Here is a 57,671-nt window from a genome sequence, read left to right as displayed (position 1 = left end):
GGCGAAGCTGTCGCCGGTCTTCAGCGCATAAGTGGTGGAATCCACCACCAGCTCGACCTCGCCCGCCATGACGAACCCGAATTCATGGCCGGCGTGGGCATAGGCTTCGGCGGTGCCGCCGCCGGCCTCCACCGTCACCAGCATGCCGGTCAGCGTGGCGGCGGGCGGCGACAGCAGCGCCTTGGCGATGCCTTCCGACTTGACCGGAATCTGCCGCCGGCTGTTGGCGCGCACGCAATAGAGATCGTTGACGGCATCGTTGCCATCGGCAATCAGCGCCGACGGCTCGATGTCGAGGGCGGCAGCGAGCGGCCAGATCACTCGTACCCGCAATGACGACATGCCACGCTCGATCTGGCTAAGCGCACCGATCGAGACGCCTGCCCTGGCGGCCAATTCGGCCAAGGAGAGCTTGCGCTCGAGCCGCAACGCCCGCACGCGCCGGCCAACCTTGACGTCGGCATCGTCCTTCGGCCGCTCGGCCGCCTCGTCCAGCATGTCCATCCGTTCGACCTCGTTTGCTTTTTTGCAAGCAGCGTCGCGCGGTCGAGACCGCGCGACGCTGTGGAAAATCAGCCGCCTGCCTTGACCTTCTCGAACATCTTGGCGAGTTCGTCATTCTGCTTCATCGGCCCGGTGAAGACGGTGGTCTTCAGCATCACTTCCGGATCGGACGGCAGTTGCAGCTTGTCGAGCTCTTCCTTCGGCACCGCGGCGAAGGCGGAACTGGTCGAGCTGCCATAGCCATAGGCCTGGATCAAATATTTACCTGAATCCGTTTCCAGCCGGCTGTTGATGAAGTCATAGGCAAGGTCGACATTCTTGGCATCTTTCAGCATCACGAAACCGCAGGCCCAGGTCAGCATGCCTTCCTTCGGCTTCATGAACTCAACCGGCACGCCCTGTTTCTTCAGCGAGGTGGCCGAGGCATTCCAGGTCATGGCGGCGACCAGCTGGCCGCTGGCCAGCGCCTGTTCGACCGAGGTCATGTCGGTGGTATAGTTCGAGAGCAGCGGGCGCTGCTCGCGCAGCTTTTCCGCCACCTTGTCCATCTGTTCGGGCGTCATGTCGAACGGATTGACGCCGGCCAGCAGTGCCGCCACCACCGGCGTGTCGTGCACGGCGTCGATGGTTGCCATGCGGCCGGCATATTGCTTGTCCCAGAGCAGGTTCCAGCTGGCTTCCGGGTTCTTCACCAGATCGGTGCGGTAGAGGATCGAGGTGTTGCCCCAGTCCCACGGCACCATCCAGACCTTGCCGTCGCCGGCTTGCAAATCGGGCAGGTTCTTGAAGACGGGGAAGATCGAATCCCAGTTCTTGATGCGCTTGGTGTCGATCGGCTGCAGCAGGCCTTCCTTGTTCCAGCGCGCCACCTTGTCGTAGCAGGGATGGGCGACGTCCGGGCGGAAGCCGGCCTTGACCTTGGTGAAGGCGTCGTCATCGTCGCCGAACATCGAGGCCTCGACACCATCGGGGTGTGCGGCGAGGAAGCTCTTGTTGAAGTCGGGCAGTTCGTAGCCCGACCAGGTGAAATATTGCAGCTTGTCGCCCGCGAACGCCACGGTCGACGATAGCCCCAGCGCCAGGGCAGCCAATCCAGCGCGGGCTTTATTCCCGGTTATCGATTTCAGGTCGAATGCCATTGCAGTTCTCCTCTCTCGGTTTGTTGTGGTTTGGGCAGATCGGCGTGCGCCGGCCGCTGGGCGGCGAGCCCGCGATGACGCAGGATCTCGGCGAATGCGGCGATGACGAAGGACACGGCGAGGATCGCGGTGCCCAGCGCCATGACGGTCGGCAGCGATTTCGGGAAGCGCAACTGGCTCCAGATATAGAGCGGCAGCGTCGGCTCGGTGCCGGCGAGGAAGAAGGCGACGATGAATTCGTCGAAGGAGGTCAGGAAGGCCAGCATGAAGGCCGAACCTATCGCCGGCAGGCTGAGCGGCAGCATCACGCGGCGGAATGTCGTCCAGTCCGACGCGCCGAGATCCAGTGCTGCCTCGCGGATGGTCTTCGGAATGACGGCGAAGCGACTGCGCATGACCACCACCGTCGTCGGCAGCGCCACCAATATGTGGCCGAGCACGATGGCGATGCGTGACGGCCCGAAGCCGATGAGATTGACCAGGATCAGCAGCGATATGCCGACGATGACGCCGGGGATCAGGATCGGCAGCCGGGCGATGGCGCTGATCGTGGCGGCCAACGGCGAGCGGCCGTAGAGATCCATGTAGGACACGGTGATGCCGCAGAGCGTGGCGCCGGTGGCGGCGATCAGCCCGATCACCAAGCTATTGGCAAGCGCGCCCGACAGCGCCGAATTGCCGAACAGCGTGCCGTACCATTCGAGCGTAAAGCCTTGCAGCGGAAACGCCGCCTGGATCGAGTTGTTGAAGGAAAACAGTGGAATGAGCAGCACTGGCAGATAGAGGAAGACCAGATAGGCAAGCACGTAGGCTCCGAGCCAGCGGCCGCCTCCCCTTGCGTCCATGCGCGCCGCGCTCATGTCCGGCTGCCAAATCTGCGATCGGCGAAGCGCACGACCAGCACCACGGCAAGGATGACCAGCATGACGGCGACGGAGAGTGCGGCGCCGAACGGCCAGTCATTGGCCTTGCCGAACTCGGCCTGGATCAGCGTGCCGATCATGGTGCTGGCCGGGCCGCCGACCAACGCCGGCGTGACATAGTCGCCGACCGTCGGCACGAAGACGACGAGGGCTGCCGCCAGCACGCCCGGCATCGAGTTCGGCAGGACGACGCGGCGGAAGGAGGTGAAGGGTCTTGCACCGAGATCGGACGCGGCTTCGAGCAGCGACTTCGGGATTGTGTCCAGCGCCACATAGATCGGCAGGATGGCGAACGGCGCATAGGCATGGGCGAGCGTGACGACGACGGCTGCCGGCGTGTTGAGGAAGGCGAGCGTCGGCTCGGACCAGACGCCGCTTTCGATCAGCGCCGAGTTCAGCACGCCATTATAGGCCAGCACGATCTTCCAGGCGAAGACGCGCAAGAGGTAGCTTGTCCAGAACGGCAGCGTCACCAGGAACAGCAGCAGGCCGCGCCGCCGCCCGGCGTGGAAGGCGAGATAGTAGGCGACGGGATAGGCGGTGACGACCGTTGCCAGCGTCACCAGGCCGGCAATGGCCAGCGAGCGCAGTGTCACCGTCCAGTACAGGGGATCGGTTAGAACCGTGGCAAAGTTTGCAAGCGTAAAACCGCTGCCCAGCAGCGAACCGTCATTGCCGCGAAAGGCGAGGAAGAGCACGAGGCCGAGGGCGAACAGGATCAGCAAGAAGGTGACAAGAGCGCCCGGCAGCAACATGGCCAACCGGAAACCCGGCGAGGTCCGGGATTGCGGCGGCTCGGTTGCAGCGAAGGTCGACATCGGACGGCCGATCGATTTTGAAATTGCTTAAGCTTTTTTCATATTCATGAAACTGTCAAGCTGATTCAGCAACAGCTTTACAAGTCCACATGGAGCGGACGGCGCGACGCGCTTGGCATGCGGCCCGCTGGAAGTCGCTGTGGCCAGCCTGTCGAACGCGTCCAGTCGGCGAGGCCAGCGATTTCATGCTTTTGAAATATGCGTTCCGGCTTCGTCATTGGCGCACGCCATAATCGATTGAGGTCCAGTCGCGCAAATAACCAAGCTCGCCTTGAGGACGGGATAGACCTTTGGCAGGAATTTGTTGAAAGTGCCGCGCCGCCGACAACGCCAGTGTCTTGATCGATAATCGGCAAGACGACTGTTGCGGCGGGAAGAGACAATGGAGGATTTCAAGGCATGACCAACCCGACGCACCTGCCCACCGAGGGCCTTTTCATCGGCCGCGCCAGGACGAGCGATGTGTCCCATCCGCTGGTGGTCACGGTGCGCGACGGCACGGTCTTCGACATCACGTCGACCGCCGCTCCGACCGTACGCGACATCTGCGAGATGCCGGATCCTGCCGGGCATGTGCGCTCGGCCAAGGGCAGAGCGGTCGGCTCGCTTGACGCGATCGCCGCCAACAGTTTCCAGGCCACGCGTGATGCAGCACAGCCATACCTGCTGTCCCCGGTCGACCTGCAGGCGGTGAAGGCGTCGGGCGTCACCTTCGTCGTATCCCTGCTCGAGCGCGTCATCGAGGAACAGGCGCGCGGCTCGGCCGAGAAGGCGGACGCCATTCGCGCCGACATAGCCGGGTTGATCGGCCACGATCTGTCGAAACTCAAGCCGGGCTCGCCGGAGGCGATGGAGATCAAGGCCAAGCTGATCGCGCGCGGCGCCTGGTCGCAATATCTGGAAGTCGGCATCGGCCCGGATGCCGAGATCTTCACCAAGTGCCAGCCGATGGCGTCGGTCGGCTTCGGCGCCGATGTCGGCCTGCATCCGGTCTCGACGTGGAACAATCCGGAGCCGGAGATCGCCATGATCGCCGCCAGCAGCGGCAGGATCGTCGGCGCCACAATCGGCAACGACGTCAATCTGCGCGACGTCGAAGGACGCTCGGCGCTGCTGCTCGGCAAGGCCAAGGACAACAATGCCTCGGCGGCACTTGGCCCGTTCATCCGGCTGTTCGACGCGACATTTTCCATCGACGATGTGAAGCAGGCCATCGTGCGCCTGAAGGTCGAAGGCGAGGATGGGTTTTCGCTGGAAGGCGCCAGTTCGATGGCGGAGATCAGCCGCTCACCGGAAGAGCTGGTCGCGGCCGCGATGGGGCCGCATCACCAATATCCCGACGGCCTGGCGCTCTATCTCGGCACCATGTTCGTGCCGTCGAAGGATCGCGGCGAAAAGGGCAAGGGCTTTACGCACAAGGTCGGCGACATCGTCACCATATCGTCGGAGAAATTCGGCGCCCTGGTCAACCGGGTGCGTCTGTCGCCCGACTGCCCGCACTGGACCTACGGCGCCAGCCATCTGATGCGAGACCTCGCCAAGGCCGACCTGATCTAGTTTCGGCGCCAGGGCGGCAAACCTTGGGATGAGCGTCCGAGGCCGTTCAGGCATCGACTCCGCCCGCCTGGAAAATATCAGCCAAACTGATGCAATCTGATGGGATTGCTGATGGCGCCTTGCCGTACGTCGACATCCTTTGGTGGATGGAGGCTTGCCATCGACTGAAAAAGGGAATGCTCTTGGGGCGTCCGGATCGGCGATGACAGGAGGTACGGTCAGGGCTTTGCGCGGATCGCCCGATGTGGAGGTCACTTTCAAATGGGAGGAAATCAAATGCTGACAAGACTACGATTACTTGTATTCGGCTTGATCATGGCGCTGGCCATTCCGGCGGCGGCGCAGGCCAAGACCTTCTACTGGATTTCGCATGGCGGCCCGGCCGACCCGGTCTGGACCTATTTCCTCGCCGGCGCCAAGCAATGGGCGACGGACACCGGCAACACCGTCAACACCTCGTTCCACAATGGCGACGTGGCATCCCAGCAAGAGGCGGTGCGCGCGGCGATATCGGCCAAGGCCGACGGCATCGTCACTACCAGCCCCGATCCGGGCAGCCTTGTCGAGATCGTCAAGGAAGCCCGCGCGGCCAAGATCCCGATCATCAACTTCAACACGCCGGATCCGAAGGCGGACTTCAACGCCTATGTCGGCGGCGACAACGTCACCTTCGGCAAGCATTGGGCGCAGTATCTGGTCGACAAGGGCCTGGTGAAGAAGGGCGATTTCGTCTGGATGCCGGTCGAAATTCCCGGCGCCACCTATGGCGTTCAGGAAGAGGAAGGCATCAAGAGCGTCTTCGAGCCCCTCGGCATCACCTACGAGATCACCGAAGCGACGCTCGACCAGGCCGAAGTAATCAACCGCATGGTCGATTACCTCACCGCCAACAAGGCCAAGGTCAAGGCGATCATCGGCCTCGGCGACCTCGTCACCGGCTCGATCAAGCGGGTCTTCGACCAGGTCGGCGTCAAGCCGGGCGAAATCCCGGTCGTCGGCTGGGGCAACTCGCTCGACACCACCCAAGAAGTGCTGAACGGCTATGTCAACGCCGCGCAGTGGCAGGATCCGCAGGCGACCAGCTATGTGGCGCTTTCGCTGGCCAACATGGCCGCCAGCGGCATTCCGCCCGGCTTCAACGTGATCACCGGCGCGCTCTACGAAAAGGACACCGCCGAAATTTACGACAAGATCCTGGCCGGCAAATAATCCGCAGTCAGAACAGTCGCGATCGCACCTGCGGTCGCGACTCCCTTTCCTTTCGCCGAGGCTGCCGGATGCGGCGCAGGTCTCAGCCAATTCCTTTCGTGGGTCCAAGGTGGAAAATCGTTTCCTCATCCAACGCCTGATCGCGAGGCCTGAGTTCGGACCTTTGGTGCTGCTCGTCGTCGAGATCGCTGTCTTCTGGAGCATCAACCCCAGCTTCCTGTCGCCGCAGAATATCTCGAACACGCTGGCCTTCACGGTAGAGCTCGGCCTGATCGCGCTAGCGATGACGCTGCTGATGACGTCGGGCGAATTCGACCTCTCCGTCGGATCGGTGTTCGGTTTCTCGCCGGTCTTGATGTGGACCCTGTTCAACAGCGGCGTCACATCGCTGGAAATGGGCTTCCTCATCGCGCTGGTCGTCGCCGCCTTCATCGGGCTGGTGAATGGCTGGTTCGTCACACAGCTCAAGATCCCGTCCTTCCTGGTGACGCTCGGCATGCTCCTGGTGGTGCGCGGCACGGCCCTGTTCGTCACCGACGGTTTCCCGCAGCGGACCTGGAGCGCCGAAGGCAGCTGGCTCGCCGAGGCGCTGGTCGGCGATTTCTTCATCGGACCGTTCCGCATCTACATGTCACTGTTCTGGTTCATCGCAGCCGCAATCGCGCTCGGCTACGTGCTGACGCAGAGCCGGACCGGCAACTGGATCCAGGCGGCGGGCGGCAACCCAAACGCGGCCAGGGCGCGTGGCGTCAATGTCAGCGGCGTCAAGATCGGCCTGTTCATCCTGTCGGCGATCATGGCCTCACTCGCCGGCGTCATCTCCTCGCTGCGCACCTCGGCGGCCAATCCCAACAGCGGCACCGGCTACGAGCTCGAAGTCATCGCCATGGTGGTGATCGGCGGCACCGCGCTGACCGGCGGACGCGGAACCATCATCGGCACCGTGCTCGGCATCCTGATCCTGCGCGTCATGCGCAACGGCATCGTGCTGATCGGCGTGCCGGGCCTTGCCTACAACATCTTCATCGGTGCCATCATCCTCGGCATGATGGCGCTCCACTCATGGCTGGAACGCCGGCATCAGGCAGGGACGTGAACCATGGCCGAACCGCTTGTCCGCATGGAAAACATCCGCAAGTCCTACGGGCGCGTACAAGCGCTGGTGGACGCCAATTTCCACGTCAATGAACGGGAGATCGTCGGGCTGCTCGGCGACAATGGCGCGGGTAAGTCGACGCTGATCAAGGTGCTGTCGGGTGCGGTTCCGCTGACCAGCGGCGACATCTTCATCCGCGGCAAGAAAGTCAACTTCCGCAGCACCAGCGACGCCATCGCCCATGGCATCGAGACGATCTACCAGGACTCGGCGCTGGTCACGCAACTGTCGATCGCCCGCAATCTGTTCCTCGGGCGCGAGCCGATCAAGCCGCCGCGCTTCCTCAACCGGATGGATCAGGAGGCGATGAACGTGGTCGCCCGCGACCTGCTCAAACAGGTCGGCATCTCGAAGAACATCCCGCCGACGACGCCGATCGGCTCGCTTTCCGGCGGTGAACGGCAGGCGGTGGCGATCGCGCGCGCCATGCATTTCGACAGCGACCTGATCATCCTCGACGAGCCGACCAACAATCTCGGCGTCGCCGAGACGCAAGGCGTGCTGAGCTTCGTGCGCAGCGCCCGCGATTCGGGCCATTCCTGTATCTTCATCGCCCACAACATCCATCACGTCTTCCAGGTGGTCGACCGCATCGTCGTCATGCGCCGGGGCAAGGTGGTCGCCGACGACATCGACCCGAAGAAGACCAACGTCACTGAGGTCGAACGGATCATCACCGGCATGTCCGACAAAGAGATCCGCGACGCCATCGTCCAGGGCAAGCATTCGGGGGCCTGATCAGCTCAACCAGATCTGGCTAGCCGCATGTCTGGCACGGGATCGCATCCGCTCCTATGACTGGAACCATGAAAGCCACCGTTTCGGATATAGCCAGAAGCTGCGGGCTGTCGACCGCGACGGTCGACCGGGTGTTGAACAACCGGCCGGGCGCAAGCGCCGCCAACCGGCAACGCGTGATGGAAGCTGCCAAGCAGCTCGGCTACCTGCCGGTCGTCGACCAGGTGGCGCTGCCCTCGCGGCCGGCGCATCTCGAATTCTTCCTGCCGATCGGTTCCAACGCCTTCATGATGGATCTGGCAAGGCACATCGAGGACTATGCGGCGCGCCTGCCGCTGGTCGCCTCCTGCCGGATCCACAATCTCGCGGGCATTTCGCCAGGCGCATTGCAGGCCGCGGTCGAAAACCTCTCGCTTAGGGCGAACGGCGTCGGCGTCATCGCGATCGATCACCCGCGAACCCGCAACATCCTGCGCGAGATCGTCGAGGCCGGCATCCGCCTCGTCACTTTGGTGTCCGACGTGCCCGGCGCGCCCCGATCGGCCTATGTCGGCATCGACAACCGCGTTGCGGGCCGCACCGCTGCCTTGTTGATGGGACGCTTCCTGGGCGGGCGCCTGGGCCATCTGGCGATGGTGGTCGGTTCGCGCTCCTATCGCGGGCACGAGGAACGCGAAATGGGCTTTCGCTCGGTGCTGAGCGAGGAGTTTCCCAATCTGACCGTCACCAGCGCCGTCGAGATCAATGACGAGCCTGAAGTCAGCTACACCGCGACGATGCAGGCACTGCACAATGAGCCGGAGCTGCTCGGCATCTATTGCGTCGGCGCCGGCCGCTCGGGCGTGGCCAAGGCGTTGCTGGAAGCCAGGCCGCAGAGAAAGCCGATATTCATCTGCCATGACCTGACGCGGGCAACACGCGGCTATCTCGTCGACGACCTGCTTGATGTCGTCATCGACCAGAATGCGCGGCTGATCGCCGAGCAATCGGTCATTCGCCTGCTCGGCTCGATCGCGTCCTCGGCGCCCTATCTGACCCGAAAATTCATCGAACCGCGCCTGATCTTTAGGGAAAACGTCCCGGTGCAATGAGTCTCTGCCCAAGGCAGAGGGTTTTCTTCCTCATCACAACTTTTGAGGGTGATACCGCAAATATGCACATCTGCTATGCATCTTTCGCAATTGCCGAATCGTTAGGCAACCCGTACGTTCACAGGTGTCGGCCATCTACTCCTCCCAGATGCGATGCCGGCCTTGAATTCGGTGCACCTCCTCCCGCGCCGCATTCGAAAATCAAGCCCGCTGCCACCTCCTCCCGGCAGCGGGCTTTTTTCATTCCATTCATGGAGATGTCGTCCGCGTTCAAGACGCGAACGTGTATGGCGGGATCTTATCGCGCCTTGAACGATGCGATCAGGCCTTCAGCCATGCGCACGAACTGCGCGCTGGGACCCTCCGCGCCGACGCTCTGCAGGCTGACGCGAGCGCCCTCGAGCAAGAGAGACAGCGTGTCGGCGAGAAGCTCGGCCTGGCCGACGCCAGCCTCCCGGCACAAATTCACCAGGCGTTCGCGCTGGGCTTCCTTGAGTTCCTTGATGACGCGCCTTGCCGGATGATCGGTCTCGCTCAACTCGACGGCGGCATTGGCCATGTCGCAGCCGCGGCTGTCGTTCGCGAGCATCTCGGAGACCTTGCGAACCCAGGCGTGCAGTTGTGCAAGCTTGTCGCCAGGATATTCGGCCTCGAATGCATCCCATATCGCGGCGGCCTTGCATGCGGTGGCGCGCAGGCATTCGATGATCAGGTCGTCCTTGGACTCGAAATGACGGTAGAGCGTCATCTTGTTGGTGCCGGCGGCTTCGGTGATAGCGTCGACGCCGACGCCCTTGATGCCATGTTTGTGGAACATGTCCTGCGCCGTCTCCAGGATCCGATCCCGGGGCCGAACGCGTTCCGAAATGCCGTCTGCCATCGAAGTCTCCTTGGCTCCCGAAAAATTCAGCACACCTCTTGACTAGGGTGTTACCGCTCTGTAACGTCACGAATGTTACTTACTGGTAACACCTCTCTTGCCTGCCGTCAACGATCGACATCGCCGTTAGGCCCTGCCGGGACGGAACCAGGACAAGGAACTGCCTGTCATGCGGCTTCGGCCGGTGAGAACGACAAAAAACGATTCGCGATCATTCGATGCGAATCGCCAGCAAGGAGCCGCTTCGATGTCGCAGCGCAAGGATTTGACAATCGATGAAGCCATCCGGGATCCGATGATCCGGCTGGTGATGAAGGCTGACCGCGTCGACCCACACGCATTCGAGAGGATGCTGCGGTCGCTGGCCGATGAGCAGCACCCGGGCAGCAAGGTGCGGCCGTCTCGTTTTTCAGGAGACGCGGGGTCCGGGCACAGCCGGAAGCTGTCCAGGATTGCCAAGGCATTTGGCGAAGCAAAAGCATTTAACGAGGCGTGCGTTTCATGGTGAACTTTTTCATCCACCGTCCGATCTTCGCGTCGGCGATCGCCATCATCATGGTGCTCGCCGGGGGGATTTGTTATTTCCTGCTGCCCGTCTCGCAGTTTCCCGACATCACGCCGCCGCAGGTCGTGGTCAGCGCCCAATATCCCGGCGCCAGCGCGCAGGTGGTGGCCGACACCGTCACGACGCCGCTCGAACAGCAGATCAACGGCGTCGAGGGCATGACCTACATGTCGTCGTCGAGCTCCAATGACGGTTCGTCGACGATCACCATCACCTTCGAGGTCGGCTATTCGCTCAGCACCGCCGCCGTCGACGTCCAGAACCGGGTGTCGCAGGCAGCGTCTTCGCTGCCGGCGATCGTCAACCAGGGCGGCGTGACGATCAAGAAGCAGAATCCGAATTTCGTCCTGATCGTCGACCTCACCTCACCCGACGGTTCGGTCGATCCGGTGGCGCTCAGCAACCTCGCCTATCTGCAGGTGGTGGACCCGTTGAAGCGGCTGCCCGGCGTCGGCGATGTGCAGATCTTCGGCGAGCGGCGCTATTCGATGCGCGTATGGCTCGACCCCGACAAGCTCGCCAATCTCGGCATCACCGCCGTCGACGTGCAGAACGCGATTGCCGAACAGAACGTCCAGGTCGCGGCCGGCAAGATCGGACAGTCGCCGGCGCCAGCCGGTACTGCCTTCGAAATGCAGGTCAACGCGGTCGGCCGATTGAGCGACCCCAAGGAATTCGGCGACATCGTCGTGCGCGCAGACGCCGCAAACGGCTCGCTCGTGCGGCTGCGCGACGTTGCCCGCATCGAACTCGGCGCCCTGCAATATTCGTCGTCGGCCTTCTTCGGCAAGGATCCGACTGTGGTGCTCGCGGTCTACCAGATGCCGGGTTCGAACGCGCTCGATCTGCAGCAGCGCGTCAAGGACAAGATGCAGGAACTGTCGGGCCGTTTCCCGAAGGGCGTCAGCTACGCCATGCATTACGACACGACGCGCTTCGTCTCGGCTTCGATGCATGACGTGCTGGTCACGCTCGGCGAGGCGCTGGTGCTTGTTGTCGCTGTCGTATTCATCTTCCTGCAGAGCTGGCGCACCACGATCATCCCGACGATCGCCATTCCAGTGTCGCTGGTGGCCACGCTGGTCGTCATGTACATGTTCGGCTTTTCGCTGAACATGCTCAGCCTGCTCGGCATGGTGCTGGCGATCGGCCTCGTCGTCGACGACGCGATCGTCGTCGTCGAAAATGTCGAACGACAGCTCGAGGCGGGGTTAAAGCCGCTTGCCGCCACGCGAGCGGCGATGGCCGAGGTCACCGGCCCGATCATCGCCACCACCGCCGTGCTGATGGCCGTGTTCGTGCCGGTCGCCTTCATCCCCGGCGTTTCCGGGCGACTCTACAACCAGTTTGCCCTGACGGTCGCGATCTCCTTCGGCATCTCCGCCTTCGTCTCGCTGACGCTCACTCCGGCGCTCAGCGCCGCCTTCCTGCGTCACCGCGGGGAAACGCAATTCGCGCCGTTCCGCTGGTTCAATGCGGGCTTCGAATGGCTGTCACACGCCTATGCACATGGCGTGCGCATCCTGATCAGGCTGCGCTGGATCATGCTCGGCCTGTTCGCGGCCGGCCTGGTCGCAACCTATTTCGTCTGGCAGAAGCTGCCCTCAACCTTCCTGCCGGTCGAGGACCAGGGCTATTTCTTCGTCGTCATCCAATTGCCCGACGGAGCCTCGCTGGAACGCACCGACGCGGTGGCGCAGAAGGCACGCGACATCCTGCAGGCGATGCCCGGCGTCGATATCGTCGGCTCGATCAGCGGCCTGAACTTCCTGACCAATGCCGCCCAGTCGAACTCGGCGGTCGAATTCGCCATCCTGAAACCATGGGACGAGCGCGGTCCGGACCAGAGCGCCTCCAAGCTCGTCGCCGACGCGCGTTCGAAGCTGATGCAAATTCCGGAGGCGTTTGCACTAAGCTTCGATCCGCCTTCCATCCCGGGCATCGGTACGACCGGCGGTTTCGAATTCCAGGTGGAGGATCTGACCGGCCGCGGCAGCGCTGCCCTCAACGACGCGACGCAAGCCGTGCTCGCCGAGGCGCGCAAGCAGCCCGAGCTCAACCCGCAGCAATTGTTCTCGTCGTTCTCGACCTCGACGCCGCAGTTCAACTACGACCTCGACCGCAACAAGGCTAAGCTGCTGGGCTTGAGCCTGCCCGATGTGTTCAACACGCTGCAGATCTATCTCGGTTCGCTCTATGTGAACGATTTCAACCTGTTCGGCCGCACGTTTCGTGTGACGATTCAGGCCGACAAGGATGCGCGCGCCGGTGCTGCCGACATTTCGCGGCTCTATGTGCGTAACGCCGCCGGCGGCATGGTGCCGTTGAGCACGCTCGGCAAGCTGGTGCCTATCGTCGGCCCGGAAACCGTACCGCATTACAACAACAATGCGTCGGCCCTGATCAATGGCGGCGCCGCGCCAGGCTTCTCGTCCGGCCAGGCGGTTGCCGCGATGGAACGTGCTGCTGCTACGGCACTGCCGAAAGATTTCGGCTACGAATGGACTGGCATCACCTATCAGGAGCTCAAAGCCGGATCGATCGCCTCGATTGTCTTCGGTCTCGCCATGATCTTCGTCTTCCTGATTCTCGCCGCCCAGTATGAGAGCTGGGCCATGCCCTTCATGGTCCTGCTCGCGGTGCCGCTTGCCCTGTTCGGTGCCTTTGTCGCCTTGTTGCTGCGCGGCATGCAGATCGACGTCTATTCGCAGATCGGCTTTGTCATGCTGATCGGCCTGGCGGCAAAGAATGCCATTCTGATCGTCGAGTTCGCCCGGCGACGACGCGAGGAAGGCCTGAGCATCGTCGATGCCGCAATGGAGGCGGCGCGGCTGAGGCTGCGGCCTATCCTGATGACCGCCTTTGCGTTCATCCTCGGTGTGCTGCCGCTGATGTACTCCACAGGTGCTGGAGCAGCGAGCCGTCAGTCGATCGGCACCACCGTCTTCGGCGGCATGGTCGCGGCAACGATCCTGTCGCTGGTGTTCGTGCCGGTCTTCTATGCGGTGATCGAGCAACTGCGCGAGGGCCGTGGTCAAAGCGAACCCGCCAGCGAACATGAACAAGACCATATTGAACCGGCTGCCGAACCAACGCCCGTGCGATTGGCGGAAGCTGCCGAATAGGATTGGAGATATCAATCATGCGTAAATGGAAAATCGCGTTGGGAGCGGCTGTCGCGCTGGGGGCGATCTCGATGGCGAGCGTTCACTTGCTCGACATGGGCAATCTCAGCCTCAATGCCGGCACAGCGGCAGCGACCCCTGCTCCGGCGGCGTTCGTCATGCCGGTGCCGGTGGTGAACGTCGTCAAGAAGACGATCCCGATCTATCTCGACTATGCCGCCCGGGTGGAGTCCATCCGCAGCATCACGCTGCAGGCGCGCGTGCCGGGCTATCTCGAAGAGCAGAGCGCCGATGACGGCAGCGATGTCAAAAAAGGCGATCTTCTCTACAAGATCGCGCCGCAAGACTTCCAGGCGGCTCTCGACCAAGCGAAGGCGCAGGTGCAGCGCGATACGGCAACGGTCGACTATGCACGCTCCAATCTCGGCCGCGGCACCGAACTCGCCAAAAGCGGCTACCTCGCCAAGGACAGTTTCGACCAGCGCACCAGCACATTGCGCGAGGCCGAGGCGTCGCTGGCGGTCAACCAGGCCGCTATGCGGACGGCGGAGCTCAATCTGAGCTATGCCGAAATCAAGGCGCCGTTCGCCGGGCGCATCGGCCGCAATCAGGCCTCTATCGGAACGCTGGTCAGCGTAGCCGGCACCGTGCTCAACACGCTGGTGCAGCTCGATCCGATCTACGTCACCTTCAATCCGAGCGAAACCGATCTGGCACAGCTTGAGGAAGCCCGTGCGGCGGGGCCTGTCGATGTCGATGTCCTGCTTCCCGGCGACACGGAGCCGCGCCAGAAGGGCCAGCTCACCTTCATCGACAACACGATCGATCATTCGACCGGCACGATCACGGCGCGAGCAACGATCGGCAATGCGAAGTTCACACTGCTGCCCGGTCAATATGTGCGTGTGAGGCTGCATATAAAGGAGCAGCCCGATGCGCTGATGGTGCCGCAGGTCGCACTGGGCTCGAGCCAGCTCGGCAAATACCTCTACGTGCTCGGCAAGGGCAATACGGTCGACCAGCGCATCGTCTCGCTCGGACCGACCAATGGTGATCTCATCGCCATATCGAGCGGCATTGCCGAAGGCGATCAGGTGATCACCGGCAATCTGCAGAAAATAGGACCGGGAATGCCGGTTTCGCCCCTGCCACAACAGAAACCGGCCAGCTGATAACCCCCATCAGACCCGGTCCTGTGGCGCCCTCGACCCCCACGTCGAGGGCGCCGTTTTGCTGAGCAGTTCGACCAGACCGGCGACGTCGGCGCGCTCGGCCTTGGCGGGAGCCATGAAGGCGCAATAGGGCTGGCCGAGGCGAACCGAAACGGACGAGAGCGCGATCAGGCGTCCGGCTTCCAAATCGGCTTGGGCCATGACCCGCTGGCCAAGCGCAATGCCGAGACCCAGCCTCGCCGAGGCGATCGCCAGGCTGGACAGGCCGACACGTCGTCCGTGCGAAGGATCGGGCGCGCGGCTTCCTCCTGACGCTGCGAACCAGTCGGCCCAGCCTGGGTGCGAGGCATAGTTCGGCCCCCAATTGGTGTGTATGAAAAGACTTTCATGCACCTCCGCCAGGCCGGAGGTGCCATTGTTGTGACGTTGCCAGAAATCTGGCGCCGCGATCGGCAGGACATCGTCATGAACAAGGCGAACCATCCTGAGCGCCGGATAGTGATAGTCGCCATAGCTGACGCGCAAATCGATGTTCTGGCGCACGACATCGACAGGGTCGTCCTCGACACGGACGTCGATCGCCATCTGCGGGAAGGCGTCGAGCAGCACGGCCAGCCGTGGCGCCAGCCATAGTTCGGCCAGCGAAAACGGCACGCTGACGACAAGACGCGTTCTCAAGCCCCCTTCCAGCATGCGCCGGCCAATGGCCGCAATGTCACCCAAGGCGCGCGCGGTCTGCGGGTAGATCGCATGGCCGGCATCGGTCAGCGCGATGCGGTTGCCGCTGCGCACAAACAGCTGCTTGCCGAACCAGTTTTCCAGATTTCGGATCTGCTGGCTGACCGCCGCCGAGGACACGCCGAGTTCCGTGGCGGCCAGCGTGAAACTTCCGGCTCGCGCAGCGACTTCGAAAGCCCGTACGGCATTCAGCGGTGGAAGTTTCTCCATGCCGGCGCCTCTCCACAAGTTTTCCTTGTGCAGGCCTAACAATTTTCCGCGTTGAGAGAAAGTTTTCCTTGCTGTCTAGTCACCACAGGATTTCACGAGGACGCGACGATGAAAGACATTCTCGACCTGGACCGCTACCCGCTCGACCGCGAGGGCAGCCCCGAATGGAAGCGGCTGGTAGAAGCCTCGGCCGCTGCTTTAGCAGCCGACGGCATGTTCAACCTCGAGGGCTTCCTGCGCCCGGGCATTGCCGAACGGGCGGCCTCGGAAATCCGGCCGGTGATGGAGGCGCGCTCGCATGTGCACAGGCGCATGCACAACATCTACTTCAAGCCTGAGATCCCGGAGCTGGCGCCCGACCATCCGGCGCTGCGCAAGGTCGAGACCATCAGCCACACGGTCTGCGCCGACCAGATCCCGGGCAGCACCGTGCTTGCCGTTTACGAGTATGAGCCGCTGCTGCGCTTCCTGGCGGCGGCGATGGGCAAGCCACGGTTGCACGTGATGCAGGATCCGCTCGCCCGCACCAACGTCATGGCCTATCGCGCCGGCGAGGCGCTGAACTGGCACTTCGACCGCTCGGAGTTCACCACGACACTTCTGCTGCAGGCCGCCGAGCGGGGCGGCGATCTCGAGTATCGCACCGATCTGCGCTCCGACGACAATCCGAACTATGACGGCGTGGCCAGGTTGCTCGAAGGGCGCGATCCCGAGGCAAAAATCCTGCGCATGAAGGCGGGCACGCTGAACGTCTTCCGCGGCAAGAACACCGCGCATCGCGTCACCACCGTCGAAGGCAGTCGCGAGCGGATGATCGCGGTATTTTCCTACTACGAGAAGCCAGGCGTGATGTTCAGCGCCGAGGAGCGGGTTGGCTTCTACGGCAGAGCGGCCTGAGAGAGGCTGTTTGGAAATCTACTCTGGCGGCCATCGGCCGGCGTTCTGTGTCTGCGGATCTCAAATCCAGAATCCGGAAATAACCTCTTGTTAGATTGTCGACAATCTGCTTGTCTAGTTCTCGGTTCCCCTGGAGTGGCCGAATGGGCAAGCTGGATTTCAGTCCGATCGCGGATACGACACGCAGGGCCGAGATCGTGGCGCTGCTCAGGCGCGCGATCCTGACCGGCCAGTTGGAACCGGGGCAGAAGCTCAACGAGCTCAGGATTGCCGAACAGATGCGGGTGAGCCGCGCGCCGCTGCGCGAGGCGATGCGCGAGCTGGTCCAGGAAGGCATACTGACCAGCATTCCCTATGCCGGAACCTTCGTCATCGACGTCACCGCCAAGGATATCGACGATGCCTATTCGCTCAACAAGGTGCTGGACGAATTCGCCATCGAACTGACCTGGAAGCTGCGCGACGAACGCTTCTTCGACGAGCTCGACCGGCGACACGAGGCGGTGAAGCAGGCGACACGCGACCTCGACACCACCCGCCAGATCGAAACCGCATTGCAATTGCACGGCCTCATCTACGAATGGGCCGACAATTCGGTGCTGCTGGAGACCTGGCAGCGGCTGACCAGCCGGCTGCAGATGTATTTTGCCCTGCACCAGCATGCGCGCAACGAGCCGGTGCCGGCCGAAGACGTCCACGAGACCTATGTGCGGCTCTTGAAAGGCCAGGACATGCGCGCGGCCCAGCGCCATGCCCGTGAGCATATCGACCTCGATTTCGAGGAGCTGCTTGCCTATGCGCGCAGCCTCGAACAGCGGACGTCCAAGGGTGGCAGGGCCGATCGCGCCGGCCGGACCAACAGCGCCTAAGGCTGCCGTCGCAAAAGCCGAACCATTCCAGATATCACGACACCGGATAGACAAAGTGCAGATCAAAACCATCAAGGCCTACCATGTCGTGCAGCCCTTCGTTGACGGGCCTTACCGCATGTCGAAAGGACGCGTCGCCGACTGCTTTGACGCGGTGATCGTTGCCATAACCTCCGACAGCGGCGTGACCGGCTGGGGCGAGATGGCGCCGCTCGGCAATTTCTATTCGCCCGCCTTCCCCGCCGGCACCCGCGCCGGGATCATCGAAATCGCGCCGCATCTGCTGGGGCACGATCCGCGCGGCTTGGCCAGCATCGGCCGGCTGATGGACACGGTGTTCAAGGGCCATCCCTATATCAAGTCGGCGCTCGACATGGCCTGCTGGGATCTGGCAGCGCGCGCCGCCGACGTGCCGCTGGTCACACTGCTCGGCGGACGCGAGAGCGAGACGGCAGAACTCTACAAGGTCGTCACCCATGGCACGGTCGAGGCCATGGCGGCACTGGCCAAGCGCATCGTCAAGGACGGGTTCCACCGGCTGCAGGTCAAGGTTGGCGGCAATGTCCATGACGACATCGAGCGCGTCAGCGCGGTCGCCGCGTCGGTGCCGAAAGGCACCGTCATCTTCTGCGATGCCAATGCCGGTTGGACGCCCTACCAGGCGCGCCAGTTCACTGATGCGACACGTGCCATCGACTACACGTTCGAGCAGCCCTGCACGACGATCGACGAGAACATGTCGGTGCGCCGTTCTCTCGACAAGCCGATGGTGCTCGACGAATCCGTCGCCTCGCTGGACGACATGCTCGATATCCACCGCAAGGGTGCCGCCGACGGGCTGACGCTGAAGATCTCGCGGCTGGGTGGCGTGACCAAGACGCGCCAGATCCGCGACCTCGCCGTCGACCTCGGCTTCATGATCACCGTCGAGGACACCGGCGGCGCCGAGATCGACACAGCAGCCATGGCGCATCTGTCGCTGTCGACGCCGCAGGAGCGCCGGCTGCATGCCATTGCCTTCCATGAATGGGTGACGGTGCGGACCGCATCGAACATGCCGCCGGTCACGGGCAGCCGCATGGGCATTCCGGACGGGCCGGGCCTCGGCATCGATGTCGTTCCCGACCTGCTTGGCAGACCCTTCTTCGAGGTCGGCAGTTGAGATGAAGATCCGCCGCATCCGGGCCACACCGATAAACCTCCGGCTGGAGGCGCCTTACGCCTGGGTGTTCGGCGAGCTCGACGGGTTTTCGCCAACCATCGTCGAAGTCGAGACGGAGGACGGGTTGATCGGCCTTGGCGAAGCGCCGACGCCGGCGGCGGCGGCGATCATCAATGACAATCTCGCGGCACGACTGATCGGCCGCGATGCCTTCGACATCGCCGGCGCCGAAAATGTCTGCCTGCCCTACTGGACCGGCGTGCAGTCGATCAACGACCGCAGCCGCATCATGGCCTTCGGCGCCATCGAGATGGCGCTGTGGGACCTGCGCGGGAAGGCGTGGCAGCAGCCGCTCTACCAATTGCTCGGCGGCGCCGTGCGCAAGGACATTCCCTTCACCGATTATTTCTCGCTGCGCGGCGATGGGCCTGAGGTGAAGGGCGAGAAGTCGCCGGAGCAAGTCGCCGACTACTGCGTCCAACTGCACGAGACGCATGGCACGACCTTCTTCGAAGGCAAGTTTTCGACGCAGGATCCGAAGCTCTCGCTGAAGATGGTGGAACTGATCCGCCAAAAACTCGGCGACGACGCGATGATCCGCATCGATTCCAACCAGGCCTATTCGCTGGCGACGGCGCGACAGTTGGCGCGGCCATTGGAGGAACTCGGCGTGCGCAACTGGGAGGACCCGGTGGCGACCATCGAGGAGATGCGCGAATTGCGCCGCCACAGCTCGATCCCGTTCTCGACCCACAATATCGACATTGCGCGCGCCATGGAGATCAAAGTGCCGGACGCCTTCGTCGGCAATCCGACGGCGCATGGCGGCATCGGCCGCATGCTGCGCTTCGTCGGCGCCTGCGAGCATGCCGGCATCGATTTCTGGTGCTACAGCGGCGACAGCGGCATCGGCAGCGCCTGCTACCTGCATCTGTGCGCAGCGCTCGGTTGGATACGGGAGCCGAACCAGTCGCTGTTTCGCATGTGGCCGATCGACGTGATCGAGGAAGGACCATTCTCGCCCAAAAACAACGTCGTGCGGGTGCCCGAAGGTCACGGTCTCGGCGTCGCCCTGTCGCGCGAAAACCTCGCCACCTGCCATCGCGACTTCATCGAGAACGGACCGTGCAACAAGTACCATGACCCGGCAAAGCCGGGGACCTACCGGCGCCTGCCGTTGAACTAGGAGTGATCACACGAACCGACAGGAGACAGATACAACAGGAAAAACCGCAGCCACGAATGGGAACGAACAGGCGAAAGCAGTGCCTTAAAAAACCGGCCTCTCCGCCGCAAGGACAGGGTGGACCGGCCAAGACCGCATGCTACAGTCTCGACTGAACTTCGTTGACGGCCGGGATACGGAGAACATCCTGAATTCGTCAATCACAAGAACACAGGGGAAAGGGTAGAACCCATGAGCAAGAATTATCGCATTCTCGATCTCATACGGCGCAATCGCTCGCCGCTTGAAAACCATCTCATCGACGGTCTTGTCGACGGCCGTGTCAGCCGCCGCGATTTCGTCCGCCACGGCAGCCTGCTTGGCCTGTCGCTGCCCCTGCTCGGCCGCATTGGCATGGCCGCAGGCCTCAGCGGCGCGCCCTCGCTCGCCCGCGCCGCGGGCGCCGCCGGCGCCACCATACGCGTCGCCAGCAGCGTGCCCGCCGCCGCCATCGACCCGGTGACCATCGCCGACGCCGGCGGCCTTGTCGTGCTGCAGCAGGTCGCTGAATTCCTCTGCATCGACGGCCCCGACCTCGTGCTCAAGCCGGCCCTGGCCGAAAGCTGGAAGCCGAACGACACCGGCACGGTGTGGACCTTCACGCTGCGCAAGGGCGTCAAGTTCCACAGTGGCGGCGAGATGAAGGCGGATGACGTGGTGGCCAGCATCGACCGCCTCGCCGATCCTGCCAATTCGTCCAACGCGCTGTCGGTGTTCACCGGCATCCTGCAGAAGGGCGCCACCAAGAAGGTCGACGACTACACGGTCGAATTCCACCTCGACGCGCCGAACGGCAACTTTCCCTACATGGTGTCGTCCGACAATTACAACGCCGTCATCATCCCGGCGAGCTACAAGGGCGACTACGAGAAGAGCTTCGACGGCACCGGGCCGTTCAAGCTGGAAAAGTACACGGCGAAGGTCGGCGCTTCCTTCGTGCGCAACGATGACTATTGGGGCGACAAGGCGCTGCCAGATCGCACCGAGTTCACCTTCTTCGCCGACACGCAGCCGATGATCCTGGCGCTGCAGGGCGGCCAGGTCGACATCATCAACCAGCTGCCGGTGCTGGCCGGCGTCGGCCTGCTCACCGATCCGGCCATCGACATCATCAGCCTGAAATCGGTTGCGCACCAGCAACTGCATATGCGCTGCGATTCCGATCCGTTGAAGGACCCGCGCGTGCGCCGTGCGATTGCGCTTTGCCTCGACCGCAAGAAGCTGGTAGCCGGCCTGATGAAGGGGCGCGCCATCGAAGGCAATGACAGCCCATTCGCCTCGGCCTATCCTTCCACCGATCCGACCGTGCCGCAGCGCGAGCAGGACATCGCGCAGGCCAAGCAGCTCATGGAAGCAGCCGGCGCCGGCAAGGGATTCAAGGTGACGCTGACCACCGAGCGTTATCTGGAGATTCCCGAATATGCCCAGCTCATCCAGAACTGGGTCAAGGAGATCGGCATCGAGCTCGAACTCAACATCCTCGACCAGGGCGCCTATTACGGCGATGCGGTGTTTGGCAAGTCGAACTGGCTGGACTCGGTGATGGGCATCACCGACTACGGCCACCGTGGCGTGCCGAACGTCTTCCTGGCAGCGCCGCTGAGGAGCGACGGCACCTGGAACGCCGCGCACTTCAAGAACAAGGACTACGACACGCTGGCGACCAGCTATATCGCGGCCCTCGATCTCGAAGCGCAAAAGGCTGACGCCGGCAAGATCCAGAAGCTGCTGCTCGAGGAAACGCCTGTTATCTTCGGCTATTTCTACGACTATTTGACGGCGACCACGAAGGGCCTGACCGGCGTGCAGCCGACCGCCATGTCGCAGCTGTTCCTGGAAAAGGCCGCGAAGGCCTGATCAGGAGGAAGAGCTGATCCCGCGACCGCCAGCCCTTTCCGGAGGGCTGGCTCCGCAAGGAGTATTCGCCATTCTCTCCTTCCTCGTCCGGCGCATCGCCCTGTCGCTCGTCACGCTGTTCCTGCTCAGCATCATGGTGTTTCTGGGTGGGCAGGTTCTGCCCGGCAATGTCGGGCGGGCCATATTGGGTCCGTTCGCCGACCAGCGCGCGGTCGATGCGCTCAATCATTCACTCGGCGTCGACCGGCCGCTGCTGACCCAGTATGGCAGCTGGATCTGGAATTTTGTCCAGGGCGACATGGGCACGTCCTATATCTTCCGCTCGCCGGTGGCGCCGTTCGTCATCGATGCGCTCGGCAATTCGATGAAGCTGGCGGCGGTCGCTTTCGTGCTGGTGGTGCCGATCGGCATTTTTGGCGGCGTCATTGCAGCGCTCAACCTCAACCGGCCGCTCGACCGCATCATCAGCCTCGGCGGCCTGTCGGTGACGGTGCTGCCGGAGTTCGTCACCGGCATCATCCTCATTCTGATCTTCGGCGTCTGGCTGCGCTGGCTGCCGATCTCGGCGGCATGGCCAAGGGATGCCGGTTTCTTCACCCAGCTCTATTATCTGATCCTGCCGTCGCTGCCGCTGTTCCTGGTGCTGTTCGGCTACATCGCGCGGATGGCGCGCTCCGGCATGATCGAGGCGCTCGATTCCGACTACACCAGGACCGCCGTGCTCAAGGGCCTGCCATGGCGCACGGTGATCTGGCGTCATGTGCTGCGCAATGCGCTGCTGCCGACCATCACCGTCATTGCCACCCAGACCGGCTATCTCATCGGCGGTCTTGTGGTGATCGAGACACTGTTTCGCTACCAGGGCATCGGCTCGCTGATCTTCACCGCCGCGCGTGGCAAGGATTTTCCGGTGCTTGAGGCCGGCATCCTGACCATCGGCATCGTCTATGCGGTGGCGACATTGGCCGCCGATTTTCTTTACTCGGTGCTCAATCCACGCATAAGGCTGGGAACAGACCAATGAGCGCAACCGACAGTTCCGCCACCATTCCGGCTCCGGCGCCGAACGATGCCAACCGGCGCGGCCCGCTCGCCGAGGTGTTTTTCTCGCTGCTTAGGTCCGGCACCTTCCTCACCGGCCTTGCCATCGTTATGTTCTGGGTTGCCTGCGCGCTGTTTGGCGAACATTTCGCGCCCTATGATCCGCTCGCCGACGACATCATCAACGCGCTGGCGCCGCCTTCGGCCGAGCACTGGTTCGGCACCGACCAGATCGGCCGCGACGTCTTCTCGCGCGTTATCGTCGGCTCGCGCGATATTCTGACCGTCGCCCCGCTCGCCACCTTGCTCGCCACCATAGCCGGCACCGCGCTCGGTCTGTTCACCGGCTATTTTCGCGGCATCGTCGACGACATCATCAGCCGCATCCTCGAAGCCTTCATGGCCATCCCAGTGGTGATCGTGGCGCTGCTCGCCATCGTCGCACTCGGCACCTCCAAGACGACGGTCATCGTCGTCATTGGCCTGAGCTTCGCGCCAATCATCGCCCGCACGGTGCGCGCGGCCGTGCTTGCCGAACGCCAACTCGACTATGTCGCGGCCGCCCAGCTCAGGCACGAAAGCGCCTTGCATACGATGTTCGTCGAGATCCTGCCCAACGTCATCCCGCCGATCCTGGTCGAGACCACGGTGCGGCTCGGCTACGCCATCTTTGCCGTCGCCACGCTCTCCTTCATGGGCTTTGGCATCCAGCCGCCATCGCCCGACTGGGGGCTGTCGATCTCCAGCAATTACGGCATGATCGGCGGCGGCTTCTGGTGGACGGTGCTGTTCGACGCGATCGCCATCGCCTCGCTGGTGATCGGCGTCAATCTGGCGGCCGACGGCGTCCACGGAGCGTTCAATGACTGAACCCGCCCAGAGACTGATCGGGAAGACCGGGAAGACCGCCAACGCGCTCGAACTCCGCGATCTCTCTGTCGCCTACCGCGTCGGCGGCCGCAACCGCGCGGTGCTGCGCAATCTCAATCTCAGCATCGGCCAGGGCGAGGCCTATGGGCTGGTCGGCGAATCCGGCTGCGGCAAGTCCACCGTGGCGCTTTCGGTGGTGCGCTACCTCCCGCGCAATGGCTCGATCACCGGTGGCGCCATTGCGCTCGACGGCCAGGACGTGATGAAGCTCGACGCCGAAGCACTTAGGCGCGCCCGCGCGGAAAGCGTCTCGATGGTCTATCAGGATCCGGGCAAGGCATTGAACCCGTCGATCCGCATCGGTCGCCAGCTGACCGAGATTTTTGAGCTTGCCGGCATCTCGGGACAGGCAGCCGAGGATCGCACGATCGCCATGCTCAACCGGGTGCGCATCTCCGACCCGGCCAGCGTCATGCAGCGCTATCCACACCAGCTTTCGGGCGGCATGCAGCAGCGCGTGGCGATCGCCATGGCGCTGGCCAACGATCCTTCGATGCTGATCCTCGACGAGCCGACGACCGGCCTCGACGCCACGGTGGAAGCCGAAGTGCTCGACCTGATCGCGCAGCTGCGGCAGGAACTGTCGGCCTCGATCCTGTTCATCAGCCACAACCTCGCCGTCATCGCCAACATGTGCGACCGGGTCGGCGTGCTTTATGCCGGCATGTTGGTCGAGGAAGGACCGACGGACGCCGTGTTCAACGATCCGCGCCATCCCTATACGGTGGCGTTGCTGCGCTGCCTGCCGCGCGGCGGCCAGCGCAAGGACCAGGGCCGCCTCGACACCATTCCCGGTTTCCTGCCCGGCATCGGCGCCGACATCAAGGGTTGCGCCTTCGCCGATCGCTGCGCGCTCGCCACCGAGCGCTGCCGCACCGAACCGCCGCCGCTCTACGACCTGGCTGACGATCGGGGGCGACGGCTGTCGCGCTGCCACTATCACGAGCAGGCGCAATCCTTGCCGCGCGCCACGCCGTACAATGTCGCTCTTCCTTCACGACAAGCGGCATCGCCGGCGGTGCTGCGCGTCGAGGGCCTCAACAAGACCTATGGCAGCCATGGCCACCTCTTGCGGGCGGTCAAGGATATCTCGGTCAGCTTAAGACCCGGCGAGACGCTGGGCCTGGTCGGCGAATCCGGCAGCGGCAAGACCACCTTCGCCAGGCTGCTGCTCGGCCTGGTGCCGCCCGACGAAGGCGGCATGATCGAGCTCGAAGGCAAGGCCCTGGCGCCGCGGCTGGAGAGCCGCAGCGACGAGCAGGTCAAGGCCATGCAGATCGTCTTCCAGAACCCGGACTCCGCACTCAACCGCTCGCATTCGATCCGCCATCTGATCAGCCGGGCGCTGAAGCGGCTGGCCGGCTTGAGCGGTGCCGCACTCGAAGCCCGCCTCAACGATCTCGTCCGCTCGGTGCGGCTGACCGAGCGCCATCTCGCCGTCAAGCCGCGCCAGCTCTCGGGTGGGCTGAAGCAGCGCGTCGCCATAGCCCGCGCCTTTGCCGGCGACCCGCGCATCGTCGTTTGCGACGAGCCGACCTCGGCGCTCGACGTCTCAGTGCAGGCGGCGATCCTCAATCTGCTCGCCGACCTGCAGTCGAAGGAAGATGTCAGCTACATCTTCATCTCGCACGACCTTGGCGTGGTGCGCTATCTCTCCGACCGGATCGCCGTGCTCTATCTCGGCCGCATCATGGAGCTTGGACCATCCGAGGATGTCTTTGCCGGCCCGCATCATCCCTATACCGAAGCGCTGCTGTCGGCCGTTCCAAAACTCGACCAGGCCGAGACCGCGCGCATCCGCCTCGACGGCGAAATCCCCAGCGCCACCAACCCGCCATCCGGCTGCGTCTTCCACACACGCTGCCCGCGCAAGATCGGCCCAGTCTGCGAGACGCAGGAGCCGCCACTCAACGAGGCAGAACCCGGCCATTCAATCCGCTGCCATATCCTTTATGCCGAACTGGCACGGTTACAGAACAAGGTCGTCCAGCCGGAACCTGCCTGATGACGGCTACGCGCCCGGCAGCGCGTCCGCCATGCTGAAGGCGCGGTCGCCTTCGGCAAAACCCTCACCTGCCGACCAATCCTTTGCCAGCGTCCGCAATCCTTCCAGCGCAACCTCCAGAATGTCCGACGAGGTTGGATTCGAGGGATAGGCCAGGTAGATCGGGCGCTGGAAGACCGGCGCGGCCTCGACGCGTCGCAACTCACCACGCTCGATGTGGCCGCTGACTGCACTGAGCGGCAGATAGGCTGCCGCCTTTTGCGACAGCACATGCTGTAGCCCGATGAAGACCAGCCCGGCCGATATTGCCGGCTTCACCATCGCCGCAAAGGCCCGGTCGTGCTCGATGCGGAATTCCAGCCCCCAGTCCATGAGAATGTAATTCTCGGTCCATGACCCGGTTTGATCGGCATGCTGGACGAGAACGACCTGATCGACCGCCAGCGTTTCGTAGACAATGCCGGGATGCGGCCTGGGCAGATAGAGGATGCAGATGTCGAGCAGGCCCTCGGCCATCTGATCGATCGCCAGGTCGGGAAAACTGCCTTCGAGCCGCAGCGCAACGTTCGGCCGCCTTTCGCGCATCCAGGCGATCCAGGGCGAGGTGATCCGGTCCCACAGATAGGCGGGAGCGGTGAGCCTGAGCAGCGTCTCGTAGCCATCGGGAACGGCGATGTCCTGTCTCGACTGCTCCCAGGTGCGGGTGATCGAGGAAGCATGCGGCAGGAACTGGCGACCGGCCGGAGTCAGTGCCACGCCATCGCGGTCGCGAACAAAAAGCCGGCGTCCCAATTGCTCTTCCAGACCCCTGATCCGCGCGCTGACGGTGGATTGAGCAAGGTTGAGCCTGTTGGCCGCGACGGTGAAGCTGCCATGGGCGGCAACTTCGAGGAAGCTGCGCAGATTTTCGGTATCCATGCTCAAGCCTCGCATCGAAAATTTCGATGACCCCCATCAAAAAATATCGCTTTCCGGGTGCGGTCAACAGTGAACTAGATGGCACAGCCCCCACGATAAGCAAGGAATGCCGCCGTGCCAAAGCATTTCAGGATGATCGATACCGCCCGCAAAAACCTCACCGCAATCGAAAATTCCGCTGTTGACGAATTGCTCGCCGGCAGGATCGGCCGGCGTGATTTCCTCAGGCATGGCAGCATGCTTGGCCTGTCGCTGCCGTTTCTCGGCGGCATCGCTTCGGCGATTGGCCTTGGCGCACCGCAGGCGCGGGCCGAGGGCAAACCGGGCGGCACCGTGCGCGCCGGCATCGCGACGCCTGGCGGCGCCATCGATCCCGTCACCTATTACGACAGCGGCAGCTATCAGCTCGTCTTCCAGACCGCCGAGTTTCTCTGCGTCACCCAGCCGGACCTCACCCTGAAGCCGGTGCTGGCGGAGAGCTGGTCGCCCAACGAGGACGGCAGCGTCTGGACCTTCAAGCTGCGCAAGGGCGTCAAGTTCCACAATGGCGAGGAATTCAAGGCGGACGACGTGGTGGCGACGTTCGACCGACTGGCCGATCCGAGCGGCTCGTCCAACGCGCTGTCGGTGTTCAAGGGGTTGCTGTCGAAAGGCGGAATCCAGAAGGTCGACGAGCATACCGTTGCCTTCCATCTCGACGCGCCGAACGGCAGCTTTCCCTATTCGGTGTCGATCGACAATTACAACGCCGTCATCCTGCCGGCGAGCTACAAGGGCGACTACGAAAAGACCTTCGAGGGCACCGGGCCGTTCCGGCTGGAGAGCTACACGCCGAAGGTCGGCGCGAGCTTCATCCGCAATCCCGACTATTGGGGCGAGAAGGCGCTGCCCGACCGGCTCGAATTCAAGTTCTACGGTGACGTGCAGCCGCGCATCCTGGCGCTGCAGGCGGGCGAGGTCGACCTTCTCGATGCCGTCCCGCTCGATGTCAGCCAGGTCGTGCTGAACAATCCCGATATCACGGTGCTGCGCGTTGCCTCGACCGCGCATCGCCAACTGCACATGCGCTGCGACATGGCGCCCTTCACCGACAAGCGCGTGCGCCAGGCGCTGGCTTTGTGCATCGACCGCAGCAAGCTGGTGGATGGCCTCTGCCGCGGCATGGCGGCGACCGGCAATGACAGCCCGTTCGCGCCGGCCTTTCCGGCGACCGACAAATCGATACCGCAGCGCGCGCAGGACATCGCCAAAGCGAAACAGCTCATGGAGGCCGCGGGACTTGGCAGCGGCTTCGACATGACGCTGACGACGCTGCGCTATTCGGACATTCCGGGCTACGCGCAATTGTTCCAGAACTTCGCCAAGGAGATCGGCGCCCGCATCGCGCTGAACATCGAGGACCAGGACAAATATTATGGGAAGGCGGTGTTCGGCCAATCGGACTGGCTGGACAGCCCGCTGGGCATCACCGACTACGCGCATCGCAGCGTGCCGAACGTATTCCTGAAAAGCCCGCTGGTCAGCGATGGGCCGTGGAACGCGGCGCATTTCAAGAATTCCGCCTACGATGGCATGGTCACCAGCTATCTGAAGGCGCTCGATATCGGCGCGCAACAAATCGCAGCGTCAGACATCCAAAAACTGCTGCTCGACGAGACGCCGGTCATCTTCAGCTATTTCCCTGACCTACTGGTGCCGGTGCGCAAGAATGTCAGCGGGCTGCCGCCAATCGCCGCCGGGCTGCTGCTTGATCGCGTTTCCATAGGCTGATCATGACCGCGCACCAACGCCCGATCGCAAAAGAGAAGAAACGGGAGACTACCATTCGCAAGCCCCATCTGCGCGGTCGCGGGCCGCATTTCCCCTTGCTCGACACCATCGTGCAATACGAGTTCGAACCGGGCTACGTCGCCTTCACCATGCCCTCCCCGAAACGGCTGCGCGTGCAGGTCGGCTCGATGATCGTCGCCGACACGACCAAGGCGCTGGTGTTTTACGAGTCCGATCACCTGCCGGTCTATTATTTCCCGATCGGCGATGTGCGCGAGGAGTTCCTGCTGCCGAGCAAGACGACGACGGAGGACCCATTCAAGGGTGTCGCCACCCATTATTCGCTGAACACCGGCATCACGCTGGTCGAGGACGGCGCCTGGCGCTATCTCGACCCGGTCAAGGGCTGCCCGCCAATAGCGGATTACATGTCCTTCTACTGGAGCAAGATGGGCCACTGGTTCGAGGAGGACGAGGAAATCTTCGTCCACGCCCGCGACCCGTTCCGCCGCGTCGACTGCCTGCCCTCGTCACGGCGGGTGCAGGTGATCCTCGACGGCGAGCAGGTGGCGGATTCACGGCGCGGCGTATTCCTGTTCGAGACCGGCCATCCGGTGCGCCACTATTTGCCGATCTCCGACACCAGGCTCGATATGTTCGCGCCCAGCCGCTACATTTCGCGCTGCCCCTACAAGGGTATTTCGAACTATTACCACGTGACGACGGCCAAGAAGCGCCACGAGAACCTCGTCTGGCATTATCCCGAACCGGTGCACGAGGCCGAGCGCATCAAGGGGCTGGTCTGCTTCCACCACGAGCTGGTCGACAAGATCCTGGTCGACGGCGTCGAAATCCCGAAGGAAGCCACGGCCGCGTCGGACGGCTATTTCTGAGCTGTTCTTCCCCAAACATCTGCTGAAATCCAATAGCCGCAGCGACTGCAACGTGTAGTCGCTGCGGCTGTGCGTCTGCGTCGCATTGCGGTGATCTGACGCTGCCCCTCCACGAATCCTTAGTGTAGTTCCGGCACCTCCTGTCGAAGATTTGCCGAATTGCCGATTGAAATATTTTTCAAATAGAAATAGGAATGTTCAAAAGATGAGTTCGGCGCGGCGGCGCGTCTGGAATTGGAGGAAGCGACATGTCCCATCCGCAATTTGCAGCGGAACTTTTGCAACGTGCTGAAAAGCAGGGACCGATCACCATCGGTCTTGCCGGCGCCGGGCAGATGGGCACCGACATCGTCGTCCAGGTGGCGCTGATGCCGGGCATGCGGATCGGCGCCATTTCCGAGGTCAGGCCGCAGGCGGCGATCGACGCCGCCCTGCTTGCCGGCCACGACCGCTCCGACATTGTGCAGGCGCCGAATGCCGCAGCGATCGACCGCGCCATCGAGGCCGGCAAGATCGCAGTGACCGAGGATCTGCACGCACTCGCCGCCGCCGGCCGTATCGACGTCATCATCGACGCGACCGGCAATCCCAATATCGGTACGCTGTTTGCGCTGGAAGTGATGAAGAACGGCAAGCATATCGTTATGCTCAACGTCGAAGCCGACATCACCATCGGCCGCTTCCTCAAGGAAGAAGCGCGCAAGGCCGGCGTCGTCTACACGGGTGCGGCCGGCGACGAGCCCGCCTGCACGCTCGAGGTCATCGGCTTTGCCAGGAGCCTCGGCTTCAACATCATCGCCGCCGGCAAGGGCAAGAACAATCCGCTGAAGATCGACGCCATGCCCGCCGACTACGAGAAGGAGGCCAACGAGCGCAACATGAATGCTCGCATGCTGGTCGAGTTCGTCGACGGCTCCAAGACGGCGATCGAGATGGTGGCGATCGCCAACGCCACCGGCCTGGTGCCCGACGTGCCCGGCATGCACGGGCCAACGGCGACGCTGGAGGAACTGGCCAGCGTGCTCTGCCCACGCGAGGATGGCGGCGTGCTGCACCGCAAGGGCGTGGTCGACTATTCGATCGGAAAGGGTGTGGCGCCCGGCGTGTTCTGCATCATCGAGACGAGGCATCCGCGCGTGCTGGAACGCATGGTCGACCTCAAGGTCGGCAAAGGCCCCTATTTCACGATCTTCCGGCCCTACCACCTGACCAGCCTGGAAGTGCCGCTGTCGGCGGCGCGCGCGGTCGTCTACAAGCGCGCCGACATGGAGCCGCTCGACCATCCGGTCGCCGAGGCGGTGGCGGTGGCCAAGAGCGACCTTGGGCTTGGCCAGTCGCTCGGCATGATCGGCGAGAACGACTATCGCGGCTTCGCCATGACCTGGGAGGATGCGCGCGCTCGCGGCGCCCTGCCGCTCGGCCTCGCCGAACGCGCCAAGGTGGTCAAGTCGGTCAAGACCGGCGATTTCCTCACCTATGAAAATTGTGTACCCGACGATTCGATGGTGATAACCCAGATCCGCCGTCGTCTCGACCAGTCGGACGGACGGTTCGTAACCAACGCTGCCTGAACTCCGCCGGATCTCCGCCTGATGGACGATGTCGTAATCGGGATCGACGCCTCGACGACGGCCGTGAAGGCGATCGCCTTCACGCGCGATGGCAAGGAATTGTTCCAAGCACGCGAAACCTATCCGCTTTCCAATCCCAGGCCAGGCCATTTCGAGCAGGATGCCGAGCATTGGTGGACCGCCCTGCTCGGCGCGCTGAAGCAGGTCACCGATGCGGTCGGCGCCGAGCGCGTGGCGGCTATATCCATCGCCCATCAGCGCGAGACCTTCACGCTGATCGACAGCACCGGCAAGCCACTCATTCCCGCCATCTTGTGGCTCGACGAGCGCGCCCGTCCGCAGGTCGCCAGGCTTTCGGCCGAACTCGGGCGCGAGGCGATCCGCGACTGGAGCGGCAAGCCGCCGGATCCGACGCCGGCGCTCTACGCCATCGCCTGGCTGGCCGAACACCAGCTGCGGGTACTTGCAGAGGCGGCCGCGCTGGTCGATGTGCACGGCTTCTTCGTCCACCGGCTGACCGGGCGACTGGCCACCAGCACTGCCAGTGCCGACCCGCTCGGACTGATCGACATCGCGGAAGGCACCTGGCATCCAGGCCTTGTCGAGGCCGCCGGGCTGCGGCCAGAGCAATTGCCGGAGCTTGTCGGGCCGGGCGAAATCTGCGGCGGCCTGACAGAAAGCGTTGCGCGGCTGACCGGCCTCAGGGCCGGAACGCCTGTCGTCGCCGGCGCCGGCGATGGCCAGGCGATGGGCCTCGGCATGGGCGTCCACGGTGCGGGCAAGAGCTACCTCTCGCTCGGCTCCGGCGTCGTCAGCGGCTGCTATTCCGGCACCGTCACGACATCGGACGCCTTCCGAACCCTGGTTTCGCCGACCGGTTCGGGATTCATGCTGGAGACCGTGCTGCGTTCGGGCATGCAGTTGGTCGACTGGATCGTGCGCACGACCGGCTCGGCCTCCGCAGCGACGCTGGAGAAGGCGGCGGCCGATGTCGCCGCCGGCAGCGGCGGCCTGCTTGTCATGCCCTATTGGGCCGGCGTGATGAGCCCCTATTGGGACGGTGCGGCGCGCGGCGCCATTGTCGGCCTGTCGCTCGACCATGAGCCGAAGCATCTCTTTCGCGCCGTATTGGAAGGCATCGCCCTGGAGCAGGCCATTGCCAGCGAAGCGATGGAAGCGCAGGCCGGAGGCAAGCCGGCGGCGATGATCGCCGCCGGTGGCGGCACCAATTCGGCGCTGTTGATGCGGATCATGGCGAGCGTGTTGGAACGACCGCTCTCCGTCTCGCCAGTCAACGAAGCAGCGGCACTGGGTGCCGCCATGCTGGCGGCCTCGGCGATCGGATGGTTTGCCTCGCCCGAGGCAGCGGCGGAAGCGATGACGGCAGCGCCGACCAGGCATGTCGACCCGGTCGGCGGCCTGATGTCCTTCTACCGCACGCGCAAAGCGATCTACCGCGACCTCTATCACGCCACGCGCGACATCCACGAACGACTCAGCGGCCTCACGGAGTGAGATCGACGTTTTGCGTGCCGGCCGTCCAATGCTAGATTTTCCCAGCCTTGGACGATTGCCCGTGAAAACAGCGTTCCTTCATGCGGTCTGGATTGTCGCCTTCGCGGCAATGCCCGCGCTCGCCGGCAACACGGCCGTGCCCTCTTTCGAGGTCACGCTCGACATGGACAATGACGGCCGGATGGACCGAGCCTTGATAATTGAGGACCGCGACAACGGACAGGCGGATCTCGCCATTTATCTGGCAGCGGGCGACGGCAAGATCGATCCCTCGCGCCAGCCTAGCTTCGTCAGGAAGGCGCTCACCGACAATCGTATCCTCGACCTCGAAAGCACAGGCATGGGGTCGCTGGCCATCACCTCCTGCTTCGGCTGCGGGGCGAACAAATCATGGGAAGAGACGCTTACGATCGTGCGTCGTCACGGCGAGTTCCTGGTCGGCGGCTATAGCCGCAACTGGGACTGGAATGTCCAGAAGTCTGACGGCACCGTCGAGACGACGCTCGGCAGTTGCGACATCAACTTCCTCACCGGCAAGGGCGTCGCCTCGCAGGATCTGGACGACAGCAAGCCGGTCGAGGGCAAATTCACGCCTATCGCTCTCGCGGACTGGTCGTACGAGACCCGCCCCAAGCCGTGCGAATTCTGAGAGGTGTCGCGCCGCACGCGACGGCGCTCAGCGGTTGAGCAGGCCTTTGGCCGCATCCTCGTCGGTGATCAGCACGGAGACCTTGGTGTTGGCCAACGCGGCGCGCATGACGGCCACCTTTTCCTGTCCGCCCGAGACCAGGATGATGTTGGGAATGTCCGAGAGGTCCTCCAGCGGATAGGCGCAGACCCGGCGATTGACCTCATGGTCGACCGGGCGGCCTTCGGCGTCGATGAAATGGCACAATATGTCGCCGACCGCCCCGGCCGCCTGAAGTTCCTCGAGTTCGCTGGGCTTGATGAAGCCGTAATTGGCGATCGGACTGTCGTTGGAGAACGAGCCGACGCTGAGCACGGCGATGTTGGCCCGCCGTGCACGGAAAACGACATCCTGGACGCTGCGCTGGCTCATGAAGGCGTCGCGCTGCTCCGGCCTGTCGGCATAGACCGGCACCGGCAGCAGGAAACATTCGGCGCCGATCTTCTCGGCGAATTCCCAGGCGCTCTCGGTCGGGTTGAGCGGCTGCGCGTGGGTGAGGCCGCCCAGCATGGAGACCACCGTGGTTCTGGCGATCGGCCGCCGCGGCAATTCGTTGATGGCGAATTTCAGCGTGCGGCCCCAGCCCAGCGCGATGACATCGCCGGGATTGACGTTGTCGGCCAGATAGGTTGCGGCGGCGTGGCCGATCATCAGCGGTGCGTTGCTCCGGTCGGCGGCCGACGGCACCACGACCGCCTGGCTGAGGCCGAACCGTTGCTTCAGGCTCTCCTCGAGCTGCACGCATTCGACGACGCTGTCGCGGATGCGGAACTGGACGATGCCCTCCTCGCGGGCGGCGGAGAGGATGCGATGCACCTTGATGCGGCCGACGCCGAGGATCTCGGAAATCCTCTCCTGCGTCAGGCCCTCGACATAATAGTGCCAGGCGGCGCGGGCCTTGAGCTCGGCATCCGGAAAGCGCGAGGCTTTTTCGTTCTCGATCACCGCCATCCTCGTGCCTCCCACGGCTGCCTACAGCCGTCTTGCCTTATCCTGGCCGCCGTCTCCCCCGGGACCAGGACACGTGCGAACCGGGGAACCCGATTCCGGCAAGGCATCATGCCTTTGACTTCCCCGGAGGGCAAACCACCTCGTGGCGCAAACCGCCGCCGAATGGCGCAACGGCCCTTGACAATTTTCTAATGAACAGTTTAGCTGAACAAAATTGCATATCAAAGATAAATTGTTCACAGGGAGGTGCCTGGTGAACAAAAGCGAACGGCAGGCCATAGCCGCTTCGCTGACGGAGGAGACGAAGTGGCTGTGAGCAACGACACAAGCGATTTGAAAGGCGGCGAGTTGAAAGCCGGCGCACAAGCCGCGACCGCCGCAAGGCTCTCGGCGCTGTTCGCCGGAACCATGGGACCGCTGATCGGGCTGGTGCTGCTGTGCCTGGCGCTGACGCTGACCACCGACACGTTCCTGACGGTGCGCAACATCCTCAACGTGCTCGACCAGATCACCGTGCTCGGCATCATGGCGATCGGCATGACGCTGGTCATCCTGATCGGCGGCATCGACCTCTCCGTCGGTTCCGTGCTGGCGCTCGCCGCCATGGTAATGGGTTTTGTTGCCCATCCGGACTATCTCAATCTCGGCATGCCCGCCGGCATCGTCGCAGCACTTGTCGTCGCCGGTCTTTGCGGACTGGTGTCAGGCTTGCTGGTGACGGTGACGAAACTGCCGCCCTTCATCGCCACACTGGCCATGATGTCGGTGGCGCGCGGCCTCGGCAATATGATCACCGACGGCTCGCAGATCGTCGGCTTTCCCGACTGGTTCACCAGCCTGTCGATCACCCGTCATTTCGGTTTCCTGTCGGTCACCGTCGGACTGATGATCGTGCTGGCGATCATCTTCGCCATCTTCCTCAACTATCGCGCCACCGGCCGCAGCCTCTATGCGATCGGCGGCAGCGCCGAGGTCGCACGGCTCTCCGGCATACCGGTGAAGTCGCTGACCAACTGGGTCTACGCGATCTGCGGTGTGCTCGCCGGTCTCGCCGGCATCGTGCTCGCGGCGCGGCTTGATTCCGTGCAGCCGAGCTCTGGCCTCGGCTATGAACTCGACACGATCGCGGCGGTGGTGATCGGCGGCGCCAGTCTCTCGGGAGGCGTCGGCTCGATCGGCGGCACCGCCGTCGGCGTGCTCATCATCGGCGTGCTGCGCAACGGGCTGAACCTGCTCGGCGTCTCGCCCTTCATCCAGCAGGTGGTGATCGGCGTGGTGATCGCACTGGCGGTCGCCACCGACACCTGGCGGCGCAGATCGCAATGAGATTCGCCTGGGATATCCGGGCGGAAACGGATCGGTCGATCCGAAACTGGGAATGTTCGGCCAAGGAGCGCCGTGGTGCGCGGGCGGGACAGTTTGAATATCAACGGAGGAAAACATGCTGACCAAACGTTCACTCGTGCTTGCCGCCGCGGCCGTCATTCCGCTGCTCGGACTCACCGACATGGCTTCGGCCAAGGAGGCCAAGAAGCTCGGCCTCGCCGTCGCCAATCTGCAGGCCGACTTCTTCAACCAGATCAAGCAGTCCGTCGAAGCCTACGCCAAGGAAAAGGGCATCGAAGTCGTCACCGTCGACGCCAAGGGCGATTCGGCGACGCAGGTCAGCCAGGTGCAGGACCTGATCACGCAGAACATCGACGCGCTGATCTACATCCCGGCCGGCGCCACTGCCGCCACCGTGCCAACCAAGACCGCCAAGGCTGCCGGCATTCCGGTCGTCAATGTCGACCGCAATGCCGACGGCGCGCCGGGCGACACCTTCATCGCCACCAATAGCGTCGCCTCGGCCAAGGCGGTGTGCGACTACATCGCCAAGCAGGCCGGCGGCAAGGGCGAAATGATCATCATCCATGGCCAGAAGGGCACGACGCCGGAGGTCGACCGTTCGAAGGGCTGCGGCGAGGCACTGGCCGCCTATCCCGACGTCAAGGTGGTCGGCGAGTTATGGAGCGAAGGCTGGCATCAAGATGAAGGCTTCAAGCTGACGCAGGATCTGCTGCAATCGCATCCCGACGTGTCGATCGTCTTCGGCCAGGCCGACGCGCTGGCGCTGGGCGCCGCGCAGGCGGTCAAGGTCGCCAATCCCGGCCACAAGGTCTGGGTGGCCGGCTTCGACGGCGACGTGGCGGCGCTCAAGGCACTCAAGGACGGCGTCTTCGACGTCACCGCGACGCAGCAGACGCAAGGCATGGGCCGGCTTGCGGTCGATGCGGCGATCAAGCTGGTGGCAGGCGAGAGCATTCCCGCCGAACAGCTTCAGGACGCGACGCTGACCACCAAGGACAATGTCGAGCAGTTTATCGCCAAGCACCCTTGAGACCTGGTATGTCTGAGAGTTGACGAGCGCAACGATGCCTCCTGATCCTCACTATGGCGAGAGCCCGCACAATGGGCTCTTTGTCAGCGGCCTCTGCAAGAGCTATGGACCGGTCCAGGTCCTGGCCGATGCGAGCTTCGAGGTGCGGCCGGGCGAGGTCGTGGCGCTGCTCGGCGAGAACGGCGCCGGCAAGTCGACCGTCTCAAACATCATCGCCGGCTCGACCAAGCCCGATGCCGGCACCATCACCTGGCGGGGGAAGTCCTACTCCCCCGCCTCCCCCGCCGCGGCCATCGATGCCGGCGTCGGCATGATCCATCAGGAACTGAAGCTGCTGCCGGACCTATCGGTGGCGGAGAATGTCTATGTCGGGCGCCTGCCGATGCGCGGCGGCCGCATCGACCGCGCGGCGATGAATGCGCAGGCATCGGCGCAACTGAAGCGCCTCGGCCTCGACGTCTCGCCTGAGCGCAAGGTTCGCACGCTGCGCATCGCCGCCCAGCAGCAGGTCGAGATCGCCAAGGCGCTGACGCTCAATGCCGAGCTTCTGATCTTCGACGAACCGACGGCCGCTCTTGGCGGCGAGGAAACGGAACTGCTGTTCAAACAGATCCGCAAACTCAAAGCCGAAGGCATGTCCTTCATCTATATCAGCCACCGGCTGGACGAGATCGCCGAGATCGCCGACCGCGTGGTGGTGATGCGCGACGGCCGCATCGTCGCCCGCCACGAACGCGCCGACATCCCGGTGCGCACCGTGGTCGAGCAGATGGTCGGCCGCAGCGTTGAGCGGATGTTCCCGCAACTGTCGCCGCCGGGCGACCAGACGCTGCTTGCGGTCGAGAATCTGTCCTCGCCGGAGAAGAGCTTCAACAATGTCAGCTTCTCGGTCAGGGCCGGCGAAATCCTCGGCATAGCCGGGCTGATCGGCGCCGGACGCACGGAACTGGTGCGGGCGATCGCCGGCGCCGATCCGATCTCGTCGGGCTCGGTGCGCGTCGCGGGCAAGCCGGTGCATCTCAATGGCCCGGCGGCGGCGATCAAGGCCGGCGTCGTGCTGGTGCCGGAGGACCGCAAGGCGCAAGGCGTGGTGCTCGACCAGACCATTGGCGAGAATCTGGCTTTCGGCAATTTCGACCATGTCGCGCCGAAGGGCTGGGTGTTTCCCAAGGCGGTGCAGAAATTCGCCGAGGCCGGCATCTCCAGGCTCGGCGTCAAGGGCAAGCCAAACCAGGCGGTCAGCAAGCTTTCCGGCGGCAACCAGCAGAAGGTGATCATCGCCAAATGGGTGTCGCGTCCGCCCAAGGTGTTCATCCTCGACGAGCCGACGCGCGGCATCGATGTCGGCGCGCGCGCGGCGATCTACGATGTGATTGCCGACCTCGCCCGTTCCGGCATGGCGGTGGTCGTGGTGAGCTCCGACCTCGAGGAGGTGCTTGGCCTGTCGCATCGCGTGCTGGTGCTGAGCCGCGGGCGCCAGCGCGGCATTCTCGACCGCAGCGAGGCCAGCAATGTCGCGGTGATGGAACTCGCGACAAGCTAGGGAAGCAAAGAATCGGAACAAAGCGCAGCAGGTGATATCCTCCCAGGCACCGGACCGCGCGGGGCGCCAGCAGGACTGGCGCCCCTTCATTTCAGGGAGATACGGCGGTTGGAGCAGAGGGACCGACGATGACACTATTCGATCTTCATGGAGAGGTAGCGCTGGTGACCGGCGCCGGCAGCGGCATCGGGCAAGCGATAGCCATCGGGCTCGCCGAGGCCGGCGCCGACATCGCCTGTTTCGGCCACGCCTCGAAGGGCGGGCTGGAAGAGACGGCGCACCAGATCACGGCGCTCGGCCGCCAGGCACTGGTGCTGACCGGGACGGTGACCTCCGAAAGCGACCTGGCGGCGGCGGTCGAGCGCACGGAAAAAGAACTCGGCGCGCTGAGCATCGCCGTCAACAATGCCGGGATTGCCGGGGCTGAGCCGGCCGAGACGCTGCCACTGGGGAAGTGGCAGAAGCTCTACGACGTCAACGTCAGCGGCGTGTTCCTGTCCTGCCAGGCGGAGGCGCGCACCATGCTCAAACGACGCAAGGGCTCGATCATCAACATCGCCTCGATGTCGGGCTCGATCGTCAACCGCGGGCTGACCCAGGCGCATTACAATTCGTCGAAGGCGGCCGTCATCCACATGTCGAAGAGCCTCGCCATGGAATGGGCCGATCGCGGCCTGCGCGTCAACGTGGTCAGCCCCGGCTACACGCTGACGCCGATGAACAGGCGGCCGGAGGTCGCGGACCAGGTCAAGATATTCGAGCGCGACACGCCGATGGGGCGCATGGCGACGCCGGAGGAAATGGTCGGCCCGACCGTGTTCCTGGCCAGCCGCGCTTCGAGTTTCGTCACCGGCATCGACCTGATCGTCGATGGCGGCTTCGTCTGCTGGTAGGAGAGAAGAAAAGTGCAGAAGCGTTTCCAGGGAAAAACTGCGGTCGTCACGGGCGCCAGCGGCGGCATCGGCGCGGCCATGGCACGGCGCTTCGCGGCTGAGGGTGCTGCAGTCGTCGTCAGCGCCATCGACCCGCGCGTCGACGAAGTCGCCGCCAGCCTGAAGGCGGAAGGCGCCAAGGTCGCGTCAATGCGGATGGACGTGACCAAGAAGGACGAGGTCGCAGCGCTCTATGATCTGGCCGAACAAGAATTCGGCCGCGTCGACATTTCGGTGCAGAATGCCGGCGTCATCACCATTGCCAGGATCGAGGCGATGACCGAGGCAGAGTGGGACAAGGTGATGGCGGTGAACACCAAAGGCGTGTTCCTGTGCTGCCAGGAGGCGATTGCGCGCATGCGCAAGCATGGCGACGGCGGACGGCTGATCAACACCGCCTCCGGCCAGGCGCGCCAGGGTTTTATCTACACGCCGCATTATGCAGCGTCGAAGTTCGGCGTCGTCGGCATCACCCAGAGCCTGGCCAAGGAGGTGGCGAAGGAGAAGATCACCGTCAATGCGATCTGCCCCGGCATCATCGACACCGATATGTGGGCCTACAATGACGCGGCATGGGGCAGACTGATGGGCGATTACAAGCCCGGCGAGCTGATGGCCGAATGGGTTAGGAACATCCCGATGGGCCGCGCCGGCAGCGGCGAGGACGTTTCCGGCCTGGTCAGCTTTCTGGCCAGCGACGACGCCGCCTACATCACCGGCCAGACCATCAATGTCGATGGCGGCCTGATCATGTCGTGAGAACACCCAATTGCGCGATGTTCGTTGCTCGAGCATCGGAAATATCCGAAAACCGCCTCACACTTTTCGGTCCGATGCTCTGGTCGCATTATGCGTTTGCGCAATATGAACCTTGGTATATATAATTTCATCCCATGAAACGGCCTTGGCGGGCCATAAGGTTCGCCGGCCAGGGATCATGGGACCTTGATGGCTCGCAGGTTTCACGGCACTGCAAGACCGGCGATCGATCCGCGGATGGCTGCTTGCGCAGCGTTCCACCTGATGCCATGACGCAGCCCGTCCCCGCACGACATCTTCATCAGATTTGGCACCCACCCTTCCGCGCCGGCATCGGCGGCGATAGCATTGTGGCGCCAAGGCCTTGCGCTGCGACCAGCTTTTCCAACACAATCAGAAAAAGACGCGAGACGGGAACGAATCTTCACCAGAGCTTGACAGGAGAACAAGCATGTCACTTCGGAGCATGATTTCCAAGGTATCAATGGGAGCCTTAATACTTGCCGCCGCAAACACACTGGCGCCGGTGGCGCAAGCGGCCGCACCTGAATCCAACGACCCGATCAAGATCGCGCTGTTCGACTGGACCAGCGTCAACCTGAACGCCAAGATCCTCGGCGGCATCCTTGAAAAGCTCGGCTACACGGTGGAGTATCCGACCGCCGATTATCTCTCCAGCCTGACCACCGGTCTCACCAATGGCGACCTCGATGTCGGCATGGAATTCTGGGACACGACGGCCGGCGAAGCCATGAAGGCTTCCGACGCGACCGGGCAGACCGAACGGCTCGGCAAGCTCGGGCCGAAGGCCAAGGAAGAGTGGTGGTTTCCCGAATACATGAAGGAGAAATGCCCCGGCCTGCCCAACTGGGAAGCGCTGAAGGACCCCAAATGCGCCGAAGCGTTTTCGACGGCCGAGACGGCCCCGAAGGGTCGTTATCTCGGCGGCCCGGTGACCTGGGAAGGCTTTGACGACGAACGCGTCGAGGCGCTGAAGCTGCCCTTCACCGTCATCCATGCCGGCACCGACGCGGCGATGTTCGCCGAGCTCGATTCAGCCTATCAGCGCAAGGCGCCGATCATGCTTTGGGTCTATTCGCCGCATTGGGCGCCGGCCAAATACAAGGGCGAATGGGTCGAATTCCCCGAATATACGCCGGAGTGTTACGGTGACCCGAAATGGGGCACGAATCCCGACGCCAAATATGACTGCGGCAAGCCGCATGGCGAGATCTGGAAATATTCCTGGGCCGGCATGAAGGACAAATGGCCGATCGCCTACAAGGTGGCGAAAGCCTATACGGTCGACACCGACGAGCTCAACAAGATGAGCGGCGAGATCGATCTCGGCGGCAAGACGCCGGAAGACGTCGCCGCCGCCTGGATCGCGGCCCACGAAGCCGACTGGAAAGCCTGGGCGCAGTGATCGTTCCGACTGGAAAAGTGAGACCCGGCTGTTGATCAGCCGGGCCTCATTCTTTGATACTCCAGAAGGACGACCGAATGACGGAAGCGACTGAACAGACTTTGACGACAGCAGGCAAGGATGCCCGCCCGATAAAACTTGCCTGCCGCAATGTCTGGAAACTGTTCGGGGCGAACGCGGCGCATTTCATCCGCCAGCGCGACGGCAAGGCCAGCATGGCGGAAGTCGCTGCGGCCGGGCTGGTGGGCGCAGTGCGCGCCGTCGACCTCGAAATCCGCCAGGGCGAGATCTTCATCATCATGGGGCTTTCGGGGTCGGGCAAGTCGACGCTGGTGCGCTGCATGTCGCGGCTGGTCGAGCCGACGCATGGCAAGGTCGAGTTCGAGGGTAAGGATCTGCTCAAGATATCCGATGCCGCGCTGATCGAACTCAGACGTCATCGCATGGGCATGGTGTTCCAGAATTTTGCGCTTTTGCCGCACCTCAACGTGCTGGAGAACATCGCCTTTCCCCTCGGCATCCAGGGACAGGATCGGGCGACGCGTGAGGCGCGCGCCCGCGAGGTCATCGAACTTGTGGGCTTACGCGGACGCGAGCATTTCTATCCGCGCGAATTGTCCGGTGGCCAGCAGCAGCGTGTCGGCATCGCCCGCAGCCTCGCCACCAAGCCGGAAGTCTGGTTCCTCGACGAACCGTTCTCGGCGCTCGATCCGCTGATCCGCCGCGAGATGCAGGACGAATTAATGCGGCTGCAGACCATGCTGCACAAAACCATCGTCTTCATCACCCATGATTTCGACGAAGCCATCCGGCTGGCCGACCGCATCGCCATCATGAAGGACGGCGAGGTCATCCAGATCGGCACGCCGGAAGAGCTGGTGGTCAATCCGGCGACCGACTATGTCGCCGAATTCACCCGCGACGTCCACCGCGCCAAGGTGATCTCGGCGCGCAGCCTGATGCGCGCCTGCGACGGCAGCGAGCATGGCGGCACGGTGGCGCCGGATGCCAGAATATCGAGCTTCTCGGCAGATATCGTTGCCGCCGGCAAACCGTTCGCCGTGGTCAACGGCTCCGGCGAGCCGATCGGCGAGGTGACGCCGCAAGCGGTTATCGATCTTCTGGCCGGCATAGAGCACCCGAGACCCGGCGCATGACGGTGACGGCAAGCGCCAGCGAATCCAGGCCCCCAGTTCAACGCTGGCTGGCGATCTGGGCCTTGGCGCTTGCGGCTGTGCTGGTCGTGTTCCTGTTGCGGGATAGCATGTCGTGGGCCGTCAACTATCCGACCGAGGCGGTGATTCCGGTTGCCGACTGGGTCAGCGCACTGATGCGCTGGATAAAGTCGAACTTCTCCTGGCTGACCCGTTCGATCACCGCCGTGCTCGGTGTGCCGCTGGATTTCGCACTCAATCTTCTGGCCAAGAATTTCAAGATCGGCCATGGCGCCGACATGTTCGTGCTGCCGCGCCTGTCCTGGGTCGGCGTCTGCGCCGCGGCATACCTCGCCGGACGCGCCGCCGGCGGCTGGAAGCTCGGCGCGCTGGTCGGCGGCTGCTTCCTCTACATCGCGCTGTTCGGCCAATGGACCAGCGCCATGCTGACGCTGGCCCTGATCTCGATCGCCGTGCCGTTCTGTATCGTCACCGGCCTGTTCGTTGGCATCTGGGCATGGCGCAAGCCGTGGGCCGAAAGGCTCATCGTCTCCCCTGCCCTCGATCTGATGCAGACGATCCCGACCTTCGCCTATCTGATCCCGATGCTGCTGTTGTTCGGCAACAGCCCGGTTTCGGCGATGATCGCGACAGCGATTTTCGCGACGCCGCCGATGGTGCGGGCGACGATGCTCGGCCTGTCCAGGGTGCCGTCCGAAATCGACGATTTCAGCGAGATGGCCGGCTGCACGGCGCGGCAGAAACTGTGGAAGGTGCTGTTGCCCTCGGCGCGACCGACGCTGATGGTCGGCGTCAACCAGGTCATCATGCTGGCGCTGAACATGGTGATCATCGCCTCGATGATCGGCGCCGGCGGCCTCGGCTACGATGTGCTCCTGGCGCTCAGGGCGCTGAAGGTCGGCGAGGCGATGGAAGCCGGCCTCGCCATCGTGGCGCTAGCCATCGCGCTCGACCGGCTGAGCCAGGCCATCGCCCACAAGCAGGCAAAGGGCAGCGCCCATCAGGAGGCCAGACGAAGCTTCTGGCGGCGCTATCCCAATCTGACGTTGGCAATCGCCATCCTCGCCATCACCACGTTGCTCAGCCTGTTCGTGCCAGCCTTCGCGGCGCTGCCGAAGGCGATGACCCTCACCACTGCGCCGCTGTGGAAGGCCGCGGTGAACTGGATCACGCTCAATTTCTTCGACATGATCGAAGCCTTCCGCGTGGCACTCATCCTCAATGTGCTGAACCCGGTGCGCGCCTTCTGCGAAGGTTTTCCGTGGCTGGGTACGGTGTTCCTGCTCGGCCTTGCCGGCTACCAGCTCTCCGGCTTGCGCCTTGCTGCTCTCGTCGCCGCACTGACTGCCTTCTGCGCCGTCACCGGCCTCTGGGAAAAGACCATGGCGACGGTCTATCTATGCGGCATCTCGGCGTTTATCGCTTGCCTGATCGGTATTCCAGTCGGGCTGATGGCGTCACGCAGCGACCGTTTCGAGAAGATCGTGACGCCCATCATCGACACGCTGCAGGTGCTGCCGTCCTTCTGCTTCATCATCCCGGTGGTGATGCTGTTCCGCGTCGGCGACGTCACCGCGATGATCGCCACCGTCGCCTTCGCCGTGGTGCCGGCCATCCGCTACACCAATCTCGGCATCCGACAGGTGCCGCCGGCGCTGATCGAGGCGGCGAAGGTGTCGGGCTGCACCAAGCGTCAGACCTTCTTTCGCGTGCAATTGCCGCTGGCGCTGCCGGAGATCATGCTTGGCGTCAACCAGACGATCCTGATGGCGCTGGCGATGATCATCATCTGCGCCATGGTCGGCACGCGCGATCTCGGCCAGGAGGTGTTCATCGCATTGTCCAAGGCCGATTCCGGCCGCGGCATCGTCGCCGGCCTCGCCATCGCCTTCATCGGCATCGTCGCCGACCGGCTGTTCAACGCCTGGACGGCCAAGGCACGGGCAAGGCTGGGGTAAACTCAACCGCCGATACCACCGAAAGGAGAAGGAGAATGACCAGCAGAATGGCCAGATGCACCTGCGGCCAATTGCAGATAAGTTGCCCGCAAGAGCCCGCCATGGTCTCGCTTTGCCATTGCCTGGACTGTCAGCGTCGGACCGGCAGCCCATTCGGGATCGCGGCCTTCTTCGACGCCGCCGCAACCGAGATCAGCGGCTCGTCCAAGACTTTCCAGCGCGATTCCGACAGCGGCTTCCCTATCACCTTTCATTTCTGCGGAATGTGCGGCTCAAACGTGTTCTGGTATCCGTCACGAAAACCGGAGGCGGTCGCAGTGGCCGTCGGCTGTTTCGCCGATCCGTCATTCCCCGCGCCAACAAAGTCCGTCTATGGCAAGAGCCGCCATGAGTGGGTCGTGGCGTCGGTTTGATCGGAACCCTTGGGTGCGGCGAGGAAGCCGCTACTCCGCCGCGACTCCTTTGACCTCCAGATAGCTCTCCATCGAATCGTCCATCGCCTGCAGCCAGGGCGTATGGTGCAGCGGCGCCATCGTGCCGGTCATCAGCGAGCGATAGGCATTGTCGCGGAATGTCATGATGTTCTCCATCTTGTGGTGCTCCCACTCCATGAAGGTCTGATTGACAGCCTCGACGTCGAAGCCGGGATAATCGGTCTGGTCCATCAATTCCTTGGTGTAGTCGCCCTGGAACCAGATCATCTGCTCGGCATCTTCGAGCGTTTCCTCGCGAGCGCGCCACTTCGCGCCATGCGCCACCATCGCCTCGGCCGACGGCAGCTTGATGCGACCCATGATGACGTCGCGGGCGAACCAGGCCTGCGCGTCGAACATGTTGAAGGTGTAGAACTGGTCCTGCATGCCGATATAGGACAGCTGCGGATTCTTCTCCCAGACGACGCCTTCGTAGATACCGTCCGGCCACATGCGGTTGGCGGTCTTGAGCTTCAGATCGTCGGTGAGGAAGGGGAAGGAGTGGAGATAACCCGTGCACAGGATGATGGCGTCGACATCCCTGGTGGTGCCATCTTTGAAATGGGCGGTCTTGCCGACGACCTTCTGCAGCAGTGGCACTTCCTTCCAGTTCTCCGGCCATTTGAAGCCCATCGGCTTGGAGCGATAGCTGGAGGTGATGGATTTGGCGCCGTATTTGTAGCATTGCGAACCGATGTCCTCGGCCGAATAGGAACGGCCGATGATCAGTATGTCCTTGCCCTTGAATTCCATGGCGTCGCGAAAATCATGGCTGTGCAGGATACGGCCGTTGAAGGTCGAGAAGCCCTCGAAATAAGGCACGTTGGGTACGGAGAAATGTCCGGAGGCGACGACGACATTGTCGAATTCCTCGGAGTAAGTGACGTCGTTGGCGCGATCATGCGCGGTGACGGTGAATTTCTTGGTCTGGTCCGAGAAAGTGACCATGCGCACCGGGCTGTTGAAGCGCACCCATTTACGCACGCCGGATTTCTCGACACGACCCTTGATATAGTCCCACAGCACGGCACGCGGCGGGTAAGAGCCGATCGGCCGGCCGAAATGCTCCTCGAACGTGTAATCGGCGAATTCGAGGCATTCCTTCGGCCCATTCGACCAGAGGTAGCGGTACATCGAGCCGTGGACCGGATCACCATGCTCGTCGAGACCGGTGCGCCACGTGTAGTTCCACAGGCCGCCCCAGTCGGACTGCTTTTCGAAGCAGACGATTTCGGGAATATCGGCGCCCTTGTCGGCCGCTGACTTGAAGGCCCTGAGTTGGGCCATACCAGACGGTCCGGCACCAATGACGGCAACACGACTTTTCATTGCGGACCTCCCGTTCTGATTTCGACTTTTGTCTTGACGCAATTCCCAAGGGAAAGCGCCTACGAGCTTTTCCCGGGAAAACCGTTTCACACTTTTCCTGGAATTGCTCTTACGAAACAAATTTCACTGACAGGGACAGTAATTGGCGCTCCCGTGCTGTCAACAGGTCTTGCGTCGAAACAGCGTTGCGCGATTGCAACTTTCGGGGAAAAGCGGTCGCGGACCAAACATCGGGAAAACCGGGCAATCCGCCACGCAGGGCTTGTTGCGGCGGTTGCGCTCATGTATCGGCAACGAATATGTTCACCTTGAGTGAAATAAATCCACAGGGTTCGGGGGCGGCGACATGGCGAAAAAGTCTTCAGATTCCAAGCCTGGCATCACCGCGGCCAAGGCCAAGCCATTGCCGAAGGCCGCCGACGGGCGAACCATCCGCACGCCGCTGACCCAAAACCCGCACGCCATTCGCGACACCCGTGAAAAAGTGCTAGAAGTCGCGATCGGCCGCGAGGTGCGGGCGTTCCGCAAGAAGCTTGGCATCACCGTCGCCGACCTCGCGGTCGCCACCGACATTTCGCTGGGCATGCTATCGAAGATCGAGAACGGCATCACCTCGCCATCACTGACCACTTTGCAGGCGCTGTCGCGAGCGCTCGGCGTTCCCGTCACCGCCTTCTTCCGGCGCTTCGAGGAGGAGCGAAGTGCTGTCTTCGTCAAGGCCGGCGAAGGCCTCGACGTCGAGCGCCGCGGCACGCGTGCCGGCCATCAGTACAATCTGCTTGGCCATATCGGCTCCAACACCAGCGGCGTGGTCGTCGAACCTTATCTGATCACGCTGACCGAGGATTCCGATGTGTTCCCGACCTTCCAGCATGAGGGCATGGAGTTCCTCTATATGCTCGAAGGCGAGGTTACTTACCGGCATGGCAGCAATCTCTATCCAATGAAGCCCGGCGACAGCCTGTTCTTCGACGCCGACGCCCCGCATGGGCCCGAAGTGCTGACGGTTCTGCCGATGCGCTACCTCTCGATCATCTGCTATCCGCAAAACAGCGCGGGCTAAGGTGTACTGACATTCAGGTGAGGCCGGCCTGCAAATGGCGGCTTCCTACGCTTCCGGTGCTCACGTACGAAAAGTACCCTCCGCTCCGGTTCTCGGAAGCCACCATTTTCGGCTCGGCCTGACCTGAATGTCAGCACACCTTAATCCGGCCCGAAGCCTGCAGATGTCGGGCTGCCGTCATCCAGCTTCGACAGCCATTCGACCAGTGTCGGGCGATAGCGCGTCAGGCCCTTGTAGGTGGCGAGTTCCTCGGGCAGGTCGCGGATCACGCGGTGCAGGCGGCGCGCCCATTTCGGCTGCGTCACCAGTTCGTCCATCTTGATCAGGTAGCAGCGGATCGGGAAGACGATGCCGTTCGAGCGGGGCAAGCGCCAGAAGCTTTGCAGCTCGACGCGCAGATGCACCTTGTCGCCGACATTCTCCGGCGTCACCGTCGTCCGGTCCGGTCCCCATTTGTGATAATTTTCCGGGCTGGTGTCGAGCCGCGGATTGATGGTCATGGTCCAGTTCAGGCGGCGCGCCGGCTTGCCCTGCTGGATGTTGGTGAGGAATTTCAGCGCCCGGATGAAAATCCCCTTCTCATGCGCTAGCGGCACCGGCGCGTGCCATTCGAAAAAGTTCATGCCGATGTCGAAATCGAGCGACCAGTCGGCCTGGGTGGTGACCATGCCGGCATCCATCCACAGATTGCCGTCGCGCTGGTCGAGGATGCAGAAATCGCCCTGGCTCTGACGCGTGATGTATTCCATCGGGCCATAGGGCAGTGTCGAAGTATCGCCAAAGGTGAAGCTGTCGTCGATGCCGAGCGGCCGGTTGATCCAGCGCCATTTGTCGCCATCACGCGTCAGCGTGAAATGCTCGGGATAGCCCAGCGCCTGCTGTTCCATCAGGAGTTCGAGCAGGTCCCAGCCGGCCAGCGTCATGTGCGGCAGCGACTGGCAGCGCAGCGGATCCTCGGCCAGCACCAGCGCACGGTCCTGCATCTCGGCGACATAGTGTTCGTCGACGTCGATCAGGTTCTCCAGCACGCTGCCCTTCGGCCCGACGACATGCGGCTCGATGTTGACCGCATACATGTAGCTGTCTTCGTGGAACGGGAACGGAAACCGCCTGATGTGCTCCGGACTGTTCCTGAAGGTGAAGTCGTCGCGGAACGTTTCCTTGCGAAAGGTGATGCCCAAGCTCGCCTCCTATCTTTCCAACACCAGCGACCTGCCCTCGAAGCGCGATACGCAAGGCATGATCTTGTTGCAGGATCGGTGCTCTTCCTCGCTCAGCCAGTGATCGTTGTGGATGAATTTGCCGTCATGCGAGATGACGTTGGTTTCGCACTGGCCGCAGACACCGCCGCGACAGAGATAGGGCGGATCGACGCCCGCCGCTTCGATCGCTTCGAGCAGACTCTGCTGCTCGTCGACGCGGATCGTCTTGCCACTGACGGCAAGCTCCACGTCGAACGGCGCGCCGGGCTGCGGTGCCGCGAAATGCTCGAAATGCACGGTCTCCGCCGGCCAGCCGAGGCTGGCTGCGCGGTCGCGCACCCAGCCGATCATGCCGGACGGACCGCAGACATAGAGATGCGTGCCGAGCGGCTGCGAGGACAACAGCCGGTCGAGTTCGATGCGCTCGTCGCGGTCGTCGTGATAGAGCCTGACCCGGCGGTCGTAACGCTCTCTCAGCACGTCGGCATAGGTGCCGAGCGAGGCGGTGCGGCAAGTGTAGTGCAGCTCAAAGTTACCGCCTTCCGCCGCCAGCTGCGCGGTCTGCGCCATGAACGGGGTGATGCCGATGCCGCCGGCCAGCATGAGATGCTTTTTTGCCCTGAGGTCGAGCGAGAACAGGTTGACCGGATAGCTGATCACCATCTCCAGGCCCGGCTTGACGCTCCGGTGCATGAACAGCGAGCCGCCGCGGCCGACATCGTCGCGCCGCACCGAGATCGTGTATTCGCTGGTATTGAGCGGCGAGCCCATCAGCGAGTAGGGATTGAGCCTGGTGCGTTCGCCATCGCGCATCTCGACCACGACATGGGCGCCACCGGAAAATGTCGGCAAGAGCTCACCGTCACGCCGGCGAAAATGGAAGCGCGTCACCAGATCGTTGACCGGGACGACGTCGCTGACCACGACGTCAAGCTTGGTGGTGCCGGTGCTCATCGAAAGATCTCCTCCATGGGAGGGATTTCGCTGCGATCCTCGGCATTGATGCAGACCCCCTGGAAGGCCGCAAGACGCCGCGAGTAATGATCGCGTACCAGAAGAAGCAGGCCACAATGCGAACAGATCGCTGGCTGGGTCGTCACGTTTTCGGTGATGCCCTTGCAATGGACACACTGCATGCGCCGCGCCAGCGAGCCGCGATGTTCGGTCTGGATCGAAGTATGGTCGATGCCGGCTTCGAGCGCGACTTGCATGGCCTGGCCGATCAACCCTTCGGTGCCGGCGAGATAGAGGCGCAAGCCCATATGCGCGTTGGCCAGCGTCTGCCTCAATCGCGGCAGCAGGCTGGCGAAGGACGGTGCCTCGTGGAACTGGGCGGGCCTTAGTGCTTCAAGGGCAGCGACATGTTTGCGGCCGGGGCCAGGAATGAAGACGATCTCGGCTCCGTCGAAGAAACTGGCCGGGGCCGTCCTAGCCATATCGGTGATCGCAAGCGCCCCCTCGGTATCCGCGATGAAAAGATGATGCTTGCCGGGCTGCGGAGACAAGGTCCCGTAAACCGGCCGGCTGATGATGCTTTTCGCTGCCATTCTCTCTTTATGCCTCGAACCCCTCGCCGTTGGCTATGCCTCAACCTTTCGCGGTGCGCTTGGTCTTCTTGGGGTCATCGAACGGCAATGGCTGCGCCGTCGCCTTGATCGCCCCGCTCTCGTTGCGGATCTCGAGCTTGGTGCCCTGGACGGCGCAGTCGACGTCGAGCCGGGCGATGCCCATCGATTTCTTGACCAGCGGCGAATACATGGCGCAAGTCACCACGCCGACCTTTTTGTCGCCGCGATAGACCGGCGCGCCTTCGTCGGCCGGCTCCTTGCCGTCGAGCAGCACGCCGAAGATCTTGAAGCGCTCCTTGCCCTTGAGGCGGTAATGCTCCTCGGCGCCGCGAAAGCCGGTCTTGCCGGGGCTGACGGTGAAGTCGAGGCCGAGCTCCCACAGCGTGTCGCCGGGGCCTTCATTGTCGAACGGATACTTTTGGGAATTGTCGTAGGGATAAAACAGCAGGTAGCTTTCGACGCGCAGCATATCGAGCGTGGTGAAGCGGCAAGGGATGATGCCGGCGCCCTTGCCCTCATCGAGAATCCTGTCCCAGATCATGCCGGCGTCCTGGCCGCGGCAGAAGATCTCGTAGCCGCGCTCGCCGGTATAGCCGGTGCGCGAGATCATCACCGGAAGACCGAAGAGTTGCGTCTGCATGTGGTGGAAATAGTTGAGGTCGCGAATTCCGGGCACATGCTTGGCCAGATAGTCGACAGCGGTCGGTCCCTGCAGCGACAGATCGTGCAGATTGTCGTCGAAGCGCAGCGAGACGTCGCGCCCGACGGAAGCGCGCTGCAGCTCCTCATGGCCGGTGCCGGAGCCGTGCACAACCATCCAGCTGTTGGGACTGATGCGGTAGATGATGCAGTCGTCGGTGAATTTGCCGGCCTCGTTCAGCATGCAGGCATAGGCCGACTTGCCGGGATAGATTTTTTCCACGTCGCGCGTTGTCGCCAAGTCGATCAGGTGCGAGGCGTGCGGCCCGGTGATGTGGACCTTCTTCAGGCCGGAGACGTCCATCAGTCCGGCCTTGGTGCGGATGGCGATGTACTCCTCGTCGGCATCCTTGTCGTAGGTCCAGGCGGTTCCCATCCCGCTCCAGTCTTCGAGCTTCGAGCCGAGCGCGCGGTGGCGGTCCGCCAGGGTCGAAAATCTCCAGGATGCCGTCATGGGCTTGTTTCTCCTCAACACAATTGCCGACGTTTCGCCGTTTCAGGGCACTGGAGGCCACGCGACGGACGGCGCCATATTGACTCAAAACTCTAAAAGCGCGCAATACTAAGATGCAAAAAGTTTTACTGAGAGGCAAGGAGTGCAACTGAACGGAGGGGACATGAAATGGAAGGGAATCTCAACGCTCTAACGACCATTTTCACGGAATTCTATTATTGGGTGACCATCGTCATGATGTTCCTCATCCATGTCGGGTTCTGCACGTACGAGGTGGGGGTGTCACGTCGGCGCAATCACCTGAAAACGCTCATGAAGAACGCGATGGCGATCCCGCTCGTCACGGTCACGTTCTATTTTTTCGGCTGGTGGATCTATTTCGGATTCCCCAACGGGCCGGGCATCGCAGGCGGACTTGTCACGGCACCTTTCGCCGAGCCGTGGAACCCGCTGATGGGCACTCATCTTTCCGGCGTCAATCCGGGAGAGACGGGGGTCACGCCTACCGACGCCGCGCTGTGGCACCGCCTCAACGGCGTGTTCTGGGGCGCCTTCCTGCTGTTCTCCATCACCACGGCGTCGATCGTCTCCGGTGCTATCATAGAGCGCGCGCGCTCAGGTGCGTTCTGGATCGTCGCGGTGCTGGTCGGTTCGGTGCTGTGGATTCTCGACGCGTCCTGGGGCTGGCATCCGCAAGGATGGATGGTGAAGCTCTGGGGCTATCACGACGCCTATGCATCGGGAGTCGTGCATGCGATCGCCGGCGGTGCGGCGCTCGCCTTCCTCATCGTGCTCGGACCGCGCATCGGCAAGTTCAGGCCCGACGGCACGGCCCGAGATATCCCGCCCCACAATGTCTGGCTGGTCACGATTGGGCTGTTCCTGATCTATACCGGTTTCTGGGGCTTCTATGCCGCATGCAACATTCCGCTGATAAGCCCGGCCACGATCGCCGGCCAGATCACCGGCGAGACCTGGACGGCGACCAATATCTATCTCGGGCCGACCACGCTCTCGGCGATCACCTTCAACTTCCTGATGTCGCTGTCAGGCGGCATGATGGCCGGCTACATCGTTTCGAAAGGCGATCCCTTCTGGACGTTCTCGATGGGACTTTGCGGCGTTATTTCGGCCTCGGCCGGCAACGACCTCTATCATCCGATCCAGGCGCTGCTGATCGGCGCGATCGTGCCTAGCATCTGCTACAAGCTGCACTATTTCGTCGAGCGCCGCTTCAAGATCGACGATGCGGTGGGCGCCGTTGCCGTGCACGGCTATGGCGGGTTCCTCGGCGTCGTCGTGGCGGGCTTCATGCTGTGGGGACAGCCGTCCTCGCCCTATGAGGGCTTCGCACATATCAACCCGCTCGGTAATTTCGCAGGCGCGGTGTTGATGTTCGTGCTCGGCTTCGCCCCCACCTTTGTCGTCTGCAAGATCCTCAACAGCATGAACCTGCTGCGTGTACCGGCGAAGGTCGAACTCGAAGGGGTCGATTTTGCCCTCAACCATGCGTTCGAGGCGTCAGTCCGCGAAGTGGGAACCGCCGAAAAGGCCATGATCAAATAGCCAAGCGACAGGAGAACTCGCAATGTCTACCAATGGTATGGAAAGCTGGGCCGTCGATCTCAAGGACGTCGGCGCAATCTACCCGTTTCAGGGTTCCGAAGTCCTGATGGTAATCGTCGGCCTCGTTTTCTGGATCGGCTGGCACGTCATCCAGACGCGCAACGAGACCGCTGAAATCGAGGCCGATATGACTGCGGACCGTAGCGGGGACGAGACAAGAGAGGCGATCGACCGCTATTAGGGCTGTGCCCGGTCGCCTGGCGTCCAGTCGCGCCAGGCGATTTGTTTCTCATGAAAAAAACTTTCATGTGAGTTGAATAAGTCTCGTGAAGCTGGTAGCACCGAAATCACACTCACCATCGGAGGCTGACATGTGTGGAATCGTCGGACTTTTCTTGAAGGACAAGGCGCTAGAGCCCAAGTTGGGCGCCATGCTTTCGGAAATGCTGATCTCACTCAGCGACCGCGGTCCCGACAGCGCCGGCATCGCCATCTACGGCGCGCCGACCGGCAACGAGGCCAAGATCACCATCCAGTCGGCGAAGCCGGAACGCGATTTCCGCGGTCTCGATGCCGAGCTTGCCAAGGCTATCGGCGTGCCGGTGAGCGTGGCGGTAAAGTCAACCCACGCGGTCGTCAGGACCAAGCCCGACAAGATCGACGAGGCGCGAGAAACCATCCGGGCGCTCAGGCCCGACATCCGCATCATGGGCGCCGGCGACGTGGTGGAAATCTACAAGGAAGTCGGTCTGCCGGAGGCGGTTGTCGAGCGTTTCGACGTCCGCAAGATGACCGGCACGCATGGCATTGGCCATACCCGCATGGCGACGGAATCGGCTGTCACAACGATGGGCGCGCATCCGTTCTCGACCGGCGCCGATCAGTGCCTGGTGCACAACGGCTCGCTCTCCAATCACAATAATGTCCGGCGCGAGTTGGTCCGCGAAGGCATGACATTCGAGACCGAGAACGACACCGAGGTGGCGGCCGCCTATCTCTCCTCGCAGATGGCGCATGGCAAGAATCTCGGCGAAGCGCTGGAAGGCACGCTTTCCGACCTCGACGGTTTCTTCACCTTCGTCGTCGGCACCAAGAACGGCTTCGGCGTGGTGCGCGATCCGATCGCCTGCAAGCCCGCCGTGATGGCCGAGACCGACCAGTATGTCGCCTTCGGCTCGGAATATCGTGCGCTCACCAAACTGCCCGGCATAGACAATGCGAGGGTCTGGGAACCCGAGCCCGCCACCGTCTATTTCTGGGAGCATTGAGCTGATGCCGGCAACCAGGCTTTCAAAGACGGCAGCGCACGATCATGCATCCAGGGTCTTCGACCTCGACGCGATGTCGCTGCGCGAGCTCAACCAGGCGCTTCACAGGCTGACCCCCGGTTCGAACGAAACGGCCTGGGAGGTGCTGAACCCAAAAGGCAGCCACTCGGTCGCCGTCGGCGTCGACCAGCCGGTCAGCATCGATGTGCGCGGCAGCGTCGGCTATTATTGCGGCGGCATGAACGATGGCGCCGCGATCACCGTCCACGGCTCGGCCGGACCAGGTGTCGGCGAGAACATGATGTCGGGCTCCATCACCATCAAAGGCGACGCCAGCCAATATGCGGGCGCCACCGGCCGTGGCGGGTTGCTGGTCATCGAGGGCAATGCCTCGTCGCGCTGCGGCATTTCGATGAAAGGCATCGACATCGTCGTGCACGGCAATATCGGCCATATGTCGGCCTTCATGGCGCAGTCCGGCAATCTGGTCGTGCTGGGCGATGCAGGCGATGCATTGGGCGATTCCATCTATGAGGCGCGGCTGTTCGTGCGCGGCAAGGTCAACAGCCTTGGCGCCGACTGCATCGCCAAGGAGATGCGGACAGAACATCTGGAACTGCTGCAGGGCTTGCTCGACCGCGCCGGGGTGACAGGCGTCAAGCCGGCTGAGTTCAAGCGCTACGGCTCGGCGCGCACGCTCTACAATTTCAATATCGACAATGCCGACGCATATTGAGGCAAAATGACTTATCGCAACCCGCCGACGACCCCGCGCAAATCCGCGACCTTCGACGACTACACGCTTTCCGAGATCCGCCGCGCCGCGGCGACCGGCATCTATGACATCCGCGGCGCCGGCGCCAAGCGCAAGCTGCCGCATTTCGACGACCTTCTGGTTCTTGGCGCTTCGATCTCGCGCTATCCGCTCGAGGGCTATCGCGAGCGCTGCGACACCAGTGTCGTGCTGGGTTCTCGCCATGCCAAGAAGCCGATCGAGCTGAAGATTCCGATCACCATCGCCGGCATGAGTTTTGGCTCGCTGTCCGGGCCGGCCAAGGAAGCGTTGGGCCGGGGTGCGACGCTTTCCGGCACCTCGACAACCACCGGCGACGGCGGCATGACCGAGGAAGAGCGCGGCCATTCCAAGACGCTGGTCTATCAATATCTACCATCGCGCTACGGCATGAACCCGCGCGATTTGCGCCGGGCCGATGCGATCGAAGTGGTGGTCGGCCAGGGCGCCAAGCCCGGCGGAGGCGGCATGCTGCTGGGCCAGAAGATCTCAGACCGCGTCGCCGAGATGCGGACGCTGCCGAAAGGCATCGACCAGCGCTCGGCCTCGCGCCATCCCGACTGGACCGGCCCCGACGATCTCGAGATCAAGATCCTGGAACTGCGCGAGATCACCGACTGGGAAAAGCCGATCTACGTCAAGGTCGGCGGCGCGCGACCCTATTACGACACTGCTCTTGCGGTGAAATCGGGCGCTGACGTCGTCGTCGTCGACGGCATGCAAGGCGGCACCGCCGCGACGCAGGAAGTGTTCATCGAGAATGTCGGCCAGCCGACGCTTGCCTGTATCAGGCCGGCGGTGCAAGCGCTGCAGGATCTCGGCATGCACCGCAAGGTGCAGCTGATCGTCTCCGGCGGCATCCGCAACGGCGCCGATGTCGCCAAGGCGCTGGCGCTCGGCGTCGACGCCGTGTCGATCGGCACTGCGGCGCTCGTCGCGCTTGGCGACAACGATCCGCGCTGGGAGGCGGAGTATAACGAGCTCGGCACCACCGCTGGCGCCTATGACGATTGGCATGAGGGCCGCGACCCGGCGGGCATCACCACGCAGGATCCCGAATTGATGAAGCGGGTCGACCCGATCGCCGCCGGACGGCGACTGGCAAACTATTTGAAGGTAATGACGCTGGAAGCGCAGACCATCGCACGCGCCTGCGGCAAGAACAGCCTGCACAATCTCGAGCCCGAGGATCTCGTCGCGCTCACCATCGAAGCCGCCGCCATGGCCGGCGTGCCGCTGGCCGGCACCAACTGGATACCGGGGAAGAACGGCTTCTGACAGAGACTGCCAATACCACATAAGCGAGGAACTATAATGGGGAACGATCTCGCCGCTTTCGCCAAGAAGAACGGCGTCAAATATTTCATGATTTCCTACACCGACCTGTTCGGTGGGCAACGCGCCAAGCTGGTGCCGGCGCAAGCGATCGCCGACATGCAGCAGGATGGCGCCGGCTTTGCCGGCTTTGCCACCTGGCTGGATCTGACACCGGCGCACCCGGACATGCTGGCGGTGCCGGATCCGGATTCGGTCATCCAATTGCCGTGGAAGCCTGAGGTCGCCTGGGTCGCCGCCAACTGCATCATGGACGACAAGGAGGTCGACCAGACGCCACGCAACACGCTGAGGCGGCTGATCGCCGAAGCCGCGACCGACGGCATGCATATCAAGACTGGCGTCGAGGCGGAGTTCTTCCTGATCTCACCAGACGGCAAGGCAATCTCCGACGAATATGATACGGCGTCAAAACCTTGCTACGACCAGCAGGCGGTGATGCGCCGCTATGACGTGATCGCCGAGATCTGCGACCATATGCTGGCGCTCGGCTGGGGCGCCTACCAGAACGACCATGAGGACGCCAACGGCCAGTTCGAGATGAACTGGGCCTTCGACGACGCGCTGGCCACCGCCGACAAGCACTCCTTCTTCAAGTTCATGGTCAAGTCGATCGCCGAGAAGCATGGCCTGCGCGCAACTTTCATGCCCAAACCCTTCCAGGGCCTGACCGGTAATGGCTGCCATGCCCATATCTCGGTGTGGGACAAGGCAGGCAAGACCAATGTCTTTGCCGACAATGCAATGGAGCTTGGCCTGTCGGCAAAAGGCAGGAACTTCCTGGGCGGCATCATGAAGCATGCCTCGGCGCTGGCTGCAATCACCAATCCGACGGTCAATTCCTACAAGCGCATCAATGCGCCGCGCACGATTTCGGGCGCGACCTGGGCGCCGAACACCGTGACCTGGACCGGCAACAACCGCACCCATATGGTGCGCGTGCCCGGCCCCGGCCGCTTCGAACTCAGGCTGCCCGACGGCGCGGCCAACCCTTACCTCTTGCAGGCCGTCATCATCGCCGCCGGGCTGGACGGCATCCGCTCCAAGGCAGACCCCGGCAAGCGCTACGATATCGACATGTACCAGTTCGGCCATACGGTGAAGGGCGCGCCCAAACTGCCGCTCAACCTGCTCGATGCGCTGCGCGAGTTCGACAAGGACAAATCGCTCAAGACGGCGCTGGGTGAGGAATTCTCGTCGGCTTATCTAAAGCTGAAGCACCAGGAATGGAATTCCTATGCTTCGCACTTCACGCAGTGGGAGCGCGACCACACGCTGGATATCTGATGTCCGGAGTGGGGCGAGCGGCCTTGGAATGACGCAATGAAATACTCGATCTTCTCGCTCGCCCGCGCCGCCCTTTCCGGCCACAAGAATTGGCAACGCACCTGGCGCGACGCCACGCCGAAGGACCGCTACGACGTGGTGGTCATCGGCGGCGGCGGCCACGGGCTGGCGACCGCATGGTTCCTCGCCAGCGAATACGGCATCAGGAATGTCGCCGTGCTGGAAAAAGGCTGGATCGGCTCCGGCAATGCCGGCCGCAACACCACCATCATCCGCTCCAATTACGGGCTGCCCGGCAACACCGGATTCTATGAGCTGTCGATGAAGCTGTGGGAGCGGATGGA

General features: G+C 63.0%; 51 protein-coding genes (2 of these 51 only partly in view). 38 read left to right on the top strand and 13 right to left on the bottom strand.

Features of this window, described 5'->3' with window-relative positions; translation table 11 throughout:
- The 4 genes from OHD62_RS09330 to OHD62_RS09315 all read right to left on the bottom strand — a co-directional run.
- Positions 1 to 504 carry the 5' portion of a cupin domain-containing protein gene (locus OHD62_RS09330; protein ID WP_263782228.1) on the bottom strand. It extends 105 nt beyond the left edge of the window, so only the first 504 of its 609 coding nucleotides appear in the window; its start codon is at positions 502 to 504; its stop codon lies off the left edge, out of view.
- A gap of 68 nt (positions 505 to 572) precedes the next feature.
- Positions 573 to 1,643, bottom strand: a complete 1,071-nt coding sequence (locus OHD62_RS09325; RefSeq protein WP_263782227.1) for an ABC transporter substrate-binding protein — start codon at positions 1,641 to 1,643, stop codon at positions 573 to 575.
- Positions 1,628 to 2,503, bottom strand: a complete 876-nt coding sequence (locus OHD62_RS09320; protein WP_263782226.1) for an ABC transporter permease — start codon at positions 2,501 to 2,503, stop codon at positions 1,628 to 1,630. Before OHD62_RS09320 ends, OHD62_RS09325 begins: the two co-directional genes overlap by 16 nt.
- On the bottom strand, positions 2,500 to 3,384 hold the full coding sequence (locus OHD62_RS09315; protein ID WP_263782224.1) for an ABC transporter permease: 885 nt from the start codon (positions 3,382 to 3,384) through the stop codon (positions 2,500 to 2,502). The genes OHD62_RS09320 and OHD62_RS09315 overlap by 4 nt, the downstream gene beginning before the upstream one ends.
- Before the next feature lie 399 nt (positions 3,385 to 3,783).
- Here OHD62_RS09315 and OHD62_RS09310 point away from each other — a divergent pair, with 399 nt between their 5' ends.
- From OHD62_RS09310 to OHD62_RS09290, 5 genes are all read left to right on the top strand, one after another.
- Positions 3,784 to 4,941 (top strand): fumarylacetoacetate hydrolase family protein, encoded by a 1,158-nt coding sequence (locus tag OHD62_RS09310; protein ID WP_263782223.1) that lies wholly within the window; start codon positions 3,784 to 3,786, stop codon positions 4,939 to 4,941.
- Positions 4,942 to 5,217: 276 nt separating this feature from the next.
- Positions 5,218 to 6,150, top strand: a complete 933-nt coding sequence (locus OHD62_RS09305) for a substrate-binding domain-containing protein (RefSeq protein ID WP_263782222.1) — start codon at positions 5,218 to 5,220, stop codon at positions 6,148 to 6,150.
- Between the two features lie 109 nt (positions 6,151 to 6,259).
- Entirely contained in the window at positions 6,260 to 7,246 is a 987-nt protein-coding gene (locus OHD62_RS09300; RefSeq protein ID WP_263782221.1) for an ABC transporter permease, read from the top strand.
- Between the two features lie 3 nt (positions 7,247 to 7,249).
- Positions 7,250 to 8,044 (top strand): ATP-binding cassette domain-containing protein, encoded by a 795-nt coding sequence (locus OHD62_RS09295; protein ID WP_263782219.1) that lies wholly within the window; start codon positions 7,250 to 7,252, stop codon positions 8,042 to 8,044.
- Between the two features lie 68 nt (positions 8,045 to 8,112).
- Positions 8,113 to 9,135, top strand: coding sequence for a LacI family DNA-binding transcriptional regulator (locus OHD62_RS09290; protein WP_263782218.1), 1,023 nt, complete (start codon positions 8,113 to 8,115; stop codon positions 9,133 to 9,135).
- Between the two features lie 298 nt (positions 9,136 to 9,433).
- On the opposite strand, the gene OHD62_RS09285 is transcribed toward OHD62_RS09290, so the two are convergent.
- Positions 9,434 to 10,015, bottom strand: a complete 582-nt coding sequence (locus tag OHD62_RS09285) for a TetR/AcrR family transcriptional regulator (RefSeq protein WP_263782217.1) — start codon at positions 10,013 to 10,015, stop codon at positions 9,434 to 9,436.
- A gap of 247 nt (positions 10,016 to 10,262) precedes the next feature.
- Between OHD62_RS09285 and OHD62_RS09280 the strand changes: the two genes are divergently transcribed.
- Genes OHD62_RS09280 through OHD62_RS09270 form a run of 3 tightly spaced genes read left to right on the top strand, consistent with a single transcriptional unit; the run spans position 10,263 to position 14,877 of the window.
- The gene (locus OHD62_RS09280) at positions 10,263 to 10,523 is read left to right on the top strand and encodes a hypothetical protein (RefSeq protein ID WP_263782215.1); all 261 of its coding nucleotides are present in this window, start codon (positions 10,263 to 10,265) and stop codon (positions 10,521 to 10,523) included.
- Entirely contained in the window at positions 10,517 to 13,705 is a 3,189-nt protein-coding gene (locus OHD62_RS09275; protein WP_263782214.1) for an efflux RND transporter permease subunit, read from the top strand. The genes OHD62_RS09280 and OHD62_RS09275 overlap by 7 nt, the downstream gene beginning before the upstream one ends.
- Before the next feature lie 17 nt (positions 13,706 to 13,722).
- Positions 13,723 to 14,877, top strand: coding sequence for an efflux RND transporter periplasmic adaptor subunit (locus tag OHD62_RS09270; RefSeq protein WP_263782213.1), 1,155 nt, complete (start codon positions 13,723 to 13,725; stop codon positions 14,875 to 14,877).
- A 9-nt stretch (positions 14,878 to 14,886) separates the two neighbouring features.
- Here the strand turns inward: OHD62_RS09270 and OHD62_RS09265 are convergent, their stop codons facing one another.
- Positions 14,887 to 15,825 (bottom strand): LysR family transcriptional regulator, encoded by a 939-nt coding sequence (locus OHD62_RS09265; protein ID WP_263782212.1) that lies wholly within the window; start codon positions 15,823 to 15,825, stop codon positions 14,887 to 14,889.
- 108 nt (positions 15,826 to 15,933) lie between these two features.
- Between OHD62_RS09265 and OHD62_RS09260 the strand changes: the two genes are divergently transcribed.
- The 8 genes from OHD62_RS09260 (at position 15,934) to OHD62_RS09225 (ending at position 25,811) form a co-directional block, all read left to right on the top strand.
- Positions 15,934 to 16,722 carry a 2OG-Fe(II) oxygenase gene (locus OHD62_RS09260; RefSeq protein ID WP_263782210.1) on the top strand — a complete coding sequence of 263 codons (789 nt, stop codon included), beginning with the start codon at positions 15,934 to 15,936 and terminating at the stop codon, positions 16,720 to 16,722.
- Between the two features lie 143 nt (positions 16,723 to 16,865).
- Positions 16,866 to 17,591: a GntR family transcriptional regulator gene (locus OHD62_RS09255; RefSeq protein ID WP_263782209.1), complete on the top strand. Its 726-nt coding sequence runs from the start codon at positions 16,866 to 16,868 to the stop codon at positions 17,589 to 17,591.
- 55 nt (positions 17,592 to 17,646) lie between these two features.
- Positions 17,647 to 18,753: a mandelate racemase/muconate lactonizing enzyme family protein gene (locus tag OHD62_RS09250; RefSeq protein ID WP_263782208.1), complete on the top strand. Its 1,107-nt coding sequence runs from the start codon at positions 17,647 to 17,649 to the stop codon at positions 18,751 to 18,753.
- 1 nt (position 18,754) lies between these two features.
- Positions 18,755 to 19,939, top strand: a complete 1,185-nt coding sequence (locus OHD62_RS09245; protein ID WP_263782207.1) for a mandelate racemase/muconate lactonizing enzyme family protein — start codon at positions 18,755 to 18,757, stop codon at positions 19,937 to 19,939.
- A 231-nt stretch (positions 19,940 to 20,170) separates the two neighbouring features.
- Positions 20,171 to 21,835, top strand: a complete 1,665-nt coding sequence (locus OHD62_RS09240) for an ABC transporter substrate-binding protein (RefSeq protein ID WP_263782206.1) — start codon at positions 20,171 to 20,173, stop codon at positions 21,833 to 21,835.
- Positions 21,836 to 21,905: 70 nt separating this feature from the next.
- Complete coding sequence (locus tag OHD62_RS09235) at positions 21,906 to 22,859, top strand: ABC transporter permease (RefSeq protein WP_263782337.1); 954 nt, start codon at positions 21,906 to 21,908, stop codon at positions 22,857 to 22,859.
- On the top strand, positions 22,856 to 23,746 hold the full coding sequence (locus OHD62_RS09230) for an ABC transporter permease (protein WP_263782205.1): 891 nt from the start codon (positions 22,856 to 22,858) through the stop codon (positions 23,744 to 23,746). Before OHD62_RS09235 ends, OHD62_RS09230 begins: the two co-directional genes overlap by 4 nt.
- Positions 23,739 to 25,811: an ABC transporter ATP-binding protein gene (locus tag OHD62_RS09225; protein ID WP_263782204.1), complete on the top strand. Its 2,073-nt coding sequence runs from the start codon at positions 23,739 to 23,741 to the stop codon at positions 25,809 to 25,811. Before OHD62_RS09230 ends, OHD62_RS09225 begins: the two co-directional genes overlap by 8 nt.
- A 6-nt stretch (positions 25,812 to 25,817) precedes the next feature.
- On the opposite strand, the gene OHD62_RS09220 is transcribed toward OHD62_RS09225, so the two are convergent.
- Positions 25,818 to 26,729: a LysR family transcriptional regulator gene (locus OHD62_RS09220; RefSeq protein ID WP_263782203.1), complete on the bottom strand. Its 912-nt coding sequence runs from the start codon at positions 26,727 to 26,729 to the stop codon at positions 25,818 to 25,820.
- 114 nt (positions 26,730 to 26,843) lie between these two features.
- Here OHD62_RS09220 and OHD62_RS09215 point away from each other — a divergent pair, with 114 nt between their 5' ends.
- The 5 genes from OHD62_RS09215 (at position 26,844) to OHD62_RS09195 (ending at position 33,127) form a co-directional block, all read left to right on the top strand.
- On the top strand, positions 26,844 to 28,499 hold the full coding sequence (locus OHD62_RS09215) for an ABC transporter substrate-binding protein (protein WP_263782202.1): 1,656 nt from the start codon (positions 26,844 to 26,846) through the stop codon (positions 28,497 to 28,499).
- 2 nt (positions 28,500 to 28,501) lie between these two features.
- On the top strand, positions 28,502 to 29,392 hold the full coding sequence (locus tag OHD62_RS09210; RefSeq protein ID WP_263782201.1) for a DUF427 domain-containing protein: 891 nt from the start codon (positions 28,502 to 28,504) through the stop codon (positions 29,390 to 29,392).
- Between the two features lie 248 nt (positions 29,393 to 29,640).
- Positions 29,641 to 30,963 (top strand): NAD(P)H-dependent oxidoreductase, encoded by a 1,323-nt coding sequence (locus OHD62_RS09205; protein WP_263782200.1) that lies wholly within the window; start codon positions 29,641 to 29,643, stop codon positions 30,961 to 30,963.
- A gap of 21 nt (positions 30,964 to 30,984) precedes the next feature.
- A complete protein-coding gene (locus tag OHD62_RS09200; protein ID WP_263782199.1) occupies positions 30,985 to 32,478 on the top strand; it encodes a xylulokinase in 1,494 nt (497 codons plus the stop codon).
- A gap of 61 nt (positions 32,479 to 32,539) precedes the next feature.
- A complete protein-coding gene (locus OHD62_RS09195; protein ID WP_263782196.1) occupies positions 32,540 to 33,127 on the top strand; it encodes a hypothetical protein in 588 nt (195 codons plus the stop codon).
- A 27-nt stretch (positions 33,128 to 33,154) separates the two neighbouring features.
- Here OHD62_RS09195 and OHD62_RS09190 read toward each other — a convergent pair whose 3' ends face one another.
- Positions 33,155 to 34,117 (bottom strand): sugar-binding transcriptional regulator, encoded by a 963-nt coding sequence (locus OHD62_RS09190; RefSeq protein WP_263782195.1) that lies wholly within the window; start codon positions 34,115 to 34,117, stop codon positions 33,155 to 33,157.
- Positions 34,118 to 34,465: 348 nt separating this feature from the next.
- Between OHD62_RS09190 and OHD62_RS09185 the strand changes: the two genes are divergently transcribed.
- From OHD62_RS09185 to OHD62_RS09145, 9 genes are all read left to right on the top strand, one after another.
- Positions 34,466 to 35,443 carry an ABC transporter permease gene (locus OHD62_RS09185; RefSeq protein WP_412177362.1) on the top strand — a complete coding sequence of 326 codons (978 nt, stop codon included), beginning with the start codon at positions 34,466 to 34,468 and terminating at the stop codon, positions 35,441 to 35,443.
- A 115-nt stretch (positions 35,444 to 35,558) separates the two neighbouring features.
- Complete coding sequence (locus OHD62_RS09180) at positions 35,559 to 36,497, top strand: sugar ABC transporter substrate-binding protein (RefSeq protein WP_263782194.1); 939 nt, start codon at positions 35,559 to 35,561, stop codon at positions 36,495 to 36,497.
- Between the two features lie 34 nt (positions 36,498 to 36,531).
- Positions 36,532 to 38,040 carry a sugar ABC transporter ATP-binding protein gene (locus OHD62_RS09175; protein WP_263782193.1) on the top strand — a complete coding sequence of 503 codons (1,509 nt, stop codon included), beginning with the start codon at positions 36,532 to 36,534 and terminating at the stop codon, positions 38,038 to 38,040.
- 128 nt (positions 38,041 to 38,168) lie between these two features.
- Positions 38,169 to 38,933 carry an SDR family oxidoreductase gene (locus OHD62_RS09170; RefSeq protein WP_263782192.1) on the top strand — a complete coding sequence of 255 codons (765 nt, stop codon included), beginning with the start codon at positions 38,169 to 38,171 and terminating at the stop codon, positions 38,931 to 38,933.
- Between the two features lie 12 nt (positions 38,934 to 38,945).
- A complete protein-coding gene (locus OHD62_RS09165) occupies positions 38,946 to 39,731 on the top strand; it encodes a glucose 1-dehydrogenase (RefSeq protein WP_263782191.1) in 786 nt (261 codons plus the stop codon).
- A gap of 451 nt (positions 39,732 to 40,182) precedes the next feature.
- On the top strand, positions 40,183 to 41,157 hold the full coding sequence (locus OHD62_RS09160) for an ABC transporter substrate-binding protein (protein ID WP_263782190.1): 975 nt from the start codon (positions 40,183 to 40,185) through the stop codon (positions 41,155 to 41,157).
- Positions 41,158 to 41,234: 77 nt separating this feature from the next.
- Positions 41,235 to 42,314: a quaternary amine ABC transporter ATP-binding protein gene (locus OHD62_RS09155; protein WP_263782189.1), complete on the top strand. Its 1,080-nt coding sequence runs from the start codon at positions 41,235 to 41,237 to the stop codon at positions 42,312 to 42,314.
- Positions 42,311 to 44,290: an ABC transporter permease gene (locus OHD62_RS09150; protein ID WP_263782188.1), complete on the top strand. Its 1,980-nt coding sequence runs from the start codon at positions 42,311 to 42,313 to the stop codon at positions 44,288 to 44,290. The genes OHD62_RS09155 and OHD62_RS09150 overlap by 4 nt, the downstream gene beginning before the upstream one ends.
- 35 nt (positions 44,291 to 44,325) lie before the next feature.
- Entirely contained in the window at positions 44,326 to 44,703 is a 378-nt protein-coding gene (locus OHD62_RS09145; RefSeq protein ID WP_263782187.1) for a GFA family protein, read from the top strand.
- Positions 44,704 to 44,733: 30 nt separating this feature from the next.
- On the opposite strand, the gene OHD62_RS09140 is transcribed toward OHD62_RS09145, so the two are convergent.
- On the bottom strand, positions 44,734 to 46,092 hold the full coding sequence (locus OHD62_RS09140; protein WP_263782186.1) for an NAD(P)-binding domain-containing protein: 1,359 nt from the start codon (positions 46,090 to 46,092) through the stop codon (positions 44,734 to 44,736).
- Positions 46,093 to 46,438: 346 nt separating this feature from the next.
- Here OHD62_RS09140 and OHD62_RS09135 point away from each other — a divergent pair, with 346 nt between their 5' ends.
- A complete protein-coding gene (locus OHD62_RS09135) occupies positions 46,439 to 47,155 on the top strand; it encodes a helix-turn-helix domain-containing protein (protein WP_263782185.1) in 717 nt (238 codons plus the stop codon).
- Between the two features lie 140 nt (positions 47,156 to 47,295).
- Here OHD62_RS09135 and OHD62_RS09130 read toward each other — a convergent pair whose 3' ends face one another.
- From OHD62_RS09130 to OHD62_RS09115, 4 genes are read right to left on the bottom strand one after another with little or no spacing between them, the layout of a single operon-like run.
- A complete protein-coding gene (locus OHD62_RS09130) occupies positions 47,296 to 48,336 on the bottom strand; it encodes a heme-dependent oxidative N-demethylase family protein (protein ID WP_263782184.1) in 1,041 nt (346 codons plus the stop codon).
- A gap of 9 nt (positions 48,337 to 48,345) precedes the next feature.
- Positions 48,346 to 49,311, bottom strand: a complete 966-nt coding sequence (locus tag OHD62_RS09125) for a PDR/VanB family oxidoreductase (RefSeq protein WP_263782183.1) — start codon at positions 49,309 to 49,311, stop codon at positions 48,346 to 48,348.
- A complete protein-coding gene (locus tag OHD62_RS09120) occupies positions 49,308 to 49,904 on the bottom strand; it encodes a dimethylamine monooxygenase subunit DmmA family protein (protein WP_263782182.1) in 597 nt (198 codons plus the stop codon). Before OHD62_RS09120 ends, OHD62_RS09125 begins: the two co-directional genes overlap by 4 nt.
- A gap of 40 nt (positions 49,905 to 49,944) precedes the next feature.
- Positions 49,945 to 51,078, bottom strand: coding sequence for an aminomethyltransferase family protein (locus OHD62_RS09115; protein ID WP_263782181.1), 1,134 nt, complete (start codon positions 51,076 to 51,078; stop codon positions 49,945 to 49,947).
- Between the two features lie 168 nt (positions 51,079 to 51,246).
- Between OHD62_RS09115 and OHD62_RS09110 the strand changes: the two genes are divergently transcribed.
- The 7 genes from OHD62_RS09110 to OHD62_RS09080 form a co-directional block, all read left to right on the top strand.
- The gene (locus OHD62_RS09110; RefSeq protein WP_263782180.1) at positions 51,247 to 52,644 is read left to right on the top strand and encodes an ammonium transporter; all 1,398 of its coding nucleotides are present in this window, start codon (positions 51,247 to 51,249) and stop codon (positions 52,642 to 52,644) included.
- 22 nt (positions 52,645 to 52,666) lie between these two features.
- Entirely contained in the window at positions 52,667 to 52,885 is a 219-nt protein-coding gene (locus tag OHD62_RS09105) for a hypothetical protein (RefSeq protein WP_263782179.1), read from the top strand.
- Positions 52,886 to 53,015: 130 nt separating this feature from the next.
- Entirely contained in the window at positions 53,016 to 53,912 is an 897-nt protein-coding gene (locus OHD62_RS09100) for a class II glutamine amidotransferase (RefSeq protein ID WP_263782178.1), read from the top strand.
- A 4-nt stretch (positions 53,913 to 53,916) separates the two neighbouring features.
- The gene (locus OHD62_RS09095) at positions 53,917 to 54,648 is read left to right on the top strand and encodes a GXGXG domain-containing protein (protein ID WP_263782177.1); all 732 of its coding nucleotides are present in this window, start codon (positions 53,917 to 53,919) and stop codon (positions 54,646 to 54,648) included.
- A gap of 6 nt (positions 54,649 to 54,654) precedes the next feature.
- Positions 54,655 to 55,983, top strand: coding sequence for an FMN-binding glutamate synthase family protein (locus tag OHD62_RS09090; RefSeq protein WP_263782176.1), 1,329 nt, complete (start codon positions 54,655 to 54,657; stop codon positions 55,981 to 55,983).
- A 36-nt stretch (positions 55,984 to 56,019) separates the two neighbouring features.
- Positions 56,020 to 57,327: a type III glutamate--ammonia ligase gene (gene glnT, locus OHD62_RS09085; RefSeq protein WP_263782175.1), complete on the top strand. Its 1,308-nt coding sequence runs from the start codon at positions 56,020 to 56,022 to the stop codon at positions 57,325 to 57,327.
- 36 nt (positions 57,328 to 57,363) lie between these two features.
- A protein-coding gene (locus OHD62_RS09080; protein WP_263782174.1) for a sarcosine oxidase subunit beta family protein crosses the window boundary here: on the top strand, positions 57,364 to 57,671 show its beginning. Its footprint extends 946 nt past the window's final position; 308 of the gene's 1,254 nt are visible here — the first part of the coding sequence; its start codon is at positions 57,364 to 57,366; its stop codon lies off the right edge, out of view.

Origin of the sequence: Mesorhizobium sp. YC-39 (assembly GCF_025753795.1) — a bacterium.
Taxonomy (GTDB): domain Bacteria; phylum Pseudomonadota; class Alphaproteobacteria; order Rhizobiales; family Rhizobiaceae; genus Mesorhizobium.
Note: the sequence above shows the minus strand (reverse complement) of the source record. Positions and strands in the feature narration are given on the sequence as shown.

Excerpts from the sequence above, each read along its gene's own strand:
- OHD62_RS09290 (WP_263782218.1), top strand. The coding sequence starts at position 8,113 with ATGAAAGCCACCGTTTCGGATATAGCCAGAAGCTGCGGGCTGTCGACC.
- OHD62_RS09305 (WP_263782222.1), top strand. The coding sequence starts at position 5,218 with ATGCTGACAAGACTACGATTACTTGTATTCGGCTTGATCATGGCGCTG.
- OHD62_RS09260 (WP_263782210.1), top strand. The coding sequence starts at position 15,934 with ATGAAAGACATTCTCGACCTGGACCGCTACCCGCTCGACCGCGAGGGC.
- OHD62_RS09120 (WP_263782182.1), bottom strand. The coding sequence starts at position 49,904 with ATGGCAGCGAAAAGCATCATCAGCCGGCCGGTTTACGGGACCTTGTCT.
- OHD62_RS09310 (WP_263782223.1), top strand. The coding sequence starts at position 3,784 with ATGACCAACCCGACGCACCTGCCCACCGAGGGCCTTTTCATCGGCCGC.
- OHD62_RS09245 (WP_263782207.1), top strand. The coding sequence starts at position 18,755 with ATGAAGATCCGCCGCATCCGGGCCACACCGATAAACCTCCGGCTGGAG.
- OHD62_RS09180 (WP_263782194.1), top strand. The coding sequence starts at position 35,559 with ATGCTGACCAAACGTTCACTCGTGCTTGCCGCCGCGGCCGTCATTCCG.
- OHD62_RS09265 (WP_263782212.1), bottom strand. The coding sequence starts at position 15,825 with ATGGAGAAACTTCCACCGCTGAATGCCGTACGGGCTTTCGAAGTCGCT.
- OHD62_RS09090 (WP_263782176.1), top strand. The coding sequence starts at position 54,655 with ATGACTTATCGCAACCCGCCGACGACCCCGCGCAAATCCGCGACCTTC.
- glnT (WP_263782175.1), top strand. The coding sequence starts at position 56,020 with ATGGGGAACGATCTCGCCGCTTTCGCCAAGAAGAACGGCGTCAAATAT.
- OHD62_RS09170 (WP_263782192.1), top strand. The coding sequence starts at position 38,169 with ATGACACTATTCGATCTTCATGGAGAGGTAGCGCTGGTGACCGGCGCC.
- OHD62_RS09225 (WP_263782204.1), top strand. The coding sequence starts at position 23,739 with ATGACTGAACCCGCCCAGAGACTGATCGGGAAGACCGGGAAGACCGCC.
- OHD62_RS09210 (WP_263782201.1), top strand. The coding sequence starts at position 28,502 with ATGACCGCGCACCAACGCCCGATCGCAAAAGAGAAGAAACGGGAGACT.
- OHD62_RS09240 (WP_263782206.1), top strand. The coding sequence starts at position 20,171 with ATGAGCAAGAATTATCGCATTCTCGATCTCATACGGCGCAATCGCTCG.
- OHD62_RS09270 (WP_263782213.1), top strand. The coding sequence starts at position 13,723 with ATGCGTAAATGGAAAATCGCGTTGGGAGCGGCTGTCGCGCTGGGGGCG.
- OHD62_RS09275 (WP_263782214.1), top strand. The coding sequence starts at position 10,517 with ATGGTGAACTTTTTCATCCACCGTCCGATCTTCGCGTCGGCGATCGCC.
- OHD62_RS09115 (WP_263782181.1), bottom strand. The coding sequence starts at position 51,078 with ATGACGGCATCCTGGAGATTTTCGACCCTGGCGGACCGCCACCGCGCG.
- OHD62_RS09230 (WP_263782205.1), top strand. The coding sequence starts at position 22,856 with ATGAGCGCAACCGACAGTTCCGCCACCATTCCGGCTCCGGCGCCGAAC.
- OHD62_RS09145 (WP_263782187.1), top strand. The coding sequence starts at position 44,326 with ATGACCAGCAGAATGGCCAGATGCACCTGCGGCCAATTGCAGATAAGT.
- OHD62_RS09105 (WP_263782179.1), top strand. The coding sequence starts at position 52,667 with ATGTCTACCAATGGTATGGAAAGCTGGGCCGTCGATCTCAAGGACGTC.
- OHD62_RS09140 (WP_263782186.1), bottom strand. The coding sequence starts at position 46,092 with ATGAAAAGTCGTGTTGCCGTCATTGGTGCCGGACCGTCTGGTATGGCC.
- OHD62_RS09155 (WP_263782189.1), top strand. The coding sequence starts at position 41,235 with ATGACGGAAGCGACTGAACAGACTTTGACGACAGCAGGCAAGGATGCC.
- OHD62_RS09100 (WP_263782178.1), top strand. The coding sequence starts at position 53,016 with ATGTGTGGAATCGTCGGACTTTTCTTGAAGGACAAGGCGCTAGAGCCC.
- OHD62_RS09325 (WP_263782227.1), bottom strand. The coding sequence starts at position 1,643 with ATGGCATTCGACCTGAAATCGATAACCGGGAATAAAGCCCGCGCTGGA.
- OHD62_RS09205 (WP_263782200.1), top strand. The coding sequence starts at position 29,641 with ATGTCCCATCCGCAATTTGCAGCGGAACTTTTGCAACGTGCTGAAAAG.
- OHD62_RS09255 (WP_263782209.1), top strand. The coding sequence starts at position 16,866 with ATGGGCAAGCTGGATTTCAGTCCGATCGCGGATACGACACGCAGGGCC.
- OHD62_RS09220 (WP_263782203.1), bottom strand. The coding sequence starts at position 26,729 with ATGGATACCGAAAATCTGCGCAGCTTCCTCGAAGTTGCCGCCCATGGC.
- OHD62_RS09200 (WP_263782199.1), top strand. The coding sequence starts at position 30,985 with ATGGACGATGTCGTAATCGGGATCGACGCCTCGACGACGGCCGTGAAG.
- OHD62_RS09280 (WP_263782215.1), top strand. The coding sequence starts at position 10,263 with ATGTCGCAGCGCAAGGATTTGACAATCGATGAAGCCATCCGGGATCCG.
- OHD62_RS09160 (WP_263782190.1), top strand. The coding sequence starts at position 40,183 with ATGTCACTTCGGAGCATGATTTCCAAGGTATCAATGGGAGCCTTAATA.
- OHD62_RS09125 (WP_263782183.1), bottom strand. The coding sequence starts at position 49,311 with ATGAGCACCGGCACCACCAAGCTTGACGTCGTGGTCAGCGACGTCGTC.
- OHD62_RS09285 (WP_263782217.1), bottom strand. The coding sequence starts at position 10,015 with ATGGCAGACGGCATTTCGGAACGCGTTCGGCCCCGGGATCGGATCCTG.
- OHD62_RS09315 (WP_263782224.1), bottom strand. The coding sequence starts at position 3,384 with ATGTCGACCTTCGCTGCAACCGAGCCGCCGCAATCCCGGACCTCGCCG.
- OHD62_RS09110 (WP_263782180.1), top strand. The coding sequence starts at position 51,247 with ATGGAAGGGAATCTCAACGCTCTAACGACCATTTTCACGGAATTCTAT.
- OHD62_RS09190 (WP_263782195.1), bottom strand. The coding sequence starts at position 34,117 with ATGGCGGTGATCGAGAACGAAAAAGCCTCGCGCTTTCCGGATGCCGAG.
- OHD62_RS09320 (WP_263782226.1), bottom strand. The coding sequence starts at position 2,503 with ATGAGCGCGGCGCGCATGGACGCAAGGGGAGGCGGCCGCTGGCTCGGA.
- OHD62_RS09135 (WP_263782185.1), top strand. The coding sequence starts at position 46,439 with ATGGCGAAAAAGTCTTCAGATTCCAAGCCTGGCATCACCGCGGCCAAG.
- OHD62_RS09175 (WP_263782193.1), top strand. The coding sequence starts at position 36,532 with ATGCCTCCTGATCCTCACTATGGCGAGAGCCCGCACAATGGGCTCTTT.
- OHD62_RS09150 (WP_263782188.1), top strand. The coding sequence starts at position 42,311 with ATGACGGTGACGGCAAGCGCCAGCGAATCCAGGCCCCCAGTTCAACGC.
- OHD62_RS09095 (WP_263782177.1), top strand. The coding sequence starts at position 53,917 with ATGCCGGCAACCAGGCTTTCAAAGACGGCAGCGCACGATCATGCATCC.
- OHD62_RS09295 (WP_263782219.1), top strand. The coding sequence starts at position 7,250 with ATGGCCGAACCGCTTGTCCGCATGGAAAACATCCGCAAGTCCTACGGG.